Below are 53,118 nucleotides of genomic sequence, written 5' to 3' on the forward strand. Positions count from 1 at the left end.
CACATATTGCCGGTGGTTTTCATTTTCGACGCCGAGCGAGGCGCCGATCTGCTGCAGCGCCGGCAGCATGATATCGATGGCCAGCGAATTGAGCGCCATCAGCGCCGCGCACAGCGCAATGAATTCCCAGCGCGGAATGGGCAAGGTGCTTGCCTTTTGCTGCGCTTGTGCTTGCTGATCCACGGCCAGTCCGATCCTCAAACGAAAATGCGCCGGCTGGCCGACGCATCCATTCGTTGATTGCCCCGATACCGGGCAGAACTTTTTGCCAAGCTGCCCCGGCGCTTAGCGCTTGACCCCCGAAAATCGCAATCGGAAGGTCATACGCAGAAACAGAAGTCAGGCGGCGCCTTTGACGCTGACGCCCTTTTCGACGAGGAAGGTCTGCAATTCGCCTGCCTGGAACATCTCGCGGATGATGTCGCAGCCGCCGACGAACTCGCCCTTGACGTAGAGCTGCGGGATGGTCGGCCAGTTGGAGTAGTCCTTGATGCCTTGCCGCAGTTCGGCCGACGTCAGCACGTCGACGCCTTTATAGTCAGCGCCGATATAGTCGAGGATCTGCACGACCTGGCCGGAAAATCCGCATTGCGGGAAGCCGGGCGTGCCCTTCATGAAGAGAACGACGTCGTTGCCCTTCACTTCATTGTCGATGTAGTCGTTGATGCCGCTCATGGAAAACCCTTTCATGCCTGTGGGAGTCAGGCTCGAACATTACCCTTCAAATAAACCCATGGGTTGCGCGAAACAAGATGTTTGCCGCCTTGCCATGCAAATGGCGCAAAGGAACGTCCGACCTTGGGCCAAGCCGTTGGCCACCATCTTCCCCGAGGCGCGATGAAAAGACGATATCCCGCCGGGTTCCTCCTCGCCGTTCTGGTCGCCGCATTGATCTTGATCTGGTGGGCCAAGTCGCCGAGAGAGCCACCGCTGGTCGTCGGCGGTGAATTGCCGGCGCTGTGCCGCGATGCGAGCTTCGAGGCGGTCGCCTATGTCGTCTGCGAGATCGATCTGCGCCGCTATGACGTCGGTGTGTTCCACACAGGCCTCGACGGCAAGGCTTTCGGTTCACTGGACAAATTCGACAAGGCGATGGCGGATCAGGGCCGGACGGTGCTGCTCGCCATGAACGCCGGCATGTATCACCAAGACCTGACCCCAGTCGGCCTTCTCGTCGAAGACGGCCAGGAGAAGGCGCCGATCAACGTCGCCGACAGCGAAGGCAATTTCTTCCTGAAACCGAACGGCGTGTTCCTGGTCCGCAAGGACGGCAAGGCGGCGGTCATGGAGACAAGCGCCTATGCTGCCGCCAGGCCGGACGTGATGTTTGCCACGCAATCCGGCCCGATGCTGGTGATCGACGGCCGGCTTCATCCTCGCTTCGAGCAGAACGGCACATCGCGCTATATCCGCAACGGCGTCGGCGTGCGTGACGAAAACACCGTCGTGCTGGCGATCTCGCGCTCTGAAGTCAGCCTCGGCAGCTTCGCACGGCTATTTCGCGATGGGCTCGACTGCGCCAACGCGCTTTTCTTCGACGGCGTCGTTTCGGCGCTGTCGAACGGCGAGCGGATGATTGTTGGTGGAAACTATACGGCCGGGCCGATCATTGCCGTGACCGGGAAGACGCTTGCGAGGCGATAACTGGAAGGGAGTTCAGTCCGGCACGCTGGTCTGCAGGGCAAGCGCGTGCAGCACGCCGCCCATGTTGCCCTTCAGCGCGTCATAGACCATCTGGTGCTGCTGGACGCGGCTTTTGCCGCGAAAGCTTTCTGCCACAACCTCGGCCGCATAATGGTCGCCATCGCCGGCCAGGTCGCGAATCGTCACCTTGGCGTCCGGAATGCCTTCCTTGATCAGCCGTTCGATGTCGTGGGCGTCCATTGCCATGCGAGGATTCCTTGTTCAGGTCGTGATCTCATAGATATGGTCGAAATGGCGTATGAACCACACCGAAGGGGCGCCACTCGATCACATCACGGATCCACGACCTCATTTGCCATGAAGCGAGGGAACCAGGATTCGTGGGCGGCGGTCAATTCGCTGACCGGTATCGCACGTGCCTCGCCCAGCTTCAATTCGCTGCCGCCGGTCGAGCCGATCCATGGTGCGAAGATGCCGAGCTTGCTTTGCTGTTCGCGAATGGCGTCCCACGCCTCGCTCTGCGGGTCGATCGACAGCGTCAGGAGATAGCGGCCCTGATCCTCGCCGAACCAGACCGGGACCGGATCTGTACCGATCAGGCCGGGAATGGTCGCGCCGATGCCTGAGGCCATCGCCATCTCGGCCAGCGCCACCGCGATGCCGCCATCGGAAACGTCATGCGCCGCGGTAACGACGCCGGAGCCGATCAGCGCCCGCACATGGTCGCCGACCCGCTTCTCGTGGTCGAGATCGACCGGCGGCGGCGGGCCGTCGGCGCGGCCATGGATGTCGCGCATATAGGCGGACTGGCCAAGATGCGTGCCCCACATGGTCGGCGCGCCGACCAGCACGATCATCTGGCCTTCGGCGGCAAAGCCGATGCGCACCATTTTCGACCAGTCGGCAATCAGACCGACGCCGCCGATGGTTGGCGTGGGCAGGATGCCCTGTCCGTTGGTCTCATTGTAGAGCGAGACGTTGCCGGAGACGATCGGAAAGCCGAGCGCCCGGCAGGCATCGCCGATGCCTTTCACAGCGCCAACCAGCTGGCCCATGATCTCCGGCCGTTCGGGATTGCCGAAATTGAGGTTGTCGGTGGCAGCGAGCGGCAGAGCGCCAGTGGCTGTCAGATTGCGCCAGCATTCGGCCACCGCCTGCTTGCCGCCCTCGTAAGGGTCGGCTTCGCAATAGCGCGGCGTCACGTCGGAGGAGAAGGCGAGCGCCTTGGTCGGGTGGCCGTCGACGCGCACGACGCCGGCGTCGCCGCCGGGAAGCTGCAACGAATTGCCCTGGATCAGCGTGTCGTACTGCTCCCACACCCAGCGGCGCGAGGAAAGGTCCGGTCCGCCCAGCAGCTTGAGCAGTGCGTCGGCCACATCGGCTTGCGGTGCATCGCCAGCCAATGGCACCGGCTTCTTCGGCTCGACCCAGGGACGGTCATACTCCGGCGCCTGGTCGCCGAGATCCTTGATCGGCAGGTTGGCGACCTCGTCGCCCTGGTGCAGCACGCGGAAGCGCAGATCGTCGGTGGTCTTGCCGACGATGGCAAAATCAAGGCCCCATTTGTGGAAGATCGCCTCGGCCTGTTTTTCCTTTTCGGGGCGCAGCACCATCAGCATGCGCTCCTGGCTCTCCGAAAGCATCATCTCATAGGCGCTCATACGCTCTTCACGCACCGGCACCTTGTCGAGATCGAGCTCGATGCCGAGGTCGCCCTTGGCGCCCATTTCTACGGCAGAGCAGGTGAGGCCGGCGGCACCCATGTCCTGGATGGCGATAACGGCGCCGGACGCCATCAGTTCGAGGCAGGCTTCGAGCAGGCATTTTTCGGTGAACGGATCGCCAACCTGCACGGTGGGGCGCTTCTCGTCTATCTTGTCGTCGAATTCGGCCGAGGCCATGGTGGCGCCGCCGACACCGTCGCGCCCGGTCTTGGCGCCGAGATAGACGACCGGCAGGCCGACGCCCTTGGCCTCGGACAGAAAGATTGCGTCTGTCTTCGCGAGGCCCGCGGCAAACGCATTGACCAGGATATTGCCATTGTAGCGGGCGTCGAAATTGACCTCGCCGCCGACCGTCGGCACGCCGAAGGAATTGCCGTAGCCACCGACCCCGGAAACGACGCCGGCAACGAGGTGCCTGGTTTTGGGATGGTCCGGCGCACCGAAGCGCAGCGCGTTCATCGCCGCGATCGGCCGCGCGCCCATGGTGAAGACATCACGCAGGATGCCGCCGACGCCGGTCGCAGCTCCCTGATAAGGCTCGATATAGGAGGGATGGTTATGGCTCTCCATCTTGAAGACGACGCAGTCGCCATCGCCAATGTCGACCACGCCGGCATTCTCGCCCGGGCCCTGGATGACTTGCGGCCCGGTGGTCGGCAGCGTGCGCAGCCACTTCTTCGACGATTTGTAGGAACAATGCTCGTTCCACATCGCCGAAAAAATACCGAGTTCGGTAAAGCTCGGCTCGCGCCCGACCAGGTCGAGGATGCGCTGGTACTCGTCGGGCTTCAGCCCGTGCGCGGCAATGAGTTCCGGAGTGATCGGCACGGAATTGGAAATGGTCATGATCGGCAATTTGTGTCCTTGGGATCGAGTCCCGTCTTATCGCAAGCTTTGCAGCCGATACACCCCGTCGGATGACTAAAACGACGGAAAGCAACAGCTGGCCGCAAGTAGCGAAAGATCGCCACTCAACCCGCCGGTTTCAAGCCGGTTCAGGAAAAGCTGTCATAGCCGGCGCGGCCTTCGTCCAGAAGCCGCCGGATCACCGCGACGCCGTGCGCGATATCGTCCCGCTGTCGCGGCTGCGAGATGCCAAACCGCACGCCGTGAAAGGCCTGTTCGGAACGTCCCGCCTTGAACTCGTCCTCGTCGTCGATGAGCACGCCGTGTTCGAGGCAAGCTTGTTTGAAAGTGCCGGAAAGCCATGGGTCCGGCAAAGTGAGCCAGACGAAGGGCACATTATCCAGCGCCTTGAAGTCGAAGCCGTCGAGTGTCTGGCGCACGATCGCAATGCGCGAACCGACCTCGCCAATGCTGCGCTTGCGCATCTCGGCGGCCTGACCGGACAGCACCAGCCGGCTGCCCACCTCCGCCAGCAGGAAGGGCAGGCCGCCCGTCATCATCTTGTGGGCGACCCGGATGCGGTGACGATAGGCCGGCGGGCAGGCGAGCCAACCGCCGCGAACACCCGCCGCGACCGATTTCGACAGGCCGCCGGCAACGATGGTCCGTTCGGGAGCATATTCGGCCAACAAAGGTGTCGGATCATCGGTCAGTCCGCCATAGAGATCGTCCTCGATCAGGACGACGTTGTATTGACGGGCGATATGCGCGATTGCCTCGCGGCGCGAGGCCGACAGCGTTGTCAACGTCGGATTTTTGGCCGTCGGCATCAAAAACATCATCTTCGGATGCTTTTGTGCACAGACGCGTTCGAAATCCTCGGGATCGATGCCCTCGTCGTCAGCCGCCACCAATGCGGTCCGGCGACCAATAAGGCCGGCGCTGCGGGAAATCTGCGAATAGGTGAGGTGCTCGAAGACGACATAGTCGCCTGGGGCGGTGAGCCCCGCAATGGTTGCCATCACCGCGGCGTGGGTGCCGAGCGTAGGAACGATTGCATCTGCGGCCGGGCGAAAGGAATTGCGCGACAGCCAGCGCCTGCCGGCCTCGAACCAGCGGTCCGGGAAGTCACGCGTGTAGCTTGAAATCTCATGCGGATGGTCTTGGGCCGTGCGTGTCAACACGTCGGCGACGATGGCGCCCTGGCCGACATCCGGTGCGGCGGTGCTATCGAAGCGCAGCTTGTCGCCGGGCGCATCCATATAGCGCGTGCCTTGTTCGACCGTCCCCAGGAACTCCGGCTTTGCGCTCTCCGACTGCTGAGCGAGAACATAGGTTCCGCGGCCGACCTCGCCGCTCACCAGACCGCGCTCGCGCAGCAATTGATAGGCCCTGCCGACGGTGCCGACGGTCGTGCCGATGTCGTATGCCAGATCGCGCTGCGGCGGCAGCTTTGCTCCTGCACCGATCAGGCCGCGGTCGATGTCTGTCTCGATGGAATCGGCAAGCCGCTGATAGAGTGGGCCGGTACCGGCGGTAAGATCTGGAAGCCAAGTTGTCATGGTGACAATTTTCTACATTGCACCGAAATGAGAGTCAATACATATGAAGCGGGCCGTATAAAAGGGCACAATTGCAATATTGGCAGAAGACAAATGGGTACAATAGAGACAATCCGATACGCGGCAGTTGAATTGACCGGAAGCCGCTCGTCGGGCCGGAGATCCTATGTTCGCCGGCTCGTGCAAGTGGTCACGTCATTGGTCCGATGGATCGACAGCCTGCTGGATCGCCGGCGAAGTCGGCTGGTCCTGCTCGAGATGACCGACGCCCAACTCAAGGATATCGGCATTTCGCGCTGCGATGCCCATCGTGAGGGTCTGAGGCCGTTCTGGGACTGAGCCGCCACGCTGGTCATTGAGGAGATGCGCCCTCCTTCTTGCGTTCACCGGATTCCCGCCTGCGACGCTTCTGATGAATAGGGGTATTGCTGAAAACAGCTATTCCACCTCTTTTCCGGTGTGAAGGAGATGGTCATGGCGAGTTTCACCCTCACAGATCTCGGTAACAAATCCGGCGAGGTCGTCGAGGCCGCGTTCCGTGGTCCCGTCGACATCACCAAGCGCGGCAAGCGAAAGTTCGTGCTCCTGACGGCAGAGCAGTTCGACCGCATCACCGGTCGCAGCGCCCAGCGGGCGCACCGCGTCGAGGATCTGTCGACCGAGGAACGCGACGAGCTTCTAGCCGGCCTCGACGCAATCGCGCGAGATGATGTCCGGGATGAATGAGCTTGGTCACGGACAGATCATTCTCTACTCCTATCCGTGGGCAAGGGAATATGACCGTGGCGAGGAGAGCGGACGCAAGGCGCGGCCGACTTGCGTCATGCTGATCGTTGCCGGTAAGAATGGCCGCAAGCAGGCTCTGCTCTTTCCGATCACGAGTCAGCCGCCACGCCCTGACGCGTACTACGTCGAGATTCCTGAGACGGAGGCCCGTCGCGCCACGCTCTATACGCCAGCCTAGGTTATCGTCGATGAATTCAACACCGATGATCTCGCGACGAGCTGGGCGCTCGAGGATGCCAAGCCGCTTGGCCAATTCACGCGCAAGTTCATGTCACGGATCGCCGGTGAAGCTGCTGCGGCGATCCGTGCAGGCGCCGCGCGAACCGTGCCAAGACGCTAAAGGCGGCCAGGGCGGGAGAGCGTCATCGCGGATGCATGCGTTCCGCCCTGATCCGCGTGACACCGTGGTCCACAAGCACCGCCACAATGCACAGCATCAGAAAAAGTCCGGTGATGGCCAGAGCCGAGACGGCGACGCTGGCCGCACCGTGTTTGGAGACGTCGAGGAACGGGTAGGGCACTTCGCCGGCAATCGGTGCCCGCAGCAGCGCATAGGCCAGGTAGACGACCGGATAGATCATCCACCAGGAGATGTCGCGCCACCGTGTCGAGCCGTCGGCGCCCGCCACAAGCCACCACAGCACGAACAGCACCGGCGTCACATAGTGCAGAAGAACGTCGCAGAGCAGGAACAATCCTTGCGGCTGCCAAAGCTGCGCCAGGACCGTTGCATAAACGATGAGGACCAGCGTTATGGCGACGGCTACGCCCGCTCGCATCCGTGGCCCGGCAAAGGCCGGAAACCAGGTGTAACCCGTCGATGACAGCAACGAGGCATGGACGAGCACCGCGCCGATGTTGGTCAGGATGGTGAAGAAGCTGAAATAGAAGACCAGCGAGCCGACAAAGCCGCGGCCGGCTTCCATTGATGCCGGGACGGTGATGCAGAGCTGCAGGACCAGCCCGGCCAGGCCGACGACCAGACCAGTGATCTGCAGCAAGCGACCCATCGGGCTAGGCAGCAGCGCCGCAGGCCGGATTGCCCGCCTGCCAGCGGGCAATGTCCGAGCCGATGCGCGCGCCGAGCGGTTCCGCCATCAGCGGGCCGAACACGTCGACGCGGCTCGAATTGCCTTGCGCCTGCACGACCAGCAGCGGCTTTCCGGCATAATGCTTGGCCGGCACCAGCAGGAAGCGCGGCGTGCCGCTGAACGAATTCAGTTCGTTGGCCATCTGGTACGATTTGAAGGCAGGGTCCTTGCTGGCGATCCAGCATTTGTGGGCAGCGATTGCCACCTGCTCCATAGCAAGCAGTGACGCGCTCTTGCCGGCCGGCGCCGGCGTGCTCTTCGGGCCTGACTGGCAGGAGGCGAGTACAAGCCCGGCGACAGTAGCGAAGGCGAGGCGCGTGATCGTCGGTCTCATGTTCAAGCGGCGCCCATCTTGAGCTCGGACAGGAAGATCTTCAGACCGTCTGTCATCTCACCCCAGACGCGCGACAGCGCCGGATGCTGCAAGGCGATTTGCTCATAGGCATCGAATTTCGGATAGGCATCAAGCAAGTCGGGGCGGCCGATCGTCGCCCTGAAATTGTTGAAGACGAAGCGGGTCGGCGTCAGCCATGCATCGGCAAAAGAGATATCGTCGCCGAGCGCGAACGGGCCATGCGCCATGCGGGCCTCGATTGCCGCAAGCCCATGATGCAATCGGGCGAACTGTGCCTTGATCTCTGCCTCATTGCGCTGCGGCACGAAATAGAGCTCGAACAGCTTCATCATCGGGGCGAGCACGTCAAGGTCGGTGATGCGGGCGAACATGCGCACCAACGCCCGGTCTTTCGAATCCTTGGGCAGCAATGCAGGCTCGGGAAAGCGCTCCTCCAGGTATTCGGCAATGACCACCGATTCGACGATCGTTTCGCCCGAACCGGTGATCAGCACCGGAATCCGGTTGAGCGGCGAGATAGCACGAAAGGCTTCGGGGATGGGAAACCCCGGCGGTGGTGCAATGAGCTTGAGCGGCACGTTCTTGATGTAGGCCAGGGCCCGCACGATCGACGAATAGGGCGACAACGGCCGCGAATAGAGTTTCATGACCGTCGCTCCAGGAGGAAAATTGAAGGCATCAAGCGGCGATGCCCAGCGCGCTTTCGAACAGCGCCCGGCCGTCGCTGCCGCCATGCGCCGCTTCGATCAGGTTTTCCGGATGCGGCATCAGGCCGAGCACGTTGCCGCGGCCGTTGACGATGCCGGCAATGTCGTTGATCGAGCCGTTGGGATTGGTGCCTTCGGCATAGCGGAACACTACCTGGCCTTCGCCTTCGAGGCGGGTCAGCGTTTCGGCATCGGCAAAATAATTGCCGTCATGGTGCGCCACCGGCGCGCGGATGACCTGACCCGGCTGGTAGCGGCGGGTGAACATCGTGTTGGCGTTGGCGATCTGCAGCTTCACCTCGCGGCAGACGAATTTCAGTGAAGTGTTGCGCATCAAGGCGCCCGGCAGCAGGCCTGCCTCGACCAGGATCTGGAAACCGTTGCAGACGCCGATCACCGTGACGCCCTTGGCCGCCTTTTCGGCCACAGCCCGCATCACAGGCATGCGCGCGGCAATGGCACCGCAGCGCAGATAATCGCCAAAGGAAAAGCCGCCGGGAATGGCGATCAGGTCGACATCAGGAATTTCGGTGTCGGTCTGCCAGACGGTGACCGGCGGCGTGCCGGAAATCTTGGTCAGCGCCGCAATCATGTCGCGGTCGCGATTGAGGCCGGGGAGCAGGACGACGGCTGATTTCATTTTGGTTCGTAGGGCCTCTGGGCTTCGGCGAGTTCGCGCAATTCTAGACGGCGTTCTATGCGCTCAAGGCGATCGTCTTGACGGCCGAGAATGCCATAGATGTTGTGAATGTCGCTTTGTGTTGCGACCATGTGACCCCGAACGACATTCAACTCCCGCTTCACTTCGGAAACGTCCTGGCGAAGTTCAGCGACTTCGTGATGCACACGCTTGAGAAGCTCATACATCAACTCATTCGTGGCTTCCGTCATCTACCCTCCGGCACAACCTCAGGTAATGGCTACACTATAGTTCTCAATCACCGTATTCGCTAGAAGCTTGTCGCACATGGCTTTCAGATCGGCCTCGGCCTTGGCCCTGTCGCCCTCGGCAAGCTCGACATCGAAAACCTTGCCTTGCCGCACCTGGCCAACGCCGCCGAAACCCATTGCGGACAGCGCATGCTCGATTGCCTTGCCTTGTGGGTCGAGCACGCCGTTCTTGAGGGTCACGGTAATGCGGGCCTTGATCACGCTGGACATGCTCCTGTTCATCTGTTGAGCGGGCAAGCCGTCAGTGCGGCTTGCCTTTGACGCCATCGGTCGATGCGACCAGCACCGGCCCGGCCGGACGCGGCGGTTCGTTCTCGTTCATGATGCCGAGTCGGCGGGCAACTTCCTGATAAGCTTCGACCAACCCGCCCATGTCGCGGCGGAAGCGGTCCTTGTCGAGCTTGTCCTGGGTCGCCACGTCCCACAGCCGGCAGGAATCCGGCGAGATCTCGTCGGCGACGACGATGCGCATCATGTCGCCTTCGAACAGGCGGCCGCATTCGATCTTGAAATCGACGAGCTGGATGCCGACGCCCATGAACAGGCCGGAAAGGAAGTCATTGACGCGGATGGCCAGCGCCATGACGTCGTCGATCTCCTGCGGGCTCGCCCAGCCGAAGGCGGTGATGTGCTCTTCCGATACCATCGGATCGTCGAGCGCATCGGCCTTGTAGTAGAATTCGATGATCGAGCGCGGCAGCACGGTGCCTTCCTCGATGCCCAGGCGCTTGGCCAGCGAGCCGGCGGCGACGTTGCGCACCACCACTTCGAGCGGGATGATCTCGACTTCCTTGATCAGCTGCTCGCGCATGTTGAGCCGGCGGATGAAGTGGGTCGGAATGCCCATCCGGTTGAGATGATTGAAGATGTGCTCGGAAATGCGGTTGTTGAGCACGCCTTTGCCATCGACGATTTCATGCTTCTTCTTGTTGAAAGCGGTGGCGTCGTCCTTGAAGAACTGGATCAGCGTGCCAGGCTCCGGTCCCTCATAAAGGATCTTGGCCTTGCCTTCATAAATGCGGCGGCGATTTTTCATCTGATTTTTCTCTGGATTTGCGGGCAGGCGGCAAGCGACCAGTTCCTGTCCGTCTGCCTAAAATAAGATGGCGACGGTGGGGTTCAATGCCGGTGTCTATCCCAATCGCACTGTTTGCTCAATCGGCAAATCCTTTCAATCAACCGCTTTCGGGGACCGAAATGCCGCAGCGCAGCAACCAATGTAGCATATTGACCGGCCGGCGCCCTTTTGGTTTGTGCTCCGGCAACACATATTGGCGCAACGAATCGGATTTCACGGAGGGATGCCATGAGCAGCATGAAAGACCGCGAAGAGGGCTTTGAGCGCAAATTCGCATTCGACGAGGAACTTCGGTTCAAGGCCGCGGCACGCCGCAACAGAGCGCTCGGCCTGTGGGCTGCCGAAAAGCTCGGCAAGTCAGGTGCCGATGCCGACGCTTATGCCAGGGAAGTGGTCGTCAGCGACATCGAGGAAGCCGGCGATCACGACGTTTTCCGCAAGATACGCAAGGATTTCGATGCGGCCGGCATCGACCAGTCGGACCATCAGATCCGCCGCACCATGGATGAATTGATGGCGCAGGCGATCGAGCAGATCAAGAACACCTGATCTTTCCGCCGGTATCGATAGAATGCTGGACCAATCGACCGCCCGGCCCAGCCGGGCGGTTTTTCTTTGCCTTTGCGGTCGTTTCCGGCTGAATTGCTGCAAGCAAAGAGGAAATCGCCAATGTCCCTGAAGTCACGCCTTGCGGCCGACGAGACGCTGTTCACCGCATGGTCCGGTGTGCCGGATGCCTTGACGGTCGAAATACTGGCCAGACAAGGGTTCGACGCGGTTACGCTCGACATGCAGCATGGTGGCCATCACGAGGACAGCGTACTGCGCGGGCTTGTGCCGGTGCTGGCCGCCAACAAGCCGGCTTTGGTGCGCATTCCGGTCGGCCGCTTCGACATGGCCAGCCGCGCGCTCGACTTCGGCGCCGAGGCGGTGATCGCGCCGATGGTGAATTCAGTGGCGGACGCAAGGCTGTTTGCCGCCGCCATGAAATACCCGCCGCTCGGCGAGCGCTCCTGGGGGCCCACCTATGCCTTTCCGCGCCATGGCAAGGGCGATCATTCCGACTGGCTGCGCGACAGCAATCAGCGCACCATGGCGTTCGCCATGGTCGAAACGCGCGCCGCGCTTGAGGCACTCGACGGCATCCTCGACACGCCCGGCATCGACGGTATCTTCCTAGGCCCTTCGGATTTCTCGATCGCCTGGTCGAAGGGGACCGCCGTCAGTTCGACGCTGGAGAGCATGATGGAGACCGTCGCCTCGATCGCCGAGCGCACCCGTAAAGCCGGGAAGCATGCGGCGATCTATGTGATGGAACCGGCCATTGCCGGTCGCGTGGTGTCGATGGGCTACCGGCTGCTGGCGATGGGTTCCGAGCATTCGCTGATTTCGCTTGGGGCAAAGACCCTGCTGAACAGCGTCAGGGGCTCAATCGCTTCCTAGAGATCCGTCAGGAATTTCGCGAAGGTCATCGATCCTTCGGGCCAAGGGCCGAAGCCGGAATCTGCGTTGAGATGGCCGGCATCGCCGGCATCGATGAACAGCGAGCCCCACGCCGCGGCAATGTCCTCGGCGGCGCCGAAGGCGCAGAACGGGTCGTTGCGGCTGGCGATCACCACCGACGGAAACGGCAGCGGGTCGCGCGGATAGGGGCCGAAGGTCATCAGGTGCCTGGGCTTTATCTTTGGATTGGCGACATCGGGCGGCGCCACGAAAAAAGCGCCGGCGACCGGCCGCTCGAACCGAGGCAAGGCCTGGACGACCGCGGCGACGCCAAGCGAATGAGCGACGATGACGACCGGCCGCTCGGCCTCGTTGACCGCTTTGGCCACACCGGCCGTCCAATCCTCGCGCACCGGCTTCGACCATTCCGCCTGCTCGACGCGGCGTGCTGTCGACAGTTTCGACTGCCAGCGGCTCTGCCAATGATCGGGGCCGGAATTGGTGTAGCCCGGCACGATGAGAATATCTGCTTCCCTGACTTTCATGGCGCGCATGTAGCGAGACGCGTTGTCGGGTGCAACCGGGTATGAACTCGACAGCGACACGCGAACGGCCGCTCACGAGCCCGGTTCTGCTCGCTATTGTGAACACCATGTTCGCTTCTTGCGCTCTTGTGTGAACGACCGCGATCGACGATCTGTGCCCAGGAAAGAATGGCTGTTCCGAGATTTTGGCACGGACACGGCGTAGAATGATTGATGGCGCCGGGTTCCTCCATTGGAAGCTTGTCGAGCGCCGCCTGAACGGAGCACTTTGATGAGCGAACTGCCTTTTGCTGCGACGACCCCGGTCAGCGTTGCCCGCGTCGGCTTGCGGGCGCGCGATGCAGAAAATCTCGCTGCCTACTATCGCAAAGTCGTCGGTTTGCAGGAACTGAGCCGCTCCGGCGGCACGATTACGCTCGGTGCAGTCAATCGTCCTTTGCTCGACATCGAAGCGGATCCGGCGGCGAAACCCGATGATCCGCGCAGCGCCGGTCTTTTCCACACCGCCTTCCTGCTACCCGGTCGGGCCGATCTCGGCCGCTGGATCAATCACGCCATCGCCGGCAAGATCGGCATCGAGGGCGCATCCGATCATCTGGTCAGCGAGGCGCTTTATCTAACCGATCCGGAAGGCAACGGCATCGAGATCTATGCCGACCGCCGTCCGCAGGATTGGAAATGGAATGGCGACAAGATAGCGATGGCGACGGAGCGGCTGAACATCCCTTCGGTGGTTGCCGAAGTGCCGGCCGGTGACACCGGTTGGCAGGGCGCGCCGGAAAACAGCATTATCGGCCACGTCCATTTGCGCGTCGGCAGGCCGGAAGAAGCCGAAGCATGGTGGCATCAGGAGTTCGGTTTCGACACAGTGGCAAAGTACGGTGGCGCGGCGGTGTTCCTATCGTCCGGTGGCTATCATCACCACATTGGCGCAAATGCGTGGCAGAGCGCGGGCGCCGGTCGCCGCGATCCCTCCCGCTCCGGCTTGGCCTGGGTCGAGATGCGCTCGGACAATGCCGCAAGCGAGACCACCCGCGAGGACCCGTGGGGCACAGTGATAAGGACGGTTCCCGGCAAGGCGTAGGCTAGAGGTTCGCCTTCTCAAGCAGGCGTCCAAGCATCAGCAGGCCCGCTGGCCATACGCCCAGGCGGGCCTCGTTTCCCATATGGCCGAGATCGCCGGCATCGACGATATCCGCGCCCCAGGCTGCGGCAAAAGCGCTTGCCTTGTCGATGGTGACGCGTGGGTCGCTGCGGCTCGCCACTACCAATGTCGGGAAGGGCAGGCGCTTCAGCGGCATCGGTGCGAACGGGCGCACCGCGTCGAATGAGGGATCGGTATCCTCGACATTGGTCGCGGCAACCAGGAATGCCGCCGCGACCTTGTCGAGTTGGCTTTGGCTGGCGTTAGCAGCCCACTTCACCGCCGTCGCCACCGCCAGCGAATGCGCAAGCAGCACGACGCGGCGCGGTGCGGCGGCCACCGCGGCATCCACCTGGCCGATCCAGTCTTCAGGCTTCGGCCGGTCCCACTCAGCCTGCAGCACGCGGCTCGAATTGGGGAACACCCGGCACCAATGCGACATCCAATGATCCGGCCCGGAATTGCCGCGCCCGGGCAGGGCAAGGAAATCGAAATCTCCGGCCGACGAAATCATCAGGCTTCTCCAAACACTCGGCTGAAGATCGTATCGACGTGCTTGGTATGATAGCCCAAGTCGAATTTCTCGCGGATCTCTGCCTCGGGCAAGGCTGCGACAACGTCCTTGTCGGCCAGAAGTTCCTCAAGAAAATCAGCGCCTTGCTCCCACACCTTCATCGCATTGCGCTGCACCAGCCGGTAGGCGTCCTCGCGCGAAACGCCGGCTTGCGTCAGCGCTAGCAGCACGCGCTGCGAATGCACAAGGCCGCGGAATTTGTTCATGTTCTTCAGCATGTTGTCGGGGTAGACGAGCAGTTTGTCGACAACGCTGGTCAGCCGTGAGAGCGCGAAATCGAGCGTTACCGTCGCGTCGGGCCCGATCATGCGCTCGACCGAGGAATGAGAGATGTCGCGCTCGTGCCAGAGCGCCACATTCTCCATTGCCGGCAATGCGAAGGAGCGCACCATGCGGGCAAGGCCGGTGAGGTTCTCGGTCAGCACCGGGTTGCGCTTGTGCGGCATCGCCGACGAACCCTTCTGTCCGGGTGAAAAGTACTCTTCTGCTTCAAGTACCTCGGTGCGCTGCAGATGGCGCACCTCGATCGCCAGCCGCTCGATCGACGAGGCGATCACGCCGAGCGTGGCGAAGAACATCGCGTGGCGGTCGCGCGGAATCACCTGCGTCGACACCGGCTCGGGCTTCAGTCCGAGTTTCCTGGCCACGTATTCTTCGACATATGGATCGATATTGGCGAAAGTGCCGACCGCACCCGAGATGGCGCAGGTGGCGATGTCCTCGCGTGCGTGCACCAGCCTCTCGCGGCAACGCGAGAATTCGGCATAGGCCTGCGCCAGCTTGACGCCGAAGGTGGTCGGCTCGGCATGGATGCCGTGGCTGCGGCCGATGGTGATGGTGTCCTTGTGCTCGAAGGCGCGGCGCTTGAGCGCCGCAAGCAGCCCGTCAATGTCGGCCAGCAGGATGTCGCTGGCGCGGGTGAGCTGCACGGCAAAACAGGTGTCGAGAACGTCGGAGGATGTCATGCCCTGGTGGATGAAGCGGGCATCCGGCCCGACGAATTCGGCAAGATGGGTGAGAAAGGCGATGACGTCATGCTTTGTGACGCGCTCGATCTCGTCGATCGCTTCGACATCGAATTTCGCCGTCCCGCCTTTCTCCCAGATGGTCTTGGCGGCCTCCTTCGGGATGACGCCGAGCTCGGCCAACGCGTCGCAGGCGTAGCCCTCGATCTCGAACCAGATGCGAAACCGGGTTTCGGGCGACCAGATGGCCACCATTTCCGGCCGGGAGTAGCGAGGGATCATCAGTCGGTCCTGACTTGCGAGAGCATTTGCCCGCGTCCTAACAGAGGCAGGCAAAATGCTCAACGTTGCTGGCGCGCAAACCAGACACTGGCGACAGCGAGCGCAATGAAACCGAGCGGAAAATACAGCCGGATGCCAAGGACGACGAACTGGTAGAGTGCCGTCAACATCGTGAACACGAACTGGAAAACCCAGGTGATGGTGAACGCGGGCGCATGCCATTGGACATAGTAGGAGCGGTATTGCAGCCCAAACAGGCCGCCGGTGAAGGCGATCGTCGCTGCGAGAAGGCAGACGAAGGCGGCGGCGAGGGCGATCTCCCAGTGGCGTCCGAGCGAGACGAGCCGCGCCAGGAACAGCCCAACCGGGAAAGCCAGCGCACCGCCGGCAGCATAAAGCAGCGAGACGAAGCGGATCTTTGCCGGGGTCTCCCAATCGTACTGCAGCAGATTGAGCAGCGCGCTGGCGCCCATCGCCATGGCCCACAGCAAGGCACCGGCAAATGCGGTGCGCAGCGGCGGCAGAGCGCGGCGGAGACGATGCAGGGCGCTATAGCGCATGGCCAGGAGCGTCACAGCCGTCCGGTTACCGCGATCCAGCGATAGTCCGGCCCTTCGAAGCCGTATTGGCGCACCGCGATCAGCACGGCATAGGCGCTGAGGCTATCCAGCGAAAATGTCTGAACCGCGCCGATCCGGTAGCCATTCGGGCAAGCGCGGCTTTCCGGTATGGATTTGTCCTCATGGATTACCCTAGTCTGGCCGCCGTCCTTCGCCTCGATGCGCAGCAGGCGAAAGCCATTGATCTCACCCTGGCTCTGGCAGCGTTCGGTGTCGTTCATGCCGATCTGGTCGAGCCGGAACTCGAGCGGATCGTCGACCGGCGAGAAGATCGGGCGCGGATTGACCACCATGCGGAAGGGATCGGCAGAAAGCTCGGTCACCGGGTTGAAGCCGGCGGTGATGCCGCGATTTGCCGTGAGTTCCGCCTGACTGACGATCGCTTCGCCCTTTTGCCGGGCCTGCAGCCGCGCTGCGTCCACGGCGGCATTCTCGTCGTCGAGCCGGACACGGATCGGCGAACCCTTCAGGAAACTGTCGTTGGCCGTGTCGATATAATAGCGGTTCGCATAGGGAAATCCCGATCCGTCCTGGACGCCGTATTCCTCGAAGGCAAAGACCCCGCCATCACGGCTGAAGCCGAGGATCTCAAGCTCGGCGACATCGCCTGCGTGGGCGGCGACCAAAGTTGCAAGCGGGGCAAGCAGGCAGACGGCAAACAGGGCAAGATTTCGCATGGGGCTTCCATTCAGGCGGTCGACGCCGTTAAATTCCTATCACGATGCCGTCAAAAGATCGTGCTGACTGAAACACAAGGTCGATGCATCCAATCCGGCCGTCGTTTGTTATTGTCGGCAGCTTCACGGCATCGTGCCTTCCGAAAATCAGGGTCGATTGTCGGAAGGCACGATGCATTGATTCAAAATGTTTAGTGCGTCCTTTGCCCGTTCAAAAGGACGCGCGGCGCTCTAAGGGAGACCCCCATGACGGATGCAGCCAAGATTCGCGAACGTATGGAAGTGATCGGCGCCGACGGCGTCCATGTCGGTACCGTCGACAAGGTTGACGGAGATCGCATCAAGCTGACCAAGCGCGACAGCGGCGAGGGCGCTCACAGGGGCCATCACCACTTCATTCCTCTCAGCCTTGTCGCCGAGGTCGAGGGCCAGAAGGTGCGGCTCTCAGCAAACTCGGATGTTGCGGTCACGTTCGAAGAAGAAAAATCCGAACCCACCTGATCAAAAGTCCAGTCTGATTACGGCAAACCCGAATGAGCGTGGCGCGGTCAGCGCGATGACCAGACCGGGAACAGATCGCCCTCGGCCGGCGTCGCGGCAAAGACGCCGCGGCTGATGGCGCGCGCCATCGTGGCGCCGGCCGCGGCGTAGAGATCGATGGCATCGTTGGGTGCGAGCTCGATGCCGCTCTTGCCGGTTGCCAGCGCGAAGACCAGATCGCCGTCTGCGGGCGTGTGCGTCGGCCAAATGGCACGGACGAAGCCGTCATGCGCTGATATCGCCAGGCGTTTGGCTGCGGCCTTCGTGAGTACCGCATCGGTGGCGATCACGGCGATGGTCGTGTTGGCGCCGGTTTCCGCCTGCCCTGCGGCATGCTTGTCACGGAACTTCAGCACGATCTTTCTGGCATCGTCAGGCACCGGGTGGGGAAAGCCTAAGCCGCCGAACTCGTCGCCGATCTCGAACGGCGCCGCCCAGAAATGGCGGGTCCCGGCGACCGTCACCGAGCCGGTCGGGTTGACGGCGGCGAGCGCGCCGATGGTGACGCCGCTGTCCAGCGCTGTCGAGGCCGAGCCGAGCCCGCCCTTCAGGCCGGAGCTCAAAGCCCCGCAACCTGCGCCGGCAGTGCCGAGCGCAAAGTCGATCGTGGCGGCTTGCGCGGCTTCGTAGCCGAGGTCGCGGTAAGGCGGATACCGGCTCCAATCCTTGTCGCCGCCATTGCGCAGGTCGAACAGGATCGCCGCCGGCACTATCGGCACGCGAAAGCCGCCGACCTCGACGCCGATGCCTCTTTCGCGCAAGGCCGCCTGCACCCCCGACGCGGCGTCAAGGCCAAAAGCCGAGCCGCCCGACAGCACCACGGCATGGATGGCGTGGATCGAATTGTGCGGCTCGAGCAGGTCGGTTTCGCGGGTGCCCGGCGCACCGCCCAGGATTTGCACACCGGCCACGGCCGGTTCGTCGCAGATGACGGTGGTCACACCGGATTTCAGCTTGGCATTCGCCGCATTGCCGACACGCAGGCCGGCGACGTCGGTGATGAGATTGCGCGGACCCGTATGGAACATCCCCGTGCTTGACATCATTGGCTCTCCGCTGGCACGAAACGGCCGCCGTCGAAACGGTAGGCTTGATAAGGATTTTGCGCCAGGTCACCTTTTTCGTCAAAGCGGATCGGTCCGATCGCCGTGGTGAAGTCATGCGCGGTCAGCACGTTAGCCAGCCTCTCGCCGGAGCTTTGCGTCAATGCTGAAGCGGCCTTGGCGATCTCGACCGCGGCATAGGCGGGTAGCGTGTAACCTTCCGGCACGATGTTTTGTCCGGCAAAGCTCTGCAGCACCTTGGGGTCGGCGACATCGGCCCATTCGGGCGGCGCAATCATCAGCGTGCCGACGGCATAAGGCACGTCGCCGAGCGGCGCGCGCAACGCTTCGCCGCCGGCAAACACCATTCCGGTGTCGAGCTGGCCGGCGTCGCGGCCCATAATGGCGACATCATCGCCGTCGCCGCCGGCAAAGACATGCGTTGCGCCGGCTTTCTTAAGACGGCCGATCAGGCCGAACTGGTTGTCGAGCTGCGGCCGGAACGTGTCGACGAACACCGGCTTCAGCGCCGCCTGCTCGGCGGCCGCACGAAACGTCTCGGCCATTTCGCGGCCATAGATCGTGCCGTCGTCGACTATGGCGAACAGCTCGCTCTGCCATAAGCGGGTAAGGATGGCAGCGACGGCATTGCGCTCGTCATCGCCGCGCGGCCCGAGACGATAGATCGGCCATCCGGTCTTGGCGCGCCGGTCGGTCAGGCTTTCCGTGCGAACGCCGACGGTGATCACCGGGATGCCGGCATCCTTGAGGATCGGCAGAGCCGCCTCGATTGCGTCGGTGCACAGAAACCCGATGACGACGTTGACCTTGGCCGCGGTGAACTCCCGCGCGGCGGCGGCGCCACCGTCGGCCGTGCAGGCGTCATCGATCGTCGTGATCTCGGTATCGTTCGCTTCAGCCGCCATTGTCGCGCCGGCCTCGACCTGTTTGCCGAGGATCGCCGACGGCCCGGACAAAGGTGCCGCGACGCCGACCAGCAGCGTCTCGGCACTTGCACTACCGGCGACCGAGAGCCAGGCCAGCACCGCTATCGTGGTCGTCCAAGGTCGCATGCGAGCGAAGAATTCCTCTGCACCGGTCGCGTGTTTGCTGGCGCCAATGCCGTCAAGACCTAAAGGCTAGCCAGCTTTGGTGCAACACGCGAATTCTGGATATACGTCAAGCACTTCGCTTGTGGCATGCAATATCCCCCCATATATAACGGTTGGTTCTGACTAGTGGAAAATCATCGGTGCTGAAGAAGAATGACATCGGGCCGCAGGCCTACCGCGACGCGATGGCCCATTTTGCCGGCCATGTACATGTAGTCACCACCGATGGCCCCGCCGGCAGGCGCGGCGCGACGGTGATCGCGGCCTGCTCGGTGTCGGACACGCCGCCGACCATCCTGGTCTGCCTCAATCGTGAAAATCCCAAGAACGAGCCGTTCGTGGAAAACGGCAAATTTGCCCTGAACACGCTGGCTTCGGATCAGGAGCCGCTGTCGATCGGCTTTTCCGGCATTACCGGCCTGCCGGTCGAGGAGCGTTTCGCGTTGGCGGAATGGGATGTGATCTCGACCGGTTCGCCGACGCTGAAGGGCGCCCTTGCCGTCTTCGACTGCGAGCTGGTCGACACCAAGGATCTGGCCACCCACCGCGTGCTTTTTGGCAAGGTGACAGGTTTGCGTATCGGCGATAATTTGCGGCCGCTGATCTATCACAACCGCGGCTACCACGCTCTGTAGAGGCTTTGATGGCCGCGCCCGCGGAGACAGAATGACCGAGTTGAAAACCGCGTCCGGCGCCGCGAACGATCGACGAGACGCTCGATCTGTTGACCCGTGCGGATTATGTGGCGGACCGGTCGCTGGCGACCGTGCTGTTTTTATGCGTTCGGTCGACCCCCGCCGGTGGATCGAGGCTGGCGTGAAGCGCGTCGCATAACCACATGTCTCCCAGGGAGAAAATCATGGAACGCAGTATCTATCTCGATGAGGCGCGCGACCCGCTGATCATCGCGGAGGGCTGGATGAAGGACGGCAAGGATGTCGCCATTGCCACCGTGGTCGAGACCTGGGGCTCGGCGCCGCGCCCGGTCGGCAGCCACCTGGTCATCGACGCCGAAGGCAATTTCCACGGCTCCGTCTCGGGCGGCTGCGTCGAAGGCGCCGTGGTCACCGAGGCGGTCGATGTTATCGATAGCGGCAAGGCCAAAATGCTCGAATTCGGCGTCGCAGACGAGACCGCCTGGCAGGTCGGCCTGTCATGCGGCGGCCGCATCAAGGTCTATGTCGAAAGAGTGGGTTGATCTCGAATGGATCCCTATGCCCTGAAGACACTCAACGCCGAACGCCGCGCCCGCCGCGCGGCAATCCTGGTCATCGATCTCGGCGACGGCCGCGACCGTGTCGTGCGCGAGGGCGACCGGGTAGCCGGCGAACTCGGGGCGGCCGTCGCCAAGGCATTTCGCACGGGCAATTCCGGTTCGGTCGAAGCTGAGGGGCGGACGTTCTTCCTCAACGTACATCTGCCGCAGCCGCGCCTGGTGGTGATCGGCGCCGTCCACATCAGCCAGGCGCTGGCACCGATGGCCAGGATCGCCGGCTATCCTGTCGAGATCATCGATCCGCGCACGGCCTTTGCCACGCCCGATCGTTTTCCCGATGTCGCGCTGCATGCCGAATGGCCGGAGGATGTGCTGAAGCGTCAGCCGCTCGATAGCTATACGGCGCTGGCTGCTCTCACCCACGATCCGAAGATCGACGATTTCGCGCTGAAGGCGGCGCTCGACGCCGGCTGCTTTTATGTCGGTGCGCTCGGCAGCCGCAAGACCCACGCCAAACGTGTGGAACGCCTGCTGGCTTCGGGGGCGACAGCCGACCAGATCGCCCGCATTCATGCCCCGATCGGCCTCGACATTGGGGCTGCCAGCCCGGCCGAGATCGCCGTCGCGGTGTTGGCGCAAGCGATCCACGCCTTTCGCTTCCGCGGCCTCGAATCCAAAGGCGCGGTCGCGTGAAATTTGGTTCCGTTGCGATCGATACGGCCGAAGGGGCAGTGCTTGCGCACGCCACCACGGCCGGAGGGCACCGCTTCCGCAAGGCGCACAGGCTAAGCGCCGGGGATGTGTCCCTGTTGAAGGCCGCTGGCATTTCCGAGGTCGTCGCGGCGGTGTTGGCGCCCGATGATCTCAGCGAGGACGTCGCCGCCGAGAAGATCGCCGCATCCATGATCCATCGCAACATCGAGGCGAAGCCCGCCGCGACCGGCAGGGTCAACCTCCAGGCGCAGGCTGCTGGCATGTTCACCGTCGACGCGGTGATGATCGACGCTATCAATGCCGTCGATCCGACGATCACCATCGCCACGCTCGCGCAGCATGCGCCGGTCGAAAAAGGTCAGATGGTAGCAACGGTGAAGATCATCCCATTTGCGGTCGCCTCCGCTTTGGTCGATGCCGTGGCAAGGATCTGCGCCGGCGGTGAGATATTTGCTGTCAACGCCTATCAGCCGGTGCGCGTCGGCGTCATCCAGACGGTGCTGTCCGGCATCAAACCCAGCATGCTCGACAAGACCCTGCGCGTCACCGAAGCACGCCTGGCGCGTTCGGGCGGCAGGCTGACGGCGGAGCGTCGAACGCCGCATGAAATTACCCCCGTCGCCGAGGCTGCGGCCTCGCTGATACGCGACAACGATATGGTGGTTATCTTCGGCGCCTCGGCGATGGCCGATTTCGGCGACGTCGTTCCCGCTGCGATCGAAAAGGCGGGCGGCACTGTCATCCGCGCCGGCATGCCGGTCGATCCCGGCAATCTGTTGGTGCTCGGCACTCTAGGCGGCAAGCGCATCATCGGTGCGCCGGGCTGCGCCCGCAGTCCCAAGGAGAACGGCTTCGACTGGGTGCTCGACCGGCTGATTGCCGGCCTCGACGTGACCGCCAGGGATATTGCCGGCATGGGCGTCGGCGGGCTATTGATGGAAATTCCGACGCGGCCGCAGCCGCGCGAGCCATTGCCGGCCAAAGCCGAACCAAAGGTCGAGATCGTGCTTCTGGCCGCCGGCCGCTCCAGCCGCATGGGCGGGCCGAACAAGCTCTTGGCGCTCTTCGACGGCAAGCCGCTGGTCCGTCGCACTGCCGAACGCGCGGTCGGTTCGAAAGCCGCGGCCACCATAGTCGTCACTGGCCACCAGCGCGAGCGCGTGCGCGATGCACTGTCTGGCCTCGATGTGACCTTCGCCGACAATCCGGATTTCGCCGAGGGTCTGTCTTCGTCGCTGAAGGCCGGCATCGCCAAGATTTCCGGCGACGCCGCCGGCGCCATGATTGTCCTCGGCGATATGCCCGGCGTCGCCTCGGCCGACTTCGACAGGCTGATCGAGGCGTTCCGCAGGTCCGAAGGCCGATCGGTGGTGCGGGCCTCGCACGATGGGCGGCGCGGCAATCCCGTGCTGCTGCCGCGTCCGCTGTTTGCCGCGATCGCTCACCTCGAAGGCGATACCGGGGCCCGCCATCTGGTCGAGGCCGAAGGGCTCGACGTCATCGATGTCGAGATCGGCGAAGGGGCAGCCGTCGATGTCGACACGCGCGAGGCGCTGGAAAGCGCCGGCGGCGTGCTGCAGGATTGACAAACCGAAGCCGAAAAACGCATGGCTGAGGGATGGCCTTTCGTTTCTGCTTCCGGTTCCGCTTGCCTCCCTCTGGCCTCCCGGCCCTGCTGATGGCGATTCTTTTGTCGCTCTCTTGTGCCGCCCACGCCAACGCTCTCGAACTCAAACCTTTCAAGGACGATCTGTTCGCCTATCCGGTCACACTCTCGTCCGAGAGCAACGGCGCCTATACGGTTATCGATTATCGTGAGATGCGCGATATCAACGCCCGTGACGAAGTGCCTGAGCGTCGTGTGCACGCGCAATACACCGAAACCGGCGTGCGCAAGGTGCAGCAGGATCTCTTGCTGAAGACCGACGCCGGCGATATCCGCCACATTGCCGTCGGCAAGACCGGGGGCGCCAGCATCATCGTGCTTTATCTGCACGGGCAGGGCGGCAGCCGTAAGCAAGGCATCGACGACTTCACCTTCGGCGGCAATTTCAACCGCATCAAGAACCTGATGGCCGGCAATGGCGGCCTCTATCTGTCGCCGGATTTTTCCGATTTCGGCGACACCGGTGCCACCCAGATCGCCGCGCTGATCGACCACTATGCCGAACAATCGCCGAGCGCAAAAATCTTCGTCGCCTGCGGCTCGATGGGCGGCTCGTTATGCTGGAAGCTGGCCGCCCGCAATGACACCGGCGGGCGCATCGACGGGCTGCTGCTGCTCGGCTCGCTATGGGATGAGAGTTTCTTCTCAAGCCCCGCATTCAAGCGTCGTGTCCCAGTCTTCTTCGGCCAAGGCAGCAAGGACCCGGTGTTTCCAATCGAGAAACAGGAAGCCTTCTTCCGATCGATTCTGGCCAAGTCGAAAACCTATCCGACTCGCTTCGTCCGCTTCGAGACCGGCACGCACGGCACGCCGATCCGCATGACCGACTGGCGCGGCACGCTCAACTGGATGTTGTCGAAGGCTCCTTAAGGCGCGGTATTGTAGTCGACGACCGTCTGCGGATTTTCCTCGCCGTCATAAGACGCGTCGACATCGTACTGGACCAGGGAAAAATCGCCGTTGCGAAACAGATAGGTCCCCGATGAAGAGGCATCGCCGATGCCATGCCATTTGTTGAAGGTGGTGATCGTCTTGGTCTCTTCGTCGTAATCGGAATTGGTTGCCCAGCCGGAGGTCTGGAAGCCAACTATGGTCATGCCCAGCAATTTGCCGTCGCTGTCATTGTTCTCGTAGCGGATGTCCATTTCAGGTTCGGCGAACTGCAATTGTCTCACGCCAAGCACGTCGTCGCTCATGTAATAGATCGAGTTTTCGTTGTAGGCCGCCGCCGAGCAGGCGAAATGGAAAAGCCGCGTTTCGCTTTCGGGATCGCTGGCAGCCGCATCCTTGCCCTTATAGTGGATCGAGAAAATCTCCGGCTCCTGCACCAAAAGATCCTTGTCGCACTGGTCGCCATAAGTTGCGGCAAACGCCTTGTTGGCCTGCTCAAGCGCTGCATCCTTCTTCGGCGGCGGCGGTCCATCGCCGCAGCTTGCCGGCACGGCATCCTCGAAATCGGCCTTTGAGGGTTTCAGCGCACCCTTGTCGATGAAGATCGAGCGAAATGGCGGTTCCTGGATCGAGGCGTTGATCTGGCGCAGCGTATAGCAGCCGGCAAAGACATTTTCGCTGCCGTCCTTGGCCGTCGCCAGGATGGCGACCGGAACGCTGTAGTAGATGCTGCCGGCAGCCCCGTCTTCGGATACGCCACCGGTTTTGACTTCGACGGCGTCCGTGCCGTCATAGCCTTTGACGAAGGAATTGAAATCCTTGGCCGGCTTGGTGTCGCCGAAATAGTCCCAGGCGCGCGCGAATTCGTGTCGGCTGATGGCACTATAAAGCGACCGGATGACCGCGTCGGCATTCGACCTGTCGTCGATATAAGGCGCGTCTGCGGCGAGCGCCGATTGGCCGGCAACGGCAAGCGAGATAAAAGCGGTCGCTGCAAAAAGGGCGCGTCTCATCGGGAACCTCCACTCGATGAAAAATTCTATCATATCGATTGCGGCGACGTGGTGACGCTTGAACAATCGCCTGCGAAAGCGCTACCTCTCGCCGTCGGCAGTCGGGCCGCGTGGAGATTTCTTGTGACCATATCAATGTATGAAGCATCCGTGCCGGTATTTTCGGCGAGGCTGAAGGCACTGGCCAATGTGCTGAACATTGCCGAGCAAAATGCGGCTGATCGCAAGATCGATCCGCAGGTGTATCTGACGGCGAGGCTGGCGCCGGATATGTTTGCGCTGACCAGGCAGGTACAGATTGCCACCGATCACGCCAAGGGCGCGCCGTCGCGGCTTGCCGGGCGTGAGGTGCCAAAATACGAGGACAATGAGGCGAGCTTCGCTGATCTGCAGGCCCGCCTCACCAAGACACTGGCTTATCTCGCGACATTTTCGGCGGCCGAACTCGATGGTTCAGATGACAGGATGATCGAACTGAGGCTTGCGGGACGCGAGGTTTCGATGCCGGGAATGCAGTATCTGCTGCATGCCGCCATGCCCAATTTCTACTTCCACCTGACCACCGCCTACGACATCCTGCGCCACAACGGCGTGCCATTGGGCAAGTCGATCTTCCTCGGATTGCGTTGAGATCCGCTCGTGAGATATCCCGCTGCGGCGGGAAATCTCACGGCGCGCTGTTAGCGTAGGGACATTTCCCGGGCGATGCGCGGGAAATCGGCCGGCTTGACGCCGATGTCGGCGCGATCGGCATTGCTCATCGAATGGAGCAGCGCCAGTGCCGCACGATAGCGCAGCTGTTCCCCCGGACGCGGGCGGGCGAACATTTCAGTGAAGAATCCCATTATTCAAGCCCCTTTATTGAACCTCCACGGCCATCAGTATAGGCAGATCATGACAATTGTGCAGTGCAGCATTCGCATGGCAGCCATGCTGCCCTGATCTTTTTTGACTTAATTCGGCTGTTCCGGCGAAACTTCTGCGGTGCTTCGACCGTAGGCCTCAGTGCCGGCACTTGGCCGGTTGTTCCTCGCCATTCCTGGCGAACTTCCGGACTGCATTCACATGCAGTCCGGCTTTTATTGGCCGCAGGGATAAACCCCGTCCGCTGGCATCCTGGGAAAGTCGCCTGGCCTGCCGTCCGTGGGCTTGGAAGCGGGCGGCGCTTTCCTGTATGCTATTGCTTCCTCCTCGCGCAGCCGCGCAAAATTTCCCGCCGGAGCAATTCCATGCACAAACGCCGTCTCGGCCAGACCGATCTTTTCGTGTCGCAAATCTGCCTCGGATCGATGACCTGGGGCCAGCAGAACACCGAGGCGGACGGTCACGCCCAGATGGATCTGGCGTTTGCTCGCGGCGTCAATTTCATCGACACCGCCGAACTCTATCCGATCCCGCCCAAGGCGGAGACACAAGGCCGTACCGAGACAATCATCGGCAATTGGATGAAGGAGAAGCGCAATCGCGACCAGGTGATCATCGCCTCGAAGGTAGTTGGTCGCACCGCCAACACCTGGTTTCGCGGCGACCGCCCGTCCAAGCTGGTGCGCGCCGATATCTTCGACGCTATCGATAAGTCACTCGCCAGGCTCAACACCGATTACATCGACCTCTATCAGATACATTGGCCGGAACGCGACGTGCCGTGGGGCGCCAATCCGAACCGCATCGGCGCTGTGTCGCGACGCTCCGATACCGCCGGCGTGCCGGAGGGTGAGACGCCGATCGCCGAGACGCTTGCCGTATTCGATGAACTGGTGAAGGCCGGCAAGATCCGCCATTTCGGCCTGTCGAACGAGAATTCCTGGGGCGTCATGCGTTTCATTGCCGAAGCCGACAAGGGCCTCGGCCCGCGCGTCGCCTCGCTGCAGAACGCCTATAATTTCGTCAACCGCACCTTCGAGGTGAACCTTGCCGAAGTCTGCGAGCGCGAGCAGGTGTCGCTGCTTGCCTATTCGCCGCTGGCGCAAGGCTATTTGACCGGCAAATATGATCATGGCGCGCGGCCGCAGGGCTCGCGCTCGCAATTGTTCAACCGCGGCCAGCGCTACGAGACGCCGAATGCTGCCGAGGTGCAGCTCGAATACAACCGGTTGGCGCGCACCTTCGGCATGGAGCCGGCGCTGTTTGCCAATGCCTATGTCTCGAACCGGCCCTTGGTCACCTCGAACATCATCGGCGCCACCACCATTTCGCAACTCGAAATGGCGCTCTCTTCCGCCAACGTGGTCTGGACCGACGAGATGCAGAAAGCCGTCGATGCGATCCACCAGCGCGTCGGCAATCCGTGCCCTTGATGCGTCGGGACGTGGTTGTCCGATCGTCACAAGGAGAGGGGAACAGCCATGGACTTCCGGATCGACGCGCTGCGCGCGAAATTTCCGGCTTTGTCGCTGACCGACAAGGGCCGCCGGCGCATCTATCTCGACAATCCTGCCGGCACGCAGGTGCCGCAGGCGGTGGCGGACGCGGTGTCACGCTGCCTGCTGACCACCAATGCCAACCTCGGCGGCTTCTTCGAGACCACCATTGCGGCACAGGACATCGTGGACGAGGCCCATCTGGCGATGGCGGATTTCCTTGGCGCGGCAAGTCCGCGGGAAATCATCATCGGCGCCAATATGACGACGTTGACCTACCAGATGTCGCGAACGCTTGGCCGTACGATGAAACCCGGCGACGAGATCATCCTCACCCGCATGGACCATGAGGGCAACATCTCGCCCTGGCTGCAACTGGCTGAAGACCTTGGCCTGGTCGTACGCTGGCTGCCTTTCGACCAGCAGAGCTGGCAGGTCGAGGAGGCAGCACTTGCCGCGCTGCTTTCCGAGAGGACGCGGCTCGTCGCGCTCAACTATGCCAGCAATCTCACCGGGTCGATCAACCGGGTGAAGGCGTTGACCGGCATCGCCAGGCAGGCTGGTGCGTTGGTCTACGTCGATGCCGTCCAGTTCGCGCCGCATGGCCTGATCGACGTCCAAAACCTCGGCTGCGATTTCCTGATCTGCTCGGCTTACAAGTTCTTCGGCCCGCATATGGGAATCTTGTGGGGCAGACTGGACGTCATCGATGCGCTGAAGCCGTATAAATGCCGTTGCTCGTCCAATGCCTTGCCGGAGCGCTTCGAGCTCGGCACGCCGCAAATCGAACTGATGGCCGGCCTGTCGGCGGCTGTCGATTATTTTGCCGAGTTGGGCGCGACGGCCGGCGCGCTAGGGTCGCGCCGGCGGAAAATCGCCAAGGCCTTCGAAGTGTCAATCGCTTACGAGAACCCGCTGGCGCAACAGTTGATCGACGGTCTGTCGGATATTGCCGGCCTGACCATCCACGGCATCACCGATCCGAAGCGGATCGGTGAGCGTGTGCCGACGGTGTCGTTCACCGTCGAAGGCATCGTGCCGGAGACGATCGTGCGGCAGATGAATGCCGAAAACATCTTCCTGTGGTCCGGCCACAACTACGCCTGGGAGATAGTGCACCAGCTCGGCATTCCGGCCGAGCAGGGCGTGGTGCGCATCGGCATCGCTCATTACAACACTTCAGCCGAGATCGACGAGACGCTGGAGAGCGTGCACCGCGTTGTCGCCATGCTGAGGCAGGAACGATCCTGAGCGGGCCTCGCGGGCGGATCATCGCTTGTGGGCGCCGCCAAAGCCGGTGAGAAAGGCGGTGAGATTGTCGCTGAGTTCGTCGCAGAGATAGCCGCCTTCCTGGACTATGACCGTTGGCAGGCCGAGCCCGGCGATCGCCTCGCCAATGCGCGAAAAACCAGGCGTGCTCACCGACAGTCCGCCGAACGGATCGCCTTCGAAGGCATCTAGTCCCAGCGCCACCACAAGCGCATCGGGCGAGAAGGCATCGATGCGCTGGAACGCTGCCGCCAGTGCTTCGAGGAAAGCCGTATCGCCGGATTTGCGCGGCAGCGGCAGGTTGAGATTGTAGCCGAGGCCGGCGCCTTCGCCGCGCTCGTCGGCATAGCCCCAGAAAAACGGATAGAAGCGCACCGGGTCGGCATGCAGCGACACGGTGAGCACGTCCGGCCGGGCATAGAAGATGCCTTGCGTGCCGTTGCCGTGGTGCAGGTCGACATCGAGGATCGCCACCCGCGCCGCTTGCTTGCGCAGAACCTGTGCTGCGACCGCCGAATTGTTGATGAAGCAGAAGCCGCCGGCGACGTCGGCAAAGGCATGATGGCCGGGCGGACGGCACAGCGCATAGGCTGAAGGCACGCCCGACATCACCGCCTCGGCCGCTTCAACCGCGCTCCAGGCGCTCCACAGCGCGCTCTGCCACGTCTCGCCGGAGATCGGGCAGGCGGTGTCAGCCATATGGTAGCCGGCTTGGCCGACTGCCGAGGCCGGATAGGAGCCGTTCCGCGCGATCGGATGGATGTTGGGGATGACCTCGGCCGAGGCACCCTCGATGCGCTGCCAGCGCGCGAAGATATGCTGGAGGAAATCGAGATACTCGGGCGTATGCACCGACGCAATCGGGCCGAGCCCGTGATCCCGCGGCCGTTCGATCGTGCAGCCGGCAGCCTTTGCGCCGGCTAGCAATCGCTCGACCCGTTCCGGCTTTTCCGGATTGGGCTGCGGCGCGCCGCTTGAGAGGAACGCCTTCGGGTCGTGGCGCTTCTGTTCTTCGGCATAGAAGGCTTTCATGTTGGCTCCTCCGGTGCATCGGCAAAGGCGAAAAAGGCGTCGCCGACGATCTTCTGCACCTGCTCGTAGCTCGACCAGGCAATGCCCAACCGTTCGTAAAAAGCCTTGGCGGTCTCGTTGTCGGTGTCGACGGACAGCCTGAGATAGACGCCACCTGCCTTCCGGCACTGCGCCGCCACCCGGCGCAGCAGGCGCTCGCCGATCCTGCGGCCGCGAAAACGGTCCTCGACATAGAGGTCCTGCACATAGACGCCGGGCCGTCCCATCCATGTCGAGAAGATCGGAAAATAGAGGCACAGCCCGGCAAATTCGCCACCGACTTCGGCGATCAAGGTCGAGAAGGCAGGCTTTTCGCCAAAGCCATAGGTGCGGAGATCCTGAGCTGTCGAGGTGATCTCCTGATGTGCGCCGATATGCACGCTGAGCCGTAGGAGCGCGGCGTGGATGGTTTCGACGTCCTCGACGGTGCCGGGCCGGATGACAATGTCGTTGGTGGCTGTATTGGTCACGGCCACAACCATCAGAACGCCACGCGGTCGCCGCCCTTGAGCGCCAGCATCTGCCGCGCCTCGGCCGGCGTTGCGACGTCCAGCGACAATCCGTCGAGCACGCCTCGGATGCGGCGCACCTGGTCGGCATTGGACTTGGCGAGCTGGCGCCCGTCGTAGAGGCTGTCCTCCAGCCCGACGCGGACGTTGCCGCCCATCGCCGCCGCGATCGAGATCATCGGCATCTGGTGGCGTCCGGCGGCCAGCACCGAAAACTGATAGGCGTCGCCGAACAGTTTATCTGCGATGCGCTTCATGTGGATCAGGTTTTCGGGGTCGGCGCCGATGCCGCCGAGGATGCCCAAAACAAACTGGATGAACAGCGGTCCCGACACCAGCCCACGATCGCGAAAATGCGCCAAGGAATAGAGATGGCCGACATCGTAGCACTCGAATTCGAAGCGCGTGCCGCAACCACGCCCAAGCTTCTCCAGCACCGTCTCCATGTCGGCAAAGGTGTTCTTGAAGATCGTGTCGCGGGTTGCCTCGAGCAGCTTCGGCTCCCATTCGTGCTGCCATTCCCGCGGCCGGTCGAGCACGGGGAACAGCGCGAAATTCATCGAACCCATATTGAGCGAGCACATTTCCGGCTCGGCCCTGAGCGGCGCGGCCAATCGCTGGTCGAGCGTCATCAGCGACGAGCCGCCGGTGGTGATGTTGATCACCGCGTCGGTCGCCTGCTTGATGCGCGGCAGGAACTGCATGAACACCTCGGGATCGGCGGTCGGCCGCCCATCCTTAGGGTCGCGGGCGTGAAGATGCAGGATCGAGGCGCCGGCTTCGGCGGCGGCGATCGCGTCTGCAGCAATCTCGTCCGGCGTCACCGGCAGATGCGGCGACATCGATGGTGTGTGCACCGACCCGGTGACGGCGCAGGTAATAATGACTTTTCGCGGTGCCATGGTCGCCTCAACCTTCGACCGGCAGGTCGAGCTCGCCGGCCAGCACCTCGAGCGAGTCGCCGATGATGGATATGATCTCGCCGATCTGCGCTGCGGTGACGATCATCGGCGGCGCGACCATGAAATTGTCGCCGTCGACGCCGCCCTTGACCTTGCGTCCGTAGATGATCAGGCCGCGCTCATAGGCAAGGTCGAGCAGCCGCTGGGTGGCCTTCTTTCCCGGCTCGATCGGCCTCAGAGTGTCGGGATCCGCGACCATTTCGGCACCGGTGAGCAGGCCCTTGCCGCGGATGTCGGCGATGAACGGAAACCGCTTCGCCAACCCCTTCAGTTCGCCCATCAAAAGCTCGCCCATGACAGCCGCGTTGGCGATCAGGCCGAGGCGGTCCATTTCGCCGAGCACGGCGAGCCCGGCGGCGCAGGCGAGCGGGTTGCCAGCATAGGTATGGCCGTGCTGAAAGCCGCCCGATGCGAGCAAAGGCTGCACCAGCCGCATCGGTGCAGCAAGTGCGCCCAGCGGCGCGTAGCCCGAGCCCAGCCCTTTCGACAGCGCGACGATGTCGGGCTTGCAGTTCCAGTGGTCGCCGCCGAGGAATTTTCCAGTGCGGCCGGCACCGCTCATCACTTCGTCATGGATGAGCAGGATGCCGTAGCGATCGCAGATCTCGCGGATGCGCGGATAATAGCTGTCCGGCGCCACCAGTGCTGCCGTGGCAGCGCCGCCGACCGGCTCCATGATGAAGGCGAGCACGCTCTGCGGTCCCTCGGCGAGGATCTTTTCCTCCAGCATGTCGGCGTAGCGGATGCCGCGCTGTTCCATGGAAAGATTGTCGCGGTCGCGCCAGGCGATGGGCGCCGGCACCGTCGGCATGACCTGCATCATCGGCATAAAATTTTCGGCCAGCGCATCGTCGCCGGTGACGGCGAGCGCACCAAGCGTGCCGCCATGATAGGAGGGAAAACGCGTGATCACCTTCCAGCGGCTGGGCTGGCCGGTGGCGACCGCCCATTGCCGCGCCAGCTTGATGCAGGATTCCGTAGCTTCCGAGCCGCCGGACACAAAGAAGATGCGGTCCAGGCTCTCGGGGAGTTTGGCCGCCAGTTGCCGCGCGAGTTCCTCTGCCGGCTCGTTCTCGAAGTGCAGGCGGTAGGCGAAGGTGGCGCGGTCCATCTGCCGTTTCATCGCGTCGAGCACGTTGCGGTTGGAATGGCCGATATTGGCGACCATCGGCCCGCTCGACCCGTCGATGAAGCGCCGGCCGTCCTGCGTCCACATGTAGATGCCCTCGGCGCGGTCGATGAGCGGCCGGCGCAGGCTGGACAGATAAAACAGATGCGAGGCTTCGCGAGTTTCCGGGGCAGGGGACTTCAGCATGTCATGACTTTCCGAGATAGCGGTCGAGGACATTTCTGGTAACGCGCTCGACCATCGCATCCTGCCTTAGCAGGCCGGCGACCCATTCGCAGCTTCCGGCGTGAAACACCTCGCCCTTGCCGCGCGGGAAATTGACGATCATGCCGTTGCCGCGCTTGACCTTGTCGAGATTGGCGTCGCTTGCCTCGCCGAACAGCGTTTCGGCGGTGAAGCGACCGTCCTCGTCGCCGAGGAACTGGTCCTCGAACGGAATGTCGGCGCTTTCCTCGACCTGGGCAGCCATGCCGACCGCGAGCACCTGCAGGCCGTCCGGTGCGCCGCTGTCGGGCGTGGGGTAGGGCAGGCCGCCGCGGATCTCGAAATCGAGCCCATCGACCTCGTAGCCATAGACATGGCTGTCGGCGCCGAGCAGGTCGCCATAGTAGATGCCGGTACCGGCAAAGGCCCAATGCTCCGGCCGGTAGACCGGAAAGCCGCGCACGCCGCGCGGTGCGCAGCCGCCCCAGCCGGCATAGACGCCTCGTGTTGCGTTGAGGCCGAAGGTCGCTGCACCCGGCCGGCCGATTTCCGGCGCTTCCCAGGAATTGGTGGCGCGCCTTATATCGCCGCCGCGATAGGCCGGGTCCTCGGCGCGAGCGCGGTATTTGTAACAGACCTGCCGGCGGCCTTCGTCCTCCAGCCTGGTCTGCCACATGAAATTGCCGGCAAAGCGCGCCGCATGACCGCCGCGCTCGACATAGCTGTCGACCGCATCGCGCATTTCCCAGGTCCAGTATTCGTCGTGGCCGACGGAGACGACGCAGTCATAGCCGTCGAGAATGTCGGGCGAAAAATGCAGATCGTGCTGGCTGGCGAGATCGACGGCGTAGCCGGCACGCTCGGCGAAGCGGAAGAAGTGGCTGTCGTAGCTTGCCCAGCCGGACGAGGCGTATTTCTTGGAATGGCCGGTGGCAAAGGCCCATTCCATATGCGGATAGCGCGGCACGGATTTTGGCGGCATGGCGACTTCGAGCGGCACGCGCGGCGCGTCCCTGGGCAGCACGACGAAGCCGCGGCACCACGGCCGTTGGGTCGACACCATTCGTGCATACTGGTCGCGGGCCGGCCCGGTGATGCCTTCGTAATGGTTGGAACCGCCCCATGTGTTGTAGGCGAGCCAAGTGCCGGTGGCCGCGACCTGCAGCACACGGCCAGGCTTTTTGCCGGGCTGCGGCGCGACGATGAAAAGGTGGTGGCAGCGGATCGGCTTGCCGTCGCGACCGTCCGCTTCAAGCGTGACGCGATAGGCGCCGGACGGCCAATCGTCGCCGAGGCGAAATTCGAACGATGCTTGCCAGCCGCAGCCCTCGACCGAACACTGATCCGGCGTATCCTGCCATTGCGCCGCGATCCCGGTCCTTTCGAACATCGTCGTTTCCGCACCGCCGTCGCGGACGATCGCGATGCCGAAACTGGCGGCCGTCGAACTGACATGCAGCGCCACCATCTCGCCGGGGCGGTAGGAAAAACGGTCGCTGTAGCACCAGATTTCGCCGCGCCCGCCATCCATACCGGGCCATTCCCAGTAATGGCTGCGCACCGCCTGGCGTCGCTGCTCCGGCGTCAGTCCGAAATCGGGAAACTCGGTCCGCAGATGATTCATGGACACCGCTAAGGTCGAAGGCCGCCATTTCGGCCATCCGCCGGCCAAGCGTCAATTGGAAACGATCGGGCCAGCCATTGCCGGGCCGCTCCCTTGGCCTTGCCGGCCAAACAGACTATCTCACAAGGGCGGCCTTGTCCGCACGGGAGCCGATATGCTGAGAGTGCAAAAGGTCAGGGTCGACGACATCTACGTGCCGACCGCGCGCAAGAAGACGCTGCATCCCGAAACGGTCCGCCATCTGGCCGAGGACATTCTGGAAAACGGCATGAAGATGCCGATCCAGGTGCGCCATGACGGCAAGCGCCATATCCTCGTCGAAGGCCTGCATCGGCTGGAAGCGGCCAAGTGGCTCGGCGAGACCGAGATCGACGCCTATCTGGTGCAAGCCAAGCGCCACTGAAGCCACTTATTTCGCTCGTTCGAATCTCCTGTCCCGCGGATTTTTTCGCGGACCGTGTCGGCTTGCGTCTTGTCGGTTCGTCCTAGACACGAAAGCCAAAACCGACCTGTGAGGAAACACCATGACGACCAAGCTCGACATCGCCCCCAACTCCGACCGCGAGCTGATCCTTGCCCGCATTATCGATGCGCCGCGCGAGAAGGTCTATCGCTGCTGGACCGAGCCGCATCTCCTGACGCAATGGTTCGCGCCGAAGCCGTGGAGGACGCCGCGCGCGGAGATGGACGTTCGCGCCGGCGGCACCAGCCTGGTCGTCATGGCCGGTCCCGACGGCAACGAGTTTGCGAACCCCGGCGTCTTCCTCGAAGTCGTGCCGGGCAGGAAGCTCGTCTTCACCGATGCCTATACCAAGGCGTGGGAGCTTTCTGCCGTTCATGACCGGGATTGTGACACTCGAGGACGAGGGCACGGGCAAGACCCGCTACATCGCCCGGGTTGCGCATTGGTCGGTCGCCGACCGCGAACAGCACGAGAAAATGGGTTTTCACGAGGGTTGGGGCCAGTGCGCCGAACAGCTCGAAGAGGTCGCTAAGCGACTTTGATGCAAACGGGAGAGGGAGACTGATATGTCCAGATCGATATTTTTCGCCATTTTCGCCTCGGCCGCCGCGCTCTTTGCCGCGCCGGGCACCATCAACGCAGAGGAGGCCAAGCCCGCCATGACGACCGCAACCGCAACACTGCCGACGCCGGCAAAATCCGGCCTGCTGCCGATCAACGGCCTGAACTATTACTACGCCGTCTATGGTAAGGGCGAGCCGCTGCTTCTGCTGCATGGCGGTCTCGGCACGACCGACATGTTCGCGCCGATCCTGCCAAAACTTACCGAAAACCGCACCGTCATCGGGGTCGACCTGCAGGGCCATGGCCGCACGGCGCTCGGCGACCGGCCGCTCAGCCTGGAGGCGATGGGCGACGACATGGCGGCGATCGTCAAGGCACTCGGCTACGACAAGGTCGACGTAATGGGTTATTCGCTGGGCGGCGGCGTCGCCTTCCGCATGGCCGTGCAGCATCCCGAAACGGTGCGCCGCCTGGTGCTGGTCTCGACCGGGTACGCCGCGGACGGCTTCTATGCCGAGATGCGTAGCCAGCAGGCACAGGTCGGCGCGGCGATGGCCGACATGATGAAGGACACGCCGATGTACAAATCCTACGTCGCGGTCGCGCCGCATCCGGAGGATTTTCCGAAACTGCTCGACCAGCTCGGCGCCTATATGCGCAAGGACTACGACTATTCGGCCGACGTGCCGAAGCTGACAATGCCGGTGATGCTGGTGTTCGGCGACAGCGACATGTACCGGCCCGAGCACGAGATCAAGTTCTATCAGATGCTTGGCGGCGGGTTGAAGGACGCCGGCTGGATGCGCGAGAACCTGTCGCAAAACCGCCTGGCGATCCTGCCGAACCGCACCCATTACGATGTGTTCTTCGCGCCGGAACTGACAGCTGCCGCGCTGCCGTTCCTCAATGGCGAGACCAAGGTCAAGACCTGGGATGAGGTCGTCAACGAAACGAACTGACGCCCAGTCAATTGTCTGCCGGCCGTCTCCCGCGAGATGGCCGGCATTTCGCCCATCGACCGGATCACAGCTTTAGATGGCGCCATCAAAGCTTTTCAATTGACGCTGCCGCGCCTATCGATAGGTATCGCCTATCCTCGCAGGGAAGGGACACGGGCGATGGCAAGATATCAGGGCGGGTGTTTGTGCGGTGCGGTGCGCTACCGTGCCGAGGCGGCACCGATCAATGAGCGCGTCTGCCATTGCCGGCTCTGCCAGAAGGCGCTGGGTGCCGCCTTCAACGCGCGCGTGCTGTTCCGCATCGACGATGTGACGATCGACGGACCGCTGGCGACGGTGAATTCCTCGCCCGATCTCAAGCGTGGCTTCTGCCCAAGCTGCGGCACGACGATGTTTTCCCGGCGCGATTCCGCCGGCATCATCGGCATCACCACCGGCTCGCTCGACGACCCCTCGGTGTTCAGGCCTGAGATGCATATCTGGACCGCCTCGAAGCAGCCCTGGGTGCAGATCGACGACGGCCTGCCGCAATATGAAGGCGCGCCACCTCCGGCTTGAGGTGAAATCTGGACAAAATTTAATCCAAAGCGACACGAGATAGCCGGCAAAGCGTCATTGGTGGGCCATCATTGCTGCCTATCTATTGCGTGCGGGCGGCAGTCGAGGAGGCGACGGAATGAACGACAGCATCAACACCCTGGACGAGCTCTTGAGTGATCCGATGATCAAGCTGGTGATGGAGCGCGACCGCGTGCAGCCGGCAGAACTTCGCACGCTGCTCGAGGAAAAGGTCCGCCGGGCGGACGATGATGTGGCGGTCAACGATCGTTTTGTACCGCCGGCCCACCTGATGGCCACGACCTGCCACAAGCTGTGGCTGTGCGGCTAGGGTCTTGCAGCAGTCAGCCGGAATTTGCCGGCAAATAGCTGTAATGGCTGCGGAAATAAGCGAGCTTGAAGCCGAGGCGCGCATAGTTGCGATACGCCGGCCCGTCGCGTTCGGCATGCGGCGCCTCGATGTCGGCCACGAACAGTTTTGCACCGGCCGCAAGTCCGTCGCGCACCATCACTTCGCCGAGCATTGCATCGAGGTCGAAGCTCGGCGCCATGATGCCGGGAACCGGCGCGTCGATGCCGCTCCAGGCCATGCCGTCGGCACCGATGAACATCGAGCGAACCGCCGCCACAGCGCCGTCCCGCCGCAGCATGTAATGATGCCAGCCGCGCCGGCCGGCCAGTGCCAGCAACCACGGTGAGGTCGGCAGCCGATATTGGCTGTCGATAAACCCAGCCCATTCCCTTGCCGTTGCCGGCGTCACCCGCTCGACCGAGACATTCTCAGTCGGGAAAAGCAGCTCCGCCGGCAATGGCGTGGCGTCGCGAAAGATGCGTTCCCAGCCGCCCTGACGCTGCAGGCCGCGCGCCTCGAGCCAGCAGCTGAGCGTCGCCGGCTCGGTATGTGGATTGGTGTAGAACCAGGGCCTCAGAATGCCGGCGTCGCGATAATGTGACAGGAGCGCATCGAGCCGGCTCTCGGTGGCCGCGCTCTCGACGCCGAAATTCTTGACGCAGTTGAAATGGATGAACGGGATCGTCGTGCAAGTGGTCCAGACGAGATCGCCATCTTCGGCGATGGCTAAGCCTTGCCTTGCGGCAAAGTCTGCCGGGGCGGCGCGATAGAGATCGAGCCAGGCATCGACCTCGGCGCGTTCGATAACGCGGCTGAGATCGCCAGATATCTCATCGATCCCGATGGCGGGCGAGTGTGGCTCCGGCGGGGCTACGGGCTGCAATTCTGACAAGGCGGCGGGCTGCATGACTTCCTCCCAAGTATGGCCTTACACTGTAAGATTAGTGAAGACTAATCTCATGCCGTGAGTTGTCAAGCGGCATTGCGAGGCAGCGACGTGGCCGAACGCGTTTGGGGATAGCGCACTTCCGTCCGGACCAGCGTCCCGATGCAAAGCCCTAACAATTCGATTCAAACTTTGTTGGTAGTTTCTTGTTAGGAATCCAGCTTGGTTTGTCCGGCGGCGTTGTCCTGCCTTCGGTCTGTTGTGTTTTGCGTACAGGTCCAGATGCGGATATCAGGCGTCGTCATCTTTTCGATCGCAGCGCTGTGCCTTGCCGGCTGCACGTCGACCTCCGGCGTCGATGCGCTGCAAGTGCCGTCCAGCGAGACCACCAGCTCGGTTGTGCGGCCGCCAGCGCCGATTGCATCGCCGCCGATTGCCGACGCCGCGCCAGCCTTCGCCGACCAGGAGCAGGACGAACAGCCGGTCGCGATGGACGTACCCGACCAGGGCGTCGAACCGCCGGCCGAGGTGATCGCGCTGGTGTCGCCGCCGAAGCGGCTGACACGCGCAGCACCGGCGATGCTTGCCGAGCCGGTCACGCGCTATGGTTTTCGCGACGCCAAGCCGATCAATTTCGGCAAGTCCTCCTCGCCAAGGCGCCTCGCCGTCCATGGCGTCGACGTTTCGCGCTGGCAGGGCAATGTGAACTGGCAAAAGCTGCGCGCCCAGGGCGCCAACTTCGCCTACATCAAGGCGACCGACGGCGGCGATCATCTCGACCCGATGTTTGCCAGGAACTGGCGCAATGCCGACGCCGCCGGCCTGAAGCGCGGCGCCTATCATTTCTTCTACTGGTGCCGCACCGCCGGCGAGCAGGCCGACTGGTTCATCCGCAATGTGCCGCGGGTCGAGGGCGCGCTGCCGCCGGTGATCGACGTCGAGTGGAACGGCGAATCCAGCTGCAAGCGCCGCCCGTCGCGGCAAAAGGTGCTGGAGAAAATGCAGGTGTTCATGGACAAGCTCGAGCGCCACTACGGCCAGCGCCCGATCATCTACACCGCGCCCGACTTCTACCGCGACAACCTGCGCGGCGCCTTCCCGGATTATCCATTCTGGCTGCGCGCCGTGGCCGCCCACCCGTCAAAGGTCTATCCCGGCCGCAAATGGCTGTTCTGGCAATATTCCGGCTCCGGCCTGTCGCACGGGGTGAGGGGCCGCATCGACCTCAATGTGTTCCGTGGCGATGAGAAGGCCTGGCGCGACTGGGTGAGCGGACGGCAGATGGTGGCCGAGGCGGAATGAGGGCGGATGCCGCGGCTAAATGCGTATGCAGGTCGAACGATCTAAGGGTTGATAATACGTAGGGCTTCGGACAAGGTCGATCGGCTATGAGCTGCGCGGCAGGCAAAGAGATGTTCAATGGCGCTACTGACTATAGGTTACGAAGGGTCTGAGATTGCCGATTTTGTATCCGTGCTGAGATCAGCAGGAGTGGAATTGCTGGTCGATGTCAGAGATTTGCCTCTGTCGCGAAAACCCGGCTTCTCCAAAAATTCGCTTAAGAACCATCTTGAAAATTCTGGCATCAATTATCGTCATACAAAGGCTCTCGGTGATCCTAAAGAGGGCAGGCTTGCCGCGCGAAGGGGCGACCGGCAGCGATTTGAGCGAATTTTCAGGAGCCATATCGCAAATGAGACTGCTGAAAAATTAATTCGTGATCTAGCACTGCAGTCCGAAACAAAGAACATATGCCTGATGTGCTTTGAAAGGGATCATAAGGATTGCCATCGCTCTATTGTTTGTGAACAGATATTGAAAATCCGAAAGAATCCAGTTAGAAATCTTGGTGTTCCGAAAGGCTTTTCTCTAAAGGCTGCGTGATTGACATCCCTTTCTCAACGCGGCTCTGCGGTGGTGTTGGTAAAGGCTGCACCTCGCGTTGGAGAGAGTCATGGGGAACTGGTTTGTTGTGCGGGGCTCGATTTTGAGGGCAACTGGATTCGTCTTTATCCTGTAGCCTTCCGGACTCTTGAGGACGCGCAGAAGTTTGGTAGATGGGACACAATTCAATATAATTGGCGTCTCCCTAAGGGTGATCATCGAAGCGAGAGCCGCAGGCTAGAGCATAAATCGTTAGTGATCACGGGCAGATTGTCAGAAAGGTCACGGCCACAATTTATTGCTCGCCACGTTGTTTCCAGCCTCAATGTTGAACTGGATCAAGGTCGAAGTTTGGCGCTCATTCGGCCACAAAACGCGCAGTTTGTAGCTGAAAGAAAAGACCGCCAGACCTTTGAGGCTGAGAAAGCACGGTTTCGTTTGTGGCACGATCAAGAGGCGAATAGCTTGTTTGGATTTTTGGGCAAAGATTTAGTCCCATATGAGCCAGCTCCATTCCTATTCAAGTACAAATATCAAACGGCAGACGGGCCGCGTGAAGGGACCTGTCAGGATTGGGAAATCGAGGCTACTTTCCTCAAGTGGCGGCGGCTGTATGGTGAGGCAGAAACGCTACGAAAAATGGCGGAGCGATTCGGCGCTGAGTATCCGGAAAAAGGCTTTGTTTTGGCTATGGGAACCCACAAGGCGTATCCGCAGTGGCTTATCAACGGGGTGATCCGTCTCAACCATGGGGTTGAGGAAGAGATCCAAGAATCGCTTTTTTGACAGGACCGTTTCCGGTGCGGCGTTGGAGCGGACGCTTGGACGGCGCAATACCTCCCGTATTCGGTCAGGCTGATACTTCGGGCATATCCAGTCCATCGGTTCACAAGCCTTCGATATGAAAGTGTATTGCGTCGCGAATTTTCCGTTTCCACCTCAGGCACTGTCGTATCGGTCGCGATGCAGCCGGGCAGGTCCGGCACGTAACGGAAAAATTGTTTCCGCTTCTTCAATCACCACCGCGTATTGCATTTCGTCACTCCTCAGACCGGATTGTTTGAGGATGCTGTTCAGGGTTCCTGGCGGGTGATTCCACGGCGGCGAGAAAACCTAGCCGCGATTGGATAGGCGGACACGGCGTAGCGGCAACTCTTTCTTTCTCCCTGCTGCGAGATAGCGTAATCTGACAGAAAACTTGGGAACTTAACGCGGGCGTGTCGTTTTCTTAAACGTATGATGTGATGCGGTAGGATATGAAAAAGGCGCGATGTTCGTTCAATGGAATTGGCTATGGCGATCCTGAGAATCGTGCATAAATTAAATGGCCACTTCCAATTGACATACGAGTCTGGCTTAACGAATTGGTGACACGGCGACGCTATATGTTGTGATGCTGGTCACAAGGCACTCTAAATATCGAGGGGAGAAAGGCTGTGGATGCAATGAGTCCGCGAGATGGAAAAATTCCGACTAAGCCATTGCGCGTTGACGATTACGATACCGGTGTCACAGTTGAGTTTGACGTGGTTCCGAGTAGTGCTGAGCCTTTTCGAATTTCAATCACAGGACAATCGGGGCGAACAACAGAATTTCGGTTTGATCGCGATGGGAATGAAACAGGCTCTGAAACGATGATTCAGTCGGGGCCACGGCCTGCAAAAGGCCTTTCGACAAGACCCAAGCTACGCGCCGTCAAATAATCTGAACGAAAAAGGGGCCCTGAGGCCCCTTTTTCTTGTCAGCAAATAAAGTAAAAATTACGCGGTTCGAGCTGCGGGGAATCTCTCGTAGGTCCGTACATGATCGTCGAGGATTTTTTTGCCCACAGCCTTTGGGTCCGAGCAAGGCTCATAACCAAAAATTTCAAGCGCCCGCCTGCCTGTACCGCCCGTTCCCCTATAAATGTCGACCAACCGCTGACGCATAGAGATCATCACGACATCAATGGATTCCAAACTTCCATCCTGATTGAACCAGCAGATCAATCCACGTTCATCCGGAATAAAGTCAAACGCCACACCGATATCAGGATCCAGCAGTGGCATTGCATCAAATGCCGCAACTCGGCTGACTGAAGTCAGCCGAGTGAGAATAATGTCGGTGGTGTTTACCGAATGAAGCCTCATAACCCGAACTCCTCTCCACCACCTGCCCATCACGAACACCCGCTCGTAGCCCCACAAGTATCGCACTTCTCGCACGTCCCGTTCCGCACCATCGTGAAGTTATGGCATTCCGAGCATTCGTTGCCGGTGTAGCCCTGCATCAGCGATTGCTGGCGCCGGTTGGCGGCGAGCGCTTTGGCTTCGGCTGCTTCTTTCGCCGCCTCGTCGGTGAACAGCTCCGTCGGGTCGGAGGCTTCCGCGTAGACGATGTCCTCGACCAGTTCCCTGGCGCGCTCCTCGTAGTCACGCTTGTAGGCGATGGCTTCGTCGCTTGCCGGCTTCAGCGTCAGCACGTTGGAGCCGGAGAAGGCGGTCGGGGCGGTACGGGCCGGAGTTCCGGAGCCCGAACCCGCAAAGCCTTTCGGCTCGGCACCCATGCCCGACACCAGCTTGACCGGCGAGGCACCGCGGGTGAGACCCTTGGAGAAGGGCGTCGCCTTGCCTTCGTTGATGCCGCGCCCGAGTGCGGTCTTGTCGAAGTCCGACTGGTCGACATGGGCGAGGTCGTGGCGGCCGAGATAGGAGACGGCCAGTTCGCGGAACACATAATCGAGGATCGAGGTGGCGTTCTTGATGGCGTCGTTGCCCTGCACCATGCCAGCCGGCTCGAATTTGGTGAAGGTGAAGGCCTCGACGAATTCCTCGAGCGGCACGCCATATTGCAGGCCGAGCGAGATGGCGATGGCGAAGTTGTTCATCATCGCCCGGAAGGCGGCACCTTCCTTGTGCATGTCGATGAAGATCTCGCCGATACGGCCGTCGTCGAACTCGCCGGTCCTGAGATAGACCTTGTGGCCGCCGACGACCGCCTTCTGGGTATAGCCCTTGCGGCGGTTCGGCAGTTTCTCGCGGTCGCGGTAGAGACGCTCGACGACGCGCTCGACGATCTTCTCGGTCACCTGCACGGCACGCTGAGCGGCCGGTGCCGCGATCAGCTGCTCGACGGCTTCGTCCTCGTCCTCTTCGCCATCGGCGAGCAGCGAGGCGTTGAGCGGCTGCGACAGCTTCGAGCCGTCGCGATAGAGCGCATTGGCCTTCAGCGCCAGCTTCCACGACAGCATGTAGGCGCCCTTGGCGTCTTCCACCGTCGCGTCGTTCGGCATGTTGATGGTCTTGGAAATGGCGCCGGAGATGAAGGGCTGCGCCGCCGCCATCATCATGATGTGGCTGTTGATCGACAGCGAACGCTTGCCGATCTTGCCGCACGGGCTGGCGCAGTCGAACACCGGCAGGTGTTCGGCCTTCAGGAACGGCGCGCCTTCCAGCGTCATCGCACCGCAGACATGGATGTTGGCGGCCTCGATGTCCTTCTTGGAAAAGCCCAGCGCCGGCAGCATCTCGAACGAGAAATCGTTGAGCTGCTCGTCGGTGAAGCCGAACGTCTCCTTCACCCAATCGGCACCCAGCGTCCACTGGTTGAAGACGAACTTGATGTCGAAGGCCGATTTCAATGCGGCGTTGAGCGCTGCGATCTTGTCGTCGGTGAAGCCTTTGGCCTTGAGCGAGACGAGGTTGACGCCCGGCGCCTGGTTGAGATTGCCGTGGCCGACGGCATAAGCCTCGATCTCGGCGATCTGGCTCTCGGAATAACCGAGCGTGCGCAGCGCTTCCGGTACGGCGCGGTTGATGATCTTGAAATAGCCGCCGCCGGCGAGCTTCTTGAACTTCACCAGCGCGAAGTCGGGCTCGATGCCGGTGGTATCGCAATCCATCACCAGGCCGATCGTGCCGGTCGGCGCGATCACCGTTGCCTGCGCGTTGCGGTAGCCATGCTCCTCGCCAAGCTCGATGGCGCGGTCCCAGGCCGCCTTGGCATGGTCGGCAAGCTCCTGCTGCTTGAGATCCGAGGCGACCAGCGGCACCGGGTTGACGGCAAGCTTTTCGTAGCCGTCCCTTTCGCCATAGGCAGCACGGCGATGGTTGCGCATGACGCGCAGCATGTTCTGCGCATTGCGGTCATAGTCGGGGAAGGCGCCGAGCTCGGCGGCCATTTCAGCCGAAGTGGCATAGGCCGTGCCGGTCATGATCGCGGTGAGGGCGGCGCAGATGGCGCGGCCCTCGTCGGAATCATAGGGAATACCCGAGGTCATCAGCAGGCCGCCGATATTGGCGTAGCCGAGGCCGAGCGTGCGGTACTCGTAGGAAAGCTTAGCGATCTCCTTCGACGGGAACTGCGCCATCATGACCGAGATTTCCAGGACCATGGTCCACAGCCGCACCGTGTGCTCGTAGGCGGCAATGTCGATCGTGCCGTCCGCATTGCGGTAGGGCAGGAGGTTGATCGACGCCAGGTTGCAGGCGGTGTCGTCGAGGAACATGTATTCCGAGCACGGGTTGGACGCCCGGATCGCACCGGCCGAGGCGCAGGTGTGCCAGTCGTTCATTGTCGTGTTGAAATGCAGGCCCGGATCGGCCGACGCCCACGCGGCATAGCCGATCTTTTCCCAGAGATCGCGCGCCTTCAGCGTCTTCAGCACCTTGCCGTCCTTGCGGGCGGTGAGATGCCAGTCGCCATCCTGCTCGACGGCGCGCAGGAAATCGTCCTTCAGCGACACCGAATTGTTGGAGTTCTGGCCGGAAACGGTGAGATAGGCGTCGGAATCCCAGTCGGTGTCGTAGGTCTTGAACGACATCGAGGTGTAGCCCTGCTTGGCGAACTGGATGACGCGGTAGATGTAGTTCTCCGGCACCGCATCCTTCTTGGCCGCCTTGATCTCGCGCTTCAGCGCGGTGTTGACCGCCGGATCGAAGCAATCCTCGCCATTGCCTTCGCAGTTGATGCAGGCCTTCATGATCGCTTCGAGGTGCTTCTTGACGATCTTCGAGCCGGTGACCAGCGAGGCGACCTTCTGCTCCTCATTGACCTTCCAGTCGATGAATTCCTCGATGTCGGGATGATCGGCGTCGACGATGACCATTTTCGCGGCGCGACGCGTCGTGCCGCCCGACTTGATGGCGCCCGCCGCGCGGTCGCCGATCTTGAGGAAGCTCATCAGCCCCGACGAGCGGCCGCCGCCCGACAGCTTTTCGCCTTCGCCGCGCAGGAACGAGAAGTTGGAGCCGGTGCCGGAGCCGTATTTGAACAGGCGCGCCTCACGCACCCACAGGTCCATGATGCCGCCTTCGTTGACGAGATCGTCCTGCACGCCCTGGATGAAGCAGGCATGCGGCTGCGGATGCTCGTAGGAAGACTTCGACTTGGTCAGCTTGCCGGTGAACGGGTCGACATAGAAATGGCCCTGGCTGGGACCGTCGATGCCATAGGCCCAGTGCAGGCCGGTGTTGAACCATTGCGGCGAATTCGGCGCGACGCGCTGGGTGGCCAGCATATAGGCGAGCTCGTCGCGGAAGGCGCGCGCGTCTTCCTCCGACTTGAAGTAGCCGCCCTTCCAGCCCCAATAGGTCCAGGTACCGGCAAGCCGGTCGAAGACCTGGCGGGCGTCGGTCTCGGAACCGTAGCGCTCGGCTTCCGGCAGCTTGGCCAGTTCAGCCTCGTCAGCGACGGAGCGCCACAGGAAGGAGGGGACTTGCGTCTCCTCGACCTTCTTCAGCCGTGCCGGGACGCCCGCCTTGCGGAAATATTTCTGCGCCAGGATATCGGCGGCAACCTGGGAGAACTGCGCCGGCACGTCGATGTTGTCCAAGCGGAACACCACCGACCCATCCGGATTCTTGATCTCCGAAAGCGCCTTGCGGAATTCGATCTCCGCGTAAGCTGATTGCCCTGGCTTGGTGAAACGACGCTCGATGCGCATTGGTCCGGTCCCTTTTGTCTACATATAGCGCTTTTCCCAGAGGATTTCTGCCCTCTTGACGAAACGCGCATGGCCGCCGTCTGCCGGCGTTCGAAAACCGCCGGCTCTCATCGTCACAGTCTCCGCCGCCCTGCCGGTCGAACCTCTTGCGAGGCCCGCTGTCCAACGCGCTCACGGACCCTGTGGGTCCCTCAAAACTGAAAACTTTTTGCAACGCCCTCGATCGAGGGAACTTCACATTATCTAGCGTCGAACCTACCTGCAAACACTAAATATAGTATTAACAGACAATTTATTCAAGTCCGACAATCCTCCCTTTCGCCCCAAAAGAGCTTCAAAATTCCACGCCTTCGCCGGCCTCGTGAACAGGCGGGAATGCGGCTCAAAACGCACATATTCCGGGAAAAAGACCGGCCTCGAAACTCTTCCGGTCGCACTCTCAACAGGAGCGCATGGCCTATAAAAGGCGACTCGTTTTGCGGCGTCAAGGATTCGTTTGCGTAGCTTTTATGACCCCAACATCTTGTGTGTCACATATGTGGATAACGGGGATAGAAGCGGAGCGCGGCGAGGGAGGTTCGGCTCCGCGGAGCGGCACCCTGACGCGGCTATGCGCGGCTCGGGCTCAGGAGAACCGGCGTGGATCGGCGCAGAAATGGGCGATGATCTGGCAAAGGTCCGGTTCATGCACCATGCGCATAGCCTCGGCGGCGCTGACCCACTTGCGGGTGCGTGCCCGCTTTTCCTTCCATCGGTCGGCGACCTTGTCGACCTCCAGCGGGAACACCAGCACCTCGCACGGCACTTCCTCGCCGGAATCCAGCACCTTGGCATAGAAATAGCGGCCGGCCTCGTGATGCGAGATCGTGCCGCGCAGCCCGGCCTCCTCGCCGGCCTCGCGCGCCGCCGCCTCGCAAAGCGGCTCCTTTGCTTCCGGCCAGCCCTTGGGAAGCACCCAGCGGCCGGTATCGCGGCTGGTGATCAGCATGATTTCGACGCCGTCGCCGCTATCGCGCCAGGGCAGGGCTGCAACCTGCAGGCGGGACGGCACCGTGCCGAAGAGTCGCCGGACCCTTTCGGCCAGATGGTTGTGCGTCGTTGGCCTTGTCAACATCGGAGAAGCTTGCCCCAGCTTCCAGAATCGTTTGCCGTCTTACGAATCTTACGGCTAATCATGAGCAATAAAAGTAAAAAATCTTTCATGGACCAACGAAATTGCGCCAATTGCGCCGGTCTCGACCAAATGACGCGGCCGCGCGAGCATCACGCCGGCATTTTGTCGGTCGCGGATGGTGCCTTGGGCGACCGGCTGCAATGAGCGGCGTTGCCGCGAATCAGCCGGCGTGGTCGTCGGCGATCGGCTTTTGGTAGGTGAAGCCCATGTCCCAAGGGAAATAGATCCAGGTGTCCTGGCTGACCTCGGTAACGAAAGTGTCGACCATCGGCCTGCCTTTCGGCTTGGCATAGACGGTGGCGAAATGCGCCTTGGGCATCATCGCGCGCACGATGCCCGCCGTCTTGCCGGTGTCGGTGAGGTCGTCGATGATCAGCACGCCGGCGCCGTCATCGGCGAGCAGCGCCGGCGTGATCTCCTTCAGCACCTGCAACTGCCCTTGGCTGGTATAGTCGTGGTATGAGGCAACGCAGACTGTCTCGATGATGCGGATGCCAAGCTCGCGCGAAATAATGGCGGCCGGAACCAGGCCGCCGCGCGTGATGCAGACGATCGCCTTCCATTGCCCCTTGTTGGCGCCGGCAAGCCGCCAGGCGAGCGCGCGCGCATCGCGGTGGAACTGGTCCCAGGAGACCGGGAAGGCTTTTTCGGGCAGGGACATCTTTCGCGCACTCCGCAAAGCGCGCATCGCGCGCAGACACTATGGAATGCGCGCGGAATTAACTGGAAAGGCTTGCCCTTGGCAAGGGGAGTGGCAAAGCTATCCCTGTGAACCTAGAGCCTGTTCCATCCCGACCTAATCGGGATGGGGCTCTATTCTTTTTTCTTGAGCATGATCTTTCCGAAAACCGGATTCCACTTTTCGGGATCATGCTCTACCGCGACAGGAAAGCCGCCACCGGGGCGGTGCGCAGCACCGTCCGTGTCACTCCGCCGAACAGCAGCTGGCGCAGCCAGGAATGGCTGTAGGCGCCGAGCACGAGCAGGTCCGCACCCGACTCGGCGACCCTGGTCTGGATGATGTCGTCGACCGAGGCGCCGCCGGACCTCAGCACCGAGACGCTGACGGTCGCGCCGTGCCTGGACAGCGAGGCGGCGATCTCTGCGCCGGCCGTTTCCGGCGCCTCGTCGAGCGTATCCGGCGGGTCGATGACGACGATGTCCGTCTTCTCGGCCTCGATGATGAAGGGCAGGGCATCGAAGGCGGCGCGCGCGGCTTCCTTGCTGCCGTTCCAGGCGAGCAGCACATGCTTGAAGCTGGTCACCAGCGGACCCGAATGCGGCACCACCAGCACCGGCCGGCCGGCATCGTAGACCAGCGTGTCGACGTCCGCGCTCGGGTCGCTGCCGGATTCGCGCTGCGCGGCGATGATCAGGTCCGCGGTGCGAACAGTCGAGATGCCGGTCAGCGCACTGTCGCCGGAAAAACTCTCGAGGCTGCGCCACTCGAACGACAGGCCGGAATTCTCGATGCGCTTGTAAAAGGCGGCCTGCAACTTCTCGGCGCGCTCCCGGTTCATGTCGGCGGAAACCTGCAGGAACTCGGTGTCCGGAAAGCCGGTGGCCGAGGTGTAGGGCACGGGCAGCGCCTCTGCATGAATACCGATCAGATGGCTCTGGAATCGGCTGGCCAGCGGGATCGCGCAGTCGAGGACGCGCTCGGCATCCTGTTCATTCTGCAATATGGCAACGATGGTCTTGAAGCGCATGGCAATCCCTCAGTTTTACGGCGATCCCACTCGTGACAAACGTCACTGCGCGATGCTGGTTCCGTCAGGCCGGCCGATCAGCCCACCCTGCTTGCCCTGGTCAAGCTCGCCACCATAGCCTCTACGTCGGCGCGTGCCGAGTCCAGCGCCTGCTGGCTGCGGGCCCGCACCACCAGTTCCGTCCAGAACTTGCCGTCGCCATATTTCGGGTAGGAGCCGATGATCGTGTCCGGATGCGCCTTCTGGATGTCGCCCAGCGGCCCGCCGATCAGGCCTTCACCGAACGGGCATTCCACGGTTGCCGACAGCATTTTGGTGCCGGCCCTCAATGTCGGCACGACATTGTCGAGCATCGCCTGGAAAATCGCCGGCACGCCGGCCATGACATGGACGTTGCCAATGCGAAAGCCCGGCGCAACCGACACCGGGTTGTCGATGTGGTCTGCCCCGCGCGGCATCCGCGCCATGCGCTTGCGTGCTTCGGTGTATTCGATGCCGCGGGCGGCGTAGCTTGCCTCCAGCAGGGCGTAGGCCCTGGCGTCGTATTCGCATGGCACGCCAAAGGCCTTGGCAACCGAATCGGCGGTGATGTCGTCATGTGTTGGGCCGATGCCGCCGGTGGTGAAGACATAGGTGTAGCGGGCGCGCAGCGCATTCACTGCAGCGACGATCTCGTCTTCCTCGTCCGCAACGATGCGCACTTCTTTCAGGTCGATGCCGATCGCCGTCATGATGTCGGCGAGGTGGCCGATGTTCTTGTCCTTGGTGCGGCCGGACAGAATCTCGTCGCCGATGACGAGCATGGCGGCAGTGACGATTTCGGTCATGATTGGCTCCGGCAAACGGGTCGCCTGAGATAGCGCGACGGACGGCCGGCGGCAATGCCGCCAAACGACGGATCCATCTGTGCCACCTCCCTTGCCGTGGACCCTTCGGCGGGTGATGCTGCGTGCCGGTTTGGAGCCTTGAGCAAGACATGCCGGTACCGATTCTGCTATGGCTGCCCGGCGCGCTGCTTCTGCTGGCGCTCGTCATGGCAGCCTATCCTCTGCTGGCGACGCGGCGGATTGCGGCGAAGGCCGAAAGGCTGGTGCCGGCCAGCGGAAAATTCATCGAGATCGACGGCAACCGCATTCATTATGTCGAGACGGGCGAGGGGCGGCCGATCGTCTTCCTCCACGGCCTCGGCGCGCAGCTTCATCAATTCGGCCACACGCTGTTCGGACGGTTCGGCCCGAACTATCGGCTGATTGCGCTCGACCGTCCTGGCTCCGGCTATTCGGTGCGGGCCAGGGGCGCCAGCGGACGGCTGCCCGAGCAGGCCGAGATCGTACGGCGTTTCATCGAGGCGCTCGGGCTGGAAAAGCCTCTGGTCGTCGGTCATTCGCTGGGTGGCGCCATCGGGCTGACGCTGGCTGTCGAGCGTCCAGAGGCGATTTCCGGTATCGCCTTGCTGGCGCCGCTGACCCATCTGGAGCCGGACGCGCGCGAGAAGTTCGGCCCGCTATACGTCAAGTCGTCGCTGCGGCGGCGGATCATGGCTCATACGGTGGCGATCCCGGCGGCTCTCAAATATGCCGAACCGACGCTTGCCTTCATCTTTGCACCGCAGACGGCGCCGGCCGACTATATGGTCGAGGGCGGCGGCTGGTGCGGGCTGAGGCCAAGCCATTTCTACGCGACATCGACCGACGTCGTGGCCATTGAGCACGACCTTGGCCGCATCGAGCAACGCTATCGCGAGATCGCCATGCCGGCCGGCATTCTGTTTGGTGCTTCCGACCAGGTGCTGGGCATCGACACCCATGGCTGGCCGCTGATGGAAAAGATCAGCGGGCTCGATTTCGAGCCGGTCGAGGGGCTTGGCCACATGCCACAATTCGTCGAGCCGGAACGGGTCGTCGCTTTCATCGAACGCATTGCCGACCGCGCATTTGCGCCGAAGTCCGACACCGCCAGCTGACACCTCCCGCAACCCTCGCGCATTCCTGACCATGCCGGCTATTCCTTCACGGCTCCGGTCATCGAGGAAACATAGTGCTCGACAAAGAACGAATAGAGCACCACGACCGGCAATGAACCGATCAGCGCTCCCGCCATCAGCGCCCCCCATTCATAGACGTCCGAGCGCACCAGCTCGGTGAGCACGCCGACCGGCACGGTCTTGTTTTCGGACGACTGGATGAAGGTCAAGGCATAGATGAACTCGTTCCATGACAGGGTGAATGCGAAGATGCCGGCGGAAATCAGCCCCGGCACCGACAGCGGCAGCACGATCTTGGTGAGGATCTGCCAGCGGCTCGCGCCGTCGATCAGCGCGCATTCTTCCAGCTCGAACGGGATCGAGCGGAAGTAACCCATCAGCAGCCAGGTGCAGAACGGGATCAGGAAGGTCGGATAGGTGAGGATGAGCGCGAAGGGCGTGTCGTAAAGCCCAAGGTTGAACACCATCACCGACAGCGGAATGAACAGGATCGAGGGCGGTACGAGATAGGCGAGGAACACCGCGAGGCCGACCTGCCGCGCCCCGGAGAACCGCAAGCGTTCGATCGCATAGGCAGCGAACACGGCAGCCAGCAGCGACAGGAACGTGGCGGCGGTCGAAATGATGATCGTGTTGAGCAGCCAGCCCGGATAGGATGTCTCGAAGAGCAGGTAGCGGATATGCTCGAGCGTCGGATGCACCACCCAGAACGGATTGAAATTGGCGTAGTCGGTCATCTCGAGGTTGGGCTTAACCGCCGTGATCGTCATCCAGTAGAACGGAAACAACAGCACGATGACGAAGATCAGCAACGGCAGGTAGACCGTCACCACGCGGCGCGGCACGCTCTGCAGGTAGCCCATGCCGCCTTCGTCGAGTTCCGGGCGTTTGCTTGTATCGATCGCGGTCATGTCAATCTCCGCCGCCCTGCTGCCATTTGCGGCGCTGCAGGCCAAAGTAGCTGAACAGGATCGCCGCCAGCAGGAACGGGATCATGGCGACTGCGATCGCGGCGCCTTCGCCAAGCTGGCCTCCGGAAATGCCGCGCTGGAACGACAGCGTCGCCATCAAATGGGTGGCGTTGACCGGCCCGCCGCGCGTCAGCACATAGATCAGCTGGAAATCGGTGAAGGTGAACAGCACCGAAAACGTCATGGTGATGGCTATGATCGGCGTCAGCAGCGGCAGCGTCACATAGCGGAACAATTGCCAGCGGCTGGCGCCGTCGAGCGTGGCGGCCTCGTAGAGCGACTGCGGAATCGTCTGCAGGCCCGCAAGCAGCGTTATCGCCACGAAAGGAATGCCGCGCCAGACATTGGCGGCGATGACCGAAGCCCGCGCATTCTCCGGATCGCCGAGGAAGTTGATGCGATGGTCGATCAGGCCCATTTCCATAAGCGCCCAGGACAGGATCGAGAACTGGGAATCGTAGATCCACCAGAAGGCGATCGCCGACAGCACGGTCGGCACCACCCAGGGGAGCAGGACGATCGCGCGGAAGAACGATTTGAACGGCAGGTTCTGGTTGAGGATAAGCGCCAGCCACAGGCCGAGCGCAAACTTCAGGATCGAGGCGCTGATCGTGTAGAGCAATGTGTTGAAGACGGAGAGCCAGAAGACGGCGTCGTCCCACAGATATTCGTAGTTCTCGATGCCGATGAAGATGCCGGGGCGGCCGATGCGGGCATCGGTGAAGCCGAGCCAGACGCCGAGCCCGAGCGGATAGGTCAGGAAGACCAGCAGCAGTGCCGCCGCCGGCAGCATGAAGCCGAAGCCAAGCGCGTTATGACTTTCAGACACGAACGTCAAAATGCGCGACAGCGTCGACCGGCGTGGCTGAGCGGCAGCGGAGGTCACGGCCATGGGTCGGCTCCTCTAGGGTCTCATTGAACGGCCGGGCGGCCATGCGCGATTCGAAGCCGGGCAGCATGGCCGCCCGGCTGAATCCGGCTCAAACGCGATAGTAGCGGTTTGCGCGCTTCTCGGCTTCTTCCATCGCTTCTTGCGGCGTCGCCTGGCCGGTCACCGCCTTGGCGAACATATCGACCAGCACATAGTCGGCCATGGTCGCCGCCGAGGCATAGCCAAGCGGGCCGGCATAGCCGTTGGGCCGCAGCGTCGCCGAGGCCTTGGCGTAGGCGGCATTGTTCGGATCGGCCGTCCACACCGGGTTGTTGTCGAAGGCTTTGAGCGTCTGGCAGCAATAGCCCGCCGAGGACGTGATCCACTTGGCCATTTGCGGTTCCTCGAACATGAACTGCAGATAGGCCTTGGCCGCGTTGGGGTAGGGCGTGTAGTCGAAGATCACGGCCGTGGTCACCTGGAACAGCTCGACGGATTTCCCG

The 53,118-nt window shown here is 62.1% G+C and carries 60 protein-coding genes and 2 pseudogenes (2 of these 62 only partly in view); 26 read left to right on the top strand and 36 right to left on the bottom strand.

Features of this window, described 5'->3' with window-relative positions; translation table 11 throughout:
* A protein-coding gene (locus tag AC0L2X_RS20985; RefSeq protein WP_473555858.1) for a multidrug effflux MFS transporter crosses the window boundary here: on the bottom strand, positions 1 to 183 show its beginning. Its footprint begins 1,062 nt before the window's first position; 183 of the gene's 1,245 nt are visible here — the first part of the coding sequence; it begins with the start codon at positions 181 to 183; its stop codon lies off the left edge, out of view.
* 156 nt (positions 184 to 339) lie between these two features.
* Complete coding sequence (gene grxD, locus AC0L2X_RS20990; protein WP_023674712.1) at positions 340 to 675, bottom strand: Grx4 family monothiol glutaredoxin; 336 nt, start codon at positions 673 to 675, stop codon at positions 340 to 342.
* 162 nt (positions 676 to 837) lie between these two features.
* Here grxD and AC0L2X_RS20995 point away from each other — a divergent pair, with 162 nt between their 5' ends.
* Positions 838 to 1,644 (top strand): phosphodiester glycosidase family protein, encoded by an 807-nt coding sequence (locus AC0L2X_RS20995; RefSeq protein WP_473555856.1) that lies wholly within the window; start codon positions 838 to 840, stop codon positions 1,642 to 1,644.
* Between the two features lie 12 nt (positions 1,645 to 1,656).
* Here AC0L2X_RS20995 and AC0L2X_RS21000 read toward each other — a convergent pair whose 3' ends face one another.
* From AC0L2X_RS21000 to AC0L2X_RS21010, 3 genes are all read right to left on the bottom strand, one after another.
* On the bottom strand, positions 1,657 to 1,890 hold the full coding sequence (locus tag AC0L2X_RS21000) for a BolA/IbaG family iron-sulfur metabolism protein (protein WP_023674714.1): 234 nt from the start codon (positions 1,888 to 1,890) through the stop codon (positions 1,657 to 1,659).
* 86 nt (positions 1,891 to 1,976) lie between these two features.
* Entirely contained in the window at positions 1,977 to 4,214 is a 2,238-nt protein-coding gene (gene purL / locus AC0L2X_RS21005; protein WP_352492491.1) for a phosphoribosylformylglycinamidine synthase subunit PurL, read from the bottom strand.
* A gap of 149 nt (positions 4,215 to 4,363) precedes the next feature.
* Positions 4,364 to 5,776: an aminotransferase-like domain-containing protein gene (locus AC0L2X_RS21010; RefSeq protein WP_473600276.1), complete on the bottom strand. Its 1,413-nt coding sequence runs from the start codon at positions 5,774 to 5,776 to the stop codon at positions 4,364 to 4,366.
* Positions 5,777 to 5,962: 186 nt separating this feature from the next.
* Here AC0L2X_RS21010 and AC0L2X_RS21015 point away from each other — a divergent pair, with 186 nt between their 5' ends.
* From AC0L2X_RS21015 to AC0L2X_RS21025, 3 genes are all read left to right on the top strand, one after another.
* The gene (locus AC0L2X_RS21015) at positions 5,963 to 6,115 is read left to right on the top strand and encodes a DUF1127 domain-containing protein (protein ID WP_473555852.1); all 153 of its coding nucleotides are present in this window, start codon (positions 5,963 to 5,965) and stop codon (positions 6,113 to 6,115) included.
* Between the two features lie 135 nt (positions 6,116 to 6,250).
* The gene (locus tag AC0L2X_RS21020; RefSeq protein ID WP_473555849.1) at positions 6,251 to 6,502 is read left to right on the top strand and encodes a type II toxin-antitoxin system prevent-host-death family antitoxin; all 252 of its coding nucleotides are present in this window, start codon (positions 6,251 to 6,253) and stop codon (positions 6,500 to 6,502) included.
* Positions 6,495 to 6,740, top strand: coding sequence for a hypothetical protein (locus AC0L2X_RS21025; RefSeq protein ID WP_473555847.1), 246 nt, complete (start codon positions 6,495 to 6,497; stop codon positions 6,738 to 6,740). The genes AC0L2X_RS21020 and AC0L2X_RS21025 overlap by 8 nt, the downstream gene beginning before the upstream one ends.
* Positions 6,741 to 6,924: 184 nt before the next feature.
* Here AC0L2X_RS21025 and AC0L2X_RS21030 read toward each other — a convergent pair whose 3' ends face one another.
* The 7 genes from AC0L2X_RS21030 to purC are packed head-to-tail and all read right to left on the bottom strand — an operon-like array spanning position 6,925 to position 10,702.
* Positions 6,925 to 7,572 (bottom strand): Pr6Pr family membrane protein, encoded by a 648-nt coding sequence (locus tag AC0L2X_RS21030; RefSeq protein WP_473555846.1) that lies wholly within the window; start codon positions 7,570 to 7,572, stop codon positions 6,925 to 6,927.
* A gap of 4 nt (positions 7,573 to 7,576) precedes the next feature.
* Positions 7,577 to 7,987: a hypothetical protein gene (locus AC0L2X_RS21035; RefSeq protein WP_473555844.1), complete on the bottom strand. Its 411-nt coding sequence runs from the start codon at positions 7,985 to 7,987 to the stop codon at positions 7,577 to 7,579.
* Between the two features lie 2 nt (positions 7,988 to 7,989).
* Positions 7,990 to 8,655: a glutathione S-transferase family protein gene (locus tag AC0L2X_RS21040; protein ID WP_473555841.1), complete on the bottom strand. Its 666-nt coding sequence runs from the start codon at positions 8,653 to 8,655 to the stop codon at positions 7,990 to 7,992.
* 31 nt (positions 8,656 to 8,686) lie between these two features.
* Entirely contained in the window at positions 8,687 to 9,355 is a 669-nt protein-coding gene (purQ, locus tag AC0L2X_RS21045) for a phosphoribosylformylglycinamidine synthase subunit PurQ (RefSeq protein WP_352492451.1), read from the bottom strand.
* On the bottom strand, positions 9,352 to 9,606 hold the full coding sequence (locus AC0L2X_RS21050) for a hypothetical protein (protein WP_352492450.1): 255 nt from the start codon (positions 9,604 to 9,606) through the stop codon (positions 9,352 to 9,354). Before AC0L2X_RS21050 ends, purQ begins: the two co-directional genes overlap by 4 nt.
* Positions 9,607 to 9,624: 18 nt before the next feature.
* The gene (gene purS / locus AC0L2X_RS21055) at positions 9,625 to 9,867 is read right to left on the bottom strand and encodes a phosphoribosylformylglycinamidine synthase subunit PurS (protein WP_352492490.1); all 243 of its coding nucleotides are present in this window, start codon (positions 9,865 to 9,867) and stop codon (positions 9,625 to 9,627) included.
* A 40-nt stretch (positions 9,868 to 9,907) separates the two neighbouring features.
* The gene (gene purC, locus AC0L2X_RS21060) at positions 9,908 to 10,702 is read right to left on the bottom strand and encodes a phosphoribosylaminoimidazolesuccinocarboxamide synthase (RefSeq protein ID WP_023674725.1); all 795 of its coding nucleotides are present in this window, start codon (positions 10,700 to 10,702) and stop codon (positions 9,908 to 9,910) included.
* A 270-nt stretch (positions 10,703 to 10,972) separates the two neighbouring features.
* On the opposite strand from purC, the gene AC0L2X_RS21065 reads away from it, so the two are divergent.
* Together AC0L2X_RS21065 and AC0L2X_RS21070 are read left to right on the top strand one after the other, a co-directional pair.
* Positions 10,973 to 11,293 (top strand): DUF1476 domain-containing protein, encoded by a 321-nt coding sequence (locus AC0L2X_RS21065; RefSeq protein WP_023674726.1) that lies wholly within the window; start codon positions 10,973 to 10,975, stop codon positions 11,291 to 11,293.
* Between the two features lie 120 nt (positions 11,294 to 11,413).
* Positions 11,414 to 12,187 (top strand): HpcH/HpaI aldolase family protein, encoded by a 774-nt coding sequence (locus tag AC0L2X_RS21070; protein WP_473555839.1) that lies wholly within the window; start codon positions 11,414 to 11,416, stop codon positions 12,185 to 12,187.
* On the opposite strand, the gene AC0L2X_RS21075 is transcribed toward AC0L2X_RS21070, so the two are convergent.
* Complete coding sequence (locus AC0L2X_RS21075) at positions 12,184 to 12,732, bottom strand: RBBP9/YdeN family alpha/beta hydrolase (RefSeq protein ID WP_473556070.1); 549 nt, start codon at positions 12,730 to 12,732, stop codon at positions 12,184 to 12,186. The two genes, AC0L2X_RS21070 and AC0L2X_RS21075, sit on opposite strands and share 4 nt — an antisense overlap.
* A 271-nt stretch (positions 12,733 to 13,003) precedes the next feature.
* Here AC0L2X_RS21075 and AC0L2X_RS21080 point away from each other — a divergent pair, with 271 nt between their 5' ends.
* Positions 13,004 to 13,816, top strand: a complete 813-nt coding sequence (locus AC0L2X_RS21080) for a VOC family protein (RefSeq protein ID WP_352492448.1) — start codon at positions 13,004 to 13,006, stop codon at positions 13,814 to 13,816.
* 1 nt (position 13,817) lies between these two features.
* Here AC0L2X_RS21080 and AC0L2X_RS21085 read toward each other — a convergent pair whose 3' ends face one another.
* Genes AC0L2X_RS21085 through AC0L2X_RS21100 form a run of 4 tightly spaced genes read right to left on the bottom strand, consistent with a single transcriptional unit; the run spans position 13,818 to position 16,994 of the window.
* Positions 13,818 to 14,390: an RBBP9/YdeN family alpha/beta hydrolase gene (locus tag AC0L2X_RS21085; protein ID WP_473555836.1), complete on the bottom strand. Its 573-nt coding sequence runs from the start codon at positions 14,388 to 14,390 to the stop codon at positions 13,818 to 13,820.
* On the bottom strand, positions 14,390 to 15,697 hold the full coding sequence (purB, locus tag AC0L2X_RS21090) for an adenylosuccinate lyase (RefSeq protein WP_473555835.1): 1,308 nt from the start codon (positions 15,695 to 15,697) through the stop codon (positions 14,390 to 14,392). The genes AC0L2X_RS21085 and purB overlap by 1 nt, the downstream gene beginning before the upstream one ends.
* A 59-nt stretch (positions 15,698 to 15,756) precedes the next feature.
* Positions 15,757 to 16,257, bottom strand: coding sequence for a hypothetical protein (locus AC0L2X_RS21095; RefSeq protein WP_473555834.1), 501 nt, complete (start codon positions 16,255 to 16,257; stop codon positions 15,757 to 15,759).
* Positions 16,258 to 16,268: 11 nt separating this feature from the next.
* The gene (locus tag AC0L2X_RS21100; protein ID WP_473555831.1) at positions 16,269 to 16,994 is read right to left on the bottom strand and encodes a DUF2259 domain-containing protein; all 726 of its coding nucleotides are present in this window, start codon (positions 16,992 to 16,994) and stop codon (positions 16,269 to 16,271) included.
* Positions 16,995 to 17,240: 246 nt separating this feature from the next.
* Between AC0L2X_RS21100 and AC0L2X_RS21105 the strand changes: the two genes are divergently transcribed.
* Positions 17,241 to 17,495: a DUF2171 domain-containing protein gene (locus AC0L2X_RS21105; protein ID WP_023674734.1), complete on the top strand. Its 255-nt coding sequence runs from the start codon at positions 17,241 to 17,243 to the stop codon at positions 17,493 to 17,495.
* Positions 17,496 to 17,542: 47 nt separating this feature from the next.
* Here the strand turns inward: AC0L2X_RS21105 and AC0L2X_RS21110 are convergent, their stop codons facing one another.
* Both AC0L2X_RS21110 and AC0L2X_RS21115 read right to left on the bottom strand, forming a co-directional pair.
* Complete coding sequence (locus tag AC0L2X_RS21110; protein WP_473556067.1) at positions 17,543 to 18,562, bottom strand: P1 family peptidase; 1,020 nt, start codon at positions 18,560 to 18,562, stop codon at positions 17,543 to 17,545.
* Positions 18,563 to 18,576: 14 nt separating this feature from the next.
* On the bottom strand, positions 18,577 to 19,650 hold the full coding sequence (locus AC0L2X_RS21115) for a branched-chain amino acid ABC transporter substrate-binding protein (protein ID WP_473555829.1): 1,074 nt from the start codon (positions 19,648 to 19,650) through the stop codon (positions 18,577 to 18,579).
* Positions 19,651 to 19,829: 179 nt separating this feature from the next.
* On the opposite strand from AC0L2X_RS21115, the gene AC0L2X_RS21120 reads away from it, so the two are divergent.
* From AC0L2X_RS21120 to AC0L2X_RS21145, 6 genes and pseudogenes are all read left to right on the top strand, one after another.
* Positions 19,830 to 20,324, top strand: coding sequence for a flavin reductase (locus AC0L2X_RS21120; RefSeq protein ID WP_473555828.1), 495 nt, complete (start codon positions 19,830 to 19,832; stop codon positions 20,322 to 20,324).
* A 31-nt stretch (positions 20,325 to 20,355) separates the two neighbouring features.
* Positions 20,356 to 20,476 (top strand): annotated as a pseudogene (locus AC0L2X_RS21125) (AAA family ATPase); the annotation flags it as partial.
* Between the two features lie 72 nt (positions 20,477 to 20,548).
* The gene (locus tag AC0L2X_RS21130; protein WP_473555826.1) at positions 20,549 to 20,887 is read left to right on the top strand and encodes an XdhC family protein; all 339 of its coding nucleotides are present in this window, start codon (positions 20,549 to 20,551) and stop codon (positions 20,885 to 20,887) included.
* Between the two features lie 6 nt (positions 20,888 to 20,893).
* The gene (locus AC0L2X_RS21135; RefSeq protein WP_473555825.1) at positions 20,894 to 21,598 is read left to right on the top strand and encodes an XdhC family protein; all 705 of its coding nucleotides are present in this window, start codon (positions 20,894 to 20,896) and stop codon (positions 21,596 to 21,598) included.
* Complete coding sequence (locus AC0L2X_RS21140) at positions 21,595 to 23,205, top strand: NTP transferase domain-containing protein (RefSeq protein WP_473555822.1); 1,611 nt, start codon at positions 21,595 to 21,597, stop codon at positions 23,203 to 23,205. Before AC0L2X_RS21135 ends, AC0L2X_RS21140 begins: the two co-directional genes overlap by 4 nt.
* 92 nt (positions 23,206 to 23,297) lie before the next feature.
* A complete protein-coding gene (locus AC0L2X_RS21145; protein WP_473555821.1) occupies positions 23,298 to 24,155 on the top strand; it encodes an alpha/beta hydrolase in 858 nt (285 codons plus the stop codon).
* On the opposite strand, the gene AC0L2X_RS21150 is transcribed toward AC0L2X_RS21145, so the two are convergent.
* Positions 24,152 to 25,189 carry a DUF1176 domain-containing protein gene (locus AC0L2X_RS21150; protein ID WP_473555818.1) on the bottom strand — a complete coding sequence of 346 codons (1,038 nt, stop codon included), beginning with the start codon at positions 25,187 to 25,189 and terminating at the stop codon, positions 24,152 to 24,154. The genes AC0L2X_RS21145 and AC0L2X_RS21150 overlap by 4 nt on opposite strands.
* Positions 25,190 to 25,312: 123 nt before the next feature.
* Here AC0L2X_RS21150 and AC0L2X_RS21155 point away from each other — a divergent pair, with 123 nt between their 5' ends.
* Complete coding sequence (locus AC0L2X_RS21155) at positions 25,313 to 25,819, top strand: DUF1993 domain-containing protein (protein ID WP_352492487.1); 507 nt, start codon at positions 25,313 to 25,315, stop codon at positions 25,817 to 25,819.
* Positions 25,820 to 25,869: 50 nt separating this feature from the next.
* Here AC0L2X_RS21155 and AC0L2X_RS21160 read toward each other — a convergent pair whose 3' ends face one another.
* Entirely contained in the window at positions 25,870 to 26,034 is a 165-nt protein-coding gene (locus AC0L2X_RS21160; RefSeq protein ID WP_352492436.1) for a hypothetical protein, read from the bottom strand.
* A 384-nt stretch (positions 26,035 to 26,418) separates the two neighbouring features.
* Here AC0L2X_RS21160 and AC0L2X_RS21165 point away from each other — a divergent pair, with 384 nt between their 5' ends.
* Complete coding sequence (locus AC0L2X_RS21165; protein ID WP_473555816.1) at positions 26,419 to 27,486, top strand: aldo/keto reductase; 1,068 nt, start codon at positions 26,419 to 26,421, stop codon at positions 27,484 to 27,486.
* A 48-nt stretch (positions 27,487 to 27,534) separates the two neighbouring features.
* A complete protein-coding gene (locus AC0L2X_RS21170) occupies positions 27,535 to 28,800 on the top strand; it encodes a cysteine desulfurase-like protein (protein WP_473555813.1) in 1,266 nt (421 codons plus the stop codon).
* A gap of 18 nt (positions 28,801 to 28,818) precedes the next feature.
* Here the strand turns inward: AC0L2X_RS21170 and AC0L2X_RS21175 are convergent, their stop codons facing one another.
* From AC0L2X_RS21175 to AC0L2X_RS21195, 5 genes are read right to left on the bottom strand one after another with little or no spacing between them, the layout of a single operon-like run.
* A complete protein-coding gene (locus AC0L2X_RS21175) occupies positions 28,819 to 29,850 on the bottom strand; it encodes a histone deacetylase family protein (RefSeq protein WP_473555812.1) in 1,032 nt (343 codons plus the stop codon).
* Positions 29,847 to 30,359 carry a GNAT family N-acetyltransferase gene (locus AC0L2X_RS21180; protein ID WP_473555810.1) on the bottom strand — a complete coding sequence of 171 codons (513 nt, stop codon included), beginning with the start codon at positions 30,357 to 30,359 and terminating at the stop codon, positions 29,847 to 29,849. Before AC0L2X_RS21180 ends, AC0L2X_RS21175 begins: the two co-directional genes overlap by 4 nt.
* Positions 30,360 to 30,370: 11 nt before the next feature.
* Positions 30,371 to 31,300, bottom strand: coding sequence for a 3,5-dioxohexanoate:acetyl-CoA acetone transferase (gene kce / locus AC0L2X_RS21185; RefSeq protein WP_473555807.1), 930 nt, complete (start codon positions 31,298 to 31,300; stop codon positions 30,371 to 30,373).
* A gap of 7 nt (positions 31,301 to 31,307) precedes the next feature.
* Positions 31,308 to 32,675 (bottom strand): aminotransferase family protein, encoded by a 1,368-nt coding sequence (locus AC0L2X_RS21190; RefSeq protein ID WP_473555806.1) that lies wholly within the window; start codon positions 32,673 to 32,675, stop codon positions 31,308 to 31,310.
* 1 nt (position 32,676) lies between these two features.
* Complete coding sequence (locus AC0L2X_RS21195) at positions 32,677 to 34,317, bottom strand: N,N-dimethylformamidase beta subunit family domain-containing protein (protein WP_473555803.1); 1,641 nt, start codon at positions 34,315 to 34,317, stop codon at positions 32,677 to 32,679.
* A gap of 154 nt (positions 34,318 to 34,471) precedes the next feature.
* Here AC0L2X_RS21195 and AC0L2X_RS21200 point away from each other — a divergent pair, with 154 nt between their 5' ends.
* From AC0L2X_RS21200 to AC0L2X_RS21220, 5 genes and pseudogenes are all read left to right on the top strand, one after another.
* Entirely contained in the window at positions 34,472 to 34,720 is a 249-nt protein-coding gene (locus AC0L2X_RS21200) for a ParB N-terminal domain-containing protein (RefSeq protein WP_352492428.1), read from the top strand.
* 121 nt (positions 34,721 to 34,841) lie between these two features.
* Positions 34,842 to 35,322, top strand: a pseudogene (locus tag AC0L2X_RS21205) (SRPBCC family protein).
* A gap of 24 nt (positions 35,323 to 35,346) precedes the next feature.
* On the top strand, positions 35,347 to 36,303 hold the full coding sequence (locus AC0L2X_RS21210) for an alpha/beta fold hydrolase (RefSeq protein ID WP_473555802.1): 957 nt from the start codon (positions 35,347 to 35,349) through the stop codon (positions 36,301 to 36,303).
* A gap of 159 nt (positions 36,304 to 36,462) precedes the next feature.
* Positions 36,463 to 36,861 (top strand): GFA family protein, encoded by a 399-nt coding sequence (locus AC0L2X_RS21215; RefSeq protein WP_473555800.1) that lies wholly within the window; start codon positions 36,463 to 36,465, stop codon positions 36,859 to 36,861.
* A 118-nt stretch (positions 36,862 to 36,979) separates the two neighbouring features.
* Positions 36,980 to 37,192, top strand: coding sequence for a hypothetical protein (locus AC0L2X_RS21220; protein WP_023717422.1), 213 nt, complete (start codon positions 36,980 to 36,982; stop codon positions 37,190 to 37,192).
* A 13-nt stretch (positions 37,193 to 37,205) separates the two neighbouring features.
* Here AC0L2X_RS21220 and AC0L2X_RS21225 read toward each other — a convergent pair whose 3' ends face one another.
* The gene (locus AC0L2X_RS21225; protein WP_473555799.1) at positions 37,206 to 38,120 is read right to left on the bottom strand and encodes a hypothetical protein; all 915 of its coding nucleotides are present in this window, start codon (positions 38,118 to 38,120) and stop codon (positions 37,206 to 37,208) included.
* 261 nt (positions 38,121 to 38,381) lie between these two features.
* Between AC0L2X_RS21225 and AC0L2X_RS21230 the strand changes: the two genes are divergently transcribed.
* From AC0L2X_RS21230 to AC0L2X_RS21240, 3 genes are all read left to right on the top strand, one after another.
* Positions 38,382 to 39,401, top strand: a complete 1,020-nt coding sequence (locus AC0L2X_RS21230; protein WP_473600277.1) for a glycoside hydrolase family 25 protein — start codon at positions 38,382 to 38,384, stop codon at positions 39,399 to 39,401.
* Between the two features lie 117 nt (positions 39,402 to 39,518).
* On the top strand, positions 39,519 to 39,983 hold the full coding sequence (locus tag AC0L2X_RS21235) for a DUF488 domain-containing protein (RefSeq protein ID WP_473555795.1): 465 nt from the start codon (positions 39,519 to 39,521) through the stop codon (positions 39,981 to 39,983).
* Positions 39,984 to 40,769, top strand: a complete 786-nt coding sequence (locus AC0L2X_RS21240) for a hypothetical protein (RefSeq protein ID WP_473555793.1) — start codon at positions 39,984 to 39,986, stop codon at positions 40,767 to 40,769.
* Positions 40,770 to 41,743: 974 nt separating this feature from the next.
* On the opposite strand, the gene AC0L2X_RS21245 is transcribed toward AC0L2X_RS21240, so the two are convergent.
* The 6 genes from AC0L2X_RS21245 to AC0L2X_RS21270 form a co-directional block, all read right to left on the bottom strand.
* A complete protein-coding gene (locus AC0L2X_RS21245; protein WP_473555790.1) occupies positions 41,744 to 42,112 on the bottom strand; it encodes a hypothetical protein in 369 nt (122 codons plus the stop codon).
* Between the two features lie 29 nt (positions 42,113 to 42,141).
* Entirely contained in the window at positions 42,142 to 45,906 is a 3,765-nt protein-coding gene (locus AC0L2X_RS21250) for a vitamin B12-dependent ribonucleotide reductase (protein ID WP_473555789.1), read from the bottom strand.
* Between the two features lie 625 nt (positions 45,907 to 46,531).
* A complete protein-coding gene (locus tag AC0L2X_RS21255) occupies positions 46,532 to 47,020 on the bottom strand; it encodes an NUDIX hydrolase (protein ID WP_473555788.1) in 489 nt (162 codons plus the stop codon).
* Between the two features lie 220 nt (positions 47,021 to 47,240).
* Positions 47,241 to 47,741, bottom strand: coding sequence for a xanthine phosphoribosyltransferase (gene gpt / locus AC0L2X_RS21260; protein WP_352493399.1), 501 nt, complete (start codon positions 47,739 to 47,741; stop codon positions 47,241 to 47,243).
* Positions 47,742 to 47,955: 214 nt separating this feature from the next.
* Entirely contained in the window at positions 47,956 to 48,789 is an 834-nt protein-coding gene (locus tag AC0L2X_RS21265) for a universal stress protein (protein ID WP_352493398.1), read from the bottom strand.
* 77 nt (positions 48,790 to 48,866) lie between these two features.
* Positions 48,867 to 49,616, bottom strand: a complete 750-nt coding sequence (locus tag AC0L2X_RS21270; RefSeq protein WP_473555785.1) for a competence/damage-inducible protein A — start codon at positions 49,614 to 49,616, stop codon at positions 48,867 to 48,869.
* Between the two features lie 149 nt (positions 49,617 to 49,765).
* Here AC0L2X_RS21270 and AC0L2X_RS21275 point away from each other — a divergent pair, with 149 nt between their 5' ends.
* Positions 49,766 to 50,752 carry an alpha/beta fold hydrolase gene (locus AC0L2X_RS21275; protein ID WP_473555783.1) on the top strand — a complete coding sequence of 329 codons (987 nt, stop codon included), beginning with the start codon at positions 49,766 to 49,768 and terminating at the stop codon, positions 50,750 to 50,752.
* A 38-nt stretch (positions 50,753 to 50,790) separates the two neighbouring features.
* Here AC0L2X_RS21275 and AC0L2X_RS21280 read toward each other — a convergent pair whose 3' ends face one another.
* From AC0L2X_RS21280 to AC0L2X_RS21290, 3 genes are all read right to left on the bottom strand, one after another.
* A complete protein-coding gene (locus tag AC0L2X_RS21280; RefSeq protein ID WP_473555782.1) occupies positions 50,791 to 51,684 on the bottom strand; it encodes a carbohydrate ABC transporter permease in 894 nt (297 codons plus the stop codon).
* Position 51,685: 1 nt separating this feature from the next.
* Complete coding sequence (locus tag AC0L2X_RS21285; protein WP_376705884.1) at positions 51,686 to 52,537, bottom strand: carbohydrate ABC transporter permease; 852 nt, start codon at positions 52,535 to 52,537, stop codon at positions 51,686 to 51,688.
* Positions 52,538 to 52,724: 187 nt separating this feature from the next.
* Positions 52,725 to 53,118 carry the 3' portion of an ABC transporter substrate-binding protein gene (locus AC0L2X_RS21290; RefSeq protein WP_473555779.1) on the bottom strand. The gene runs 932 nt beyond the window's last position, so 394 of the gene's 1,326 nt are visible here — the last part of the coding sequence; its start codon lies beyond the right edge, outside the window; the stop codon is at positions 52,725 to 52,727.

The organism is Mesorhizobium sp. WSM4828, from assembly GCF_055811175.1.

What these genes read in the sequence shown, in the direction of transcription:
- AC0L2X_RS21035 (WP_473555844.1), bottom strand. Translation starts at nt 7,987, where the DNA reads ATGAGACCGACGATCACGCGCCTCGCCTTCGCTACTGTCGCCGGGCTT.
- AC0L2X_RS21265 (WP_352493398.1), bottom strand. Translation starts at nt 48,789, where the DNA reads ATGCGCTTCAAGACCATCGTTGCCATATTGCAGAATGAACAGGATGCC.
- AC0L2X_RS21275 (WP_473555783.1), top strand. Translation starts at nt 49,766, where the DNA reads ATGCCGGTACCGATTCTGCTATGGCTGCCCGGCGCGCTGCTTCTGCTG.
- grxD (WP_023674712.1), bottom strand. Translation starts at nt 675, where the DNA reads ATGAGCGGCATCAACGACTACATCGACAATGAAGTGAAGGGCAACGAC.
- AC0L2X_RS21030 (WP_473555846.1), bottom strand. Translation starts at nt 7,572, where the DNA reads ATGGGTCGCTTGCTGCAGATCACTGGTCTGGTCGTCGGCCTGGCCGGG.
- AC0L2X_RS21220 (WP_023717422.1), top strand. Translation starts at nt 36,980, where the DNA reads ATGAACGACAGCATCAACACCCTGGACGAGCTCTTGAGTGATCCGATG.
- AC0L2X_RS21215 (WP_473555800.1), top strand. Translation starts at nt 36,463, where the DNA reads ATGGCAAGATATCAGGGCGGGTGTTTGTGCGGTGCGGTGCGCTACCGT.
- AC0L2X_RS21270 (WP_473555785.1), bottom strand. Translation starts at nt 49,616, where the DNA reads ATGACCGAAATCGTCACTGCCGCCATGCTCGTCATCGGCGACGAGATT.
- AC0L2X_RS21115 (WP_473555829.1), bottom strand. Translation starts at nt 19,650, where the DNA reads ATGCGACCTTGGACGACCACGATAGCGGTGCTGGCCTGGCTCTCGGTC.
- AC0L2X_RS21080 (WP_352492448.1), top strand. Translation starts at nt 13,004, where the DNA reads ATGAGCGAACTGCCTTTTGCTGCGACGACCCCGGTCAGCGTTGCCCGC.
- AC0L2X_RS21010 (WP_473600276.1), bottom strand. Translation starts at nt 5,776, where the DNA reads ATGACAACTTGGCTTCCAGATCTTACCGCCGGTACCGGCCCACTCTAT.
- AC0L2X_RS21250 (WP_473555789.1), bottom strand. Translation starts at nt 45,906, where the DNA reads ATGCGCATCGAGCGTCGTTTCACCAAGCCAGGGCAATCAGCTTACGCG.
- AC0L2X_RS21195 (WP_473555803.1), bottom strand. Translation starts at nt 34,317, where the DNA reads ATGAATCATCTGCGGACCGAGTTTCCCGATTTCGGACTGACGCCGGAG.
- AC0L2X_RS21280 (WP_473555782.1), bottom strand. Translation starts at nt 51,684, where the DNA reads ATGACCGCGATCGATACAAGCAAACGCCCGGAACTCGACGAAGGCGGC.
- AC0L2X_RS21020 (WP_473555849.1), top strand. Translation starts at nt 6,251, where the DNA reads ATGGCGAGTTTCACCCTCACAGATCTCGGTAACAAATCCGGCGAGGTC.
- AC0L2X_RS21210 (WP_473555802.1), top strand. Translation starts at nt 35,347, where the DNA reads ATGTCCAGATCGATATTTTTCGCCATTTTCGCCTCGGCCGCCGCGCTC.
- AC0L2X_RS21230 (WP_473600277.1), top strand. Translation starts at nt 38,382, where the DNA reads ATGCGGATATCAGGCGTCGTCATCTTTTCGATCGCAGCGCTGTGCCTT.
- AC0L2X_RS21255 (WP_473555788.1), bottom strand. Translation starts at nt 47,020, where the DNA reads ATGTTGACAAGGCCAACGACGCACAACCATCTGGCCGAAAGGGTCCGG.
- AC0L2X_RS21025 (WP_473555847.1), top strand. Translation starts at nt 6,495, where the DNA reads ATGAATGAGCTTGGTCACGGACAGATCATTCTCTACTCCTATCCGTGG.
- purC (WP_023674725.1), bottom strand. Translation starts at nt 10,702, where the DNA reads ATGAAAAATCGCCGCCGCATTTATGAAGGCAAGGCCAAGATCCTTTAT.
- AC0L2X_RS21105 (WP_023674734.1), top strand. Translation starts at nt 17,241, where the DNA reads ATGACGGATGCAGCCAAGATTCGCGAACGTATGGAAGTGATCGGCGCC.
- kce (WP_473555807.1), bottom strand. Translation starts at nt 31,300, where the DNA reads ATGGCACCGCGAAAAGTCATTATTACCTGCGCCGTCACCGGGTCGGTG.
- AC0L2X_RS21170 (WP_473555813.1), top strand. Translation starts at nt 27,535, where the DNA reads ATGGACTTCCGGATCGACGCGCTGCGCGCGAAATTTCCGGCTTTGTCG.
- AC0L2X_RS21065 (WP_023674726.1), top strand. Translation starts at nt 10,973, where the DNA reads ATGAGCAGCATGAAAGACCGCGAAGAGGGCTTTGAGCGCAAATTCGCA.
- AC0L2X_RS21130 (WP_473555826.1), top strand. Translation starts at nt 20,549, where the DNA reads ATGGAACGCAGTATCTATCTCGATGAGGCGCGCGACCCGCTGATCATC.
- AC0L2X_RS21225 (WP_473555799.1), bottom strand. Translation starts at nt 38,120, where the DNA reads ATGCAGCCCGCCGCCTTGTCAGAATTGCAGCCCGTAGCCCCGCCGGAG.
- AC0L2X_RS21245 (WP_473555790.1), bottom strand. Translation starts at nt 42,112, where the DNA reads ATGAGGCTTCATTCGGTAAACACCACCGACATTATTCTCACTCGGCTG.
- AC0L2X_RS21235 (WP_473555795.1), top strand. Translation starts at nt 39,519, where the DNA reads ATGGCGCTACTGACTATAGGTTACGAAGGGTCTGAGATTGCCGATTTT.
- purB (WP_473555835.1), bottom strand. Translation starts at nt 15,697, where the DNA reads ATGATCCCTCGCTACTCCCGGCCGGAAATGGTGGCCATCTGGTCGCCC.
- AC0L2X_RS21095 (WP_473555834.1), bottom strand. Translation starts at nt 16,257, where the DNA reads ATGCGCTATAGCGCCCTGCATCGTCTCCGCCGCGCTCTGCCGCCGCTG.
- AC0L2X_RS21000 (WP_023674714.1), bottom strand. Translation starts at nt 1,890, where the DNA reads ATGGCAATGGACGCCCACGACATCGAACGGCTGATCAAGGAAGGCATT.
- AC0L2X_RS21100 (WP_473555831.1), bottom strand. Translation starts at nt 16,994, where the DNA reads ATGCGAAATCTTGCCCTGTTTGCCGTCTGCCTGCTTGCCCCGCTTGCA.
- AC0L2X_RS21165 (WP_473555816.1), top strand. Translation starts at nt 26,419, where the DNA reads ATGCACAAACGCCGTCTCGGCCAGACCGATCTTTTCGTGTCGCAAATC.
- AC0L2X_RS21160 (WP_352492436.1), bottom strand. Translation starts at nt 26,034, where the DNA reads ATGGGATTCTTCACTGAAATGTTCGCCCGCCCGCGTCCGGGGGAACAG.
- AC0L2X_RS21050 (WP_352492450.1), bottom strand. Translation starts at nt 9,606, where the DNA reads ATGACGGAAGCCACGAATGAGTTGATGTATGAGCTTCTCAAGCGTGTG.
- AC0L2X_RS21075 (WP_473556070.1), bottom strand. Translation starts at nt 12,732, where the DNA reads ATGAAAGTCAGGGAAGCAGATATTCTCATCGTGCCGGGCTACACCAAT.
- AC0L2X_RS21135 (WP_473555825.1), top strand. Translation starts at nt 20,894, where the DNA reads ATGGATCCCTATGCCCTGAAGACACTCAACGCCGAACGCCGCGCCCGC.
- gpt (WP_352493399.1), bottom strand. Translation starts at nt 47,741, where the DNA reads ATGTCCCTGCCCGAAAAAGCCTTCCCGGTCTCCTGGGACCAGTTCCAC.
- AC0L2X_RS21070 (WP_473555839.1), top strand. Translation starts at nt 11,414, where the DNA reads ATGTCCCTGAAGTCACGCCTTGCGGCCGACGAGACGCTGTTCACCGCA.
- AC0L2X_RS21085 (WP_473555836.1), bottom strand. Translation starts at nt 14,390, where the DNA reads ATGATTTCGTCGGCCGGAGATTTCGATTTCCTTGCCCTGCCCGGGCGC.
- AC0L2X_RS21110 (WP_473556067.1), bottom strand. Translation starts at nt 18,562, where the DNA reads ATGTTCCATACGGGTCCGCGCAATCTCATCACCGACGTCGCCGGCCTG.
- AC0L2X_RS21145 (WP_473555821.1), top strand. Translation starts at nt 23,298, where the DNA reads ATGGCGATTCTTTTGTCGCTCTCTTGTGCCGCCCACGCCAACGCTCTC.
- AC0L2X_RS21175 (WP_473555812.1), bottom strand. Translation starts at nt 29,850, where the DNA reads ATGAAAGCCTTCTATGCCGAAGAACAGAAGCGCCACGACCCGAAGGCG.
- AC0L2X_RS21200 (WP_352492428.1), top strand. Translation starts at nt 34,472, where the DNA reads ATGCTGAGAGTGCAAAAGGTCAGGGTCGACGACATCTACGTGCCGACC.
- AC0L2X_RS20995 (WP_473555856.1), top strand. Translation starts at nt 838, where the DNA reads ATGAAAAGACGATATCCCGCCGGGTTCCTCCTCGCCGTTCTGGTCGCC.
- AC0L2X_RS21190 (WP_473555806.1), bottom strand. Translation starts at nt 32,675, where the DNA reads ATGCTGAAGTCCCCTGCCCCGGAAACTCGCGAAGCCTCGCATCTGTTT.
- AC0L2X_RS21285 (WP_376705884.1), bottom strand. Translation starts at nt 52,537, where the DNA reads ATGCTGCCGGCGGCGGCACTGCTGCTGGTCTTCCTGACCTATCCGCTC.
- AC0L2X_RS21040 (WP_473555841.1), bottom strand. Translation starts at nt 8,655, where the DNA reads ATGAAACTCTATTCGCGGCCGTTGTCGCCCTATTCGTCGATCGTGCGG.
- purQ (WP_352492451.1), bottom strand. Translation starts at nt 9,355, where the DNA reads ATGAAATCAGCCGTCGTCCTGCTCCCCGGCCTCAATCGCGACCGCGAC.
- AC0L2X_RS21150 (WP_473555818.1), bottom strand. Translation starts at nt 25,189, where the DNA reads ATGAGACGCGCCCTTTTTGCAGCGACCGCTTTTATCTCGCTTGCCGTT.
- purL (WP_352492491.1), bottom strand. Translation starts at nt 4,214, where the DNA reads ATGACCATTTCCAATTCCGTGCCGATCACTCCGGAACTCATTGCCGCG.